At 66.3% G+C, this 57,193-nt stretch carries 42 protein-coding genes, 4 tRNA genes, 6 rRNA genes and 1 pseudogene (1 of these 53 only partly in view); 40 read left to right on the forward strand and 13 right to left on the reverse strand.

Features of this window, described 5'->3' with window-relative positions; genetic code table 11:
* Positions 1 to 96: 96 nt before the first annotated feature.
* Positions 97 to 1,353: a 6-phosphofructokinase gene (locus ACW5EG_RS02470; RefSeq protein WP_457020771.1), complete on the reverse strand. Its 1,257-nt coding sequence runs from the start codon at positions 1,351 to 1,353 to the stop codon at positions 97 to 99.
* Between the two features lie 126 nt (positions 1,354 to 1,479).
* On the opposite strand from ACW5EG_RS02470, the gene ACW5EG_RS02475 reads away from it, so the two are divergent.
* Positions 1,480 to 2,058 carry an adenylate kinase gene (locus tag ACW5EG_RS02475; RefSeq protein WP_457017162.1) on the forward strand — a complete coding sequence of 193 codons (579 nt, stop codon included), beginning with the start codon at positions 1,480 to 1,482 and terminating at the stop codon, positions 2,056 to 2,058.
* A 163-nt stretch (positions 2,059 to 2,221) separates the two neighbouring features.
* Here ACW5EG_RS02475 and ACW5EG_RS02480 read toward each other — a convergent pair whose 3' ends face one another.
* Complete coding sequence (locus ACW5EG_RS02480) at positions 2,222 to 2,725, reverse strand: DUF411 domain-containing protein (protein WP_457020772.1); 504 nt, start codon at positions 2,723 to 2,725, stop codon at positions 2,222 to 2,224.
* Between the two features lie 167 nt (positions 2,726 to 2,892).
* Between ACW5EG_RS02480 and mpl the strand changes: the two genes are divergently transcribed.
* Complete coding sequence (gene mpl, locus ACW5EG_RS02485) at positions 2,893 to 4,299, forward strand: UDP-N-acetylmuramate:L-alanyl-gamma-D-glutamyl-meso-diaminopimelate ligase (protein ID WP_457021390.1); 1,407 nt, start codon at positions 2,893 to 2,895, stop codon at positions 4,297 to 4,299.
* A 384-nt stretch (positions 4,300 to 4,683) separates the two neighbouring features.
* Positions 4,684 to 5,253 (forward strand): LON peptidase substrate-binding domain-containing protein, encoded by a 570-nt coding sequence (locus tag ACW5EG_RS02490; protein WP_457017166.1) that lies wholly within the window; start codon positions 4,684 to 4,686, stop codon positions 5,251 to 5,253.
* A gap of 72 nt (positions 5,254 to 5,325) precedes the next feature.
* Here the strand turns inward: ACW5EG_RS02490 and ACW5EG_RS02495 are convergent, their stop codons facing one another.
* The gene (locus ACW5EG_RS02495) at positions 5,326 to 7,347 is read right to left on the reverse strand and encodes a VTT domain-containing protein (RefSeq protein ID WP_457020773.1); all 2,022 of its coding nucleotides are present in this window, start codon (positions 7,345 to 7,347) and stop codon (positions 5,326 to 5,328) included.
* A gap of 47 nt (positions 7,348 to 7,394) precedes the next feature.
* On the opposite strand from ACW5EG_RS02495, the gene ACW5EG_RS02500 reads away from it, so the two are divergent.
* Together ACW5EG_RS02500 and ACW5EG_RS02505 are read left to right on the forward strand one after the other, a co-directional pair.
* Positions 7,395 to 8,057: a serine/threonine protein kinase gene (locus ACW5EG_RS02500; protein WP_457020774.1), complete on the forward strand. Its 663-nt coding sequence runs from the start codon at positions 7,395 to 7,397 to the stop codon at positions 8,055 to 8,057.
* Between the two features lie 123 nt (positions 8,058 to 8,180).
* Positions 8,181 to 8,999, forward strand: coding sequence for an SDR family oxidoreductase (locus tag ACW5EG_RS02505; protein ID WP_457021391.1), 819 nt, complete (start codon positions 8,181 to 8,183; stop codon positions 8,997 to 8,999).
* 42 nt (positions 9,000 to 9,041) lie between these two features.
* On the opposite strand, the gene ACW5EG_RS02510 is transcribed toward ACW5EG_RS02505, so the two are convergent.
* Entirely contained in the window at positions 9,042 to 10,175 is a 1,134-nt protein-coding gene (locus ACW5EG_RS02510) for a trans-sulfuration enzyme family protein (protein WP_457017174.1), read from the reverse strand.
* A gap of 72 nt (positions 10,176 to 10,247) precedes the next feature.
* On the opposite strand from ACW5EG_RS02510, the gene ACW5EG_RS02515 reads away from it, so the two are divergent.
* Positions 10,248 to 10,685: a VOC family protein gene (locus ACW5EG_RS02515; RefSeq protein ID WP_457017176.1), complete on the forward strand. Its 438-nt coding sequence runs from the start codon at positions 10,248 to 10,250 to the stop codon at positions 10,683 to 10,685.
* Between the two features lie 280 nt (positions 10,686 to 10,965).
* The gene (locus ACW5EG_RS02520; RefSeq protein ID WP_457017177.1) at positions 10,966 to 12,189 is read left to right on the forward strand and encodes an acetylornithine transaminase; all 1,224 of its coding nucleotides are present in this window, start codon (positions 10,966 to 10,968) and stop codon (positions 12,187 to 12,189) included.
* Between the two features lie 47 nt (positions 12,190 to 12,236).
* On the opposite strand, the gene ACW5EG_RS02525 is transcribed toward ACW5EG_RS02520, so the two are convergent.
* From ACW5EG_RS02525 to thiE, 3 genes are read right to left on the reverse strand one after another with little or no spacing between them, the layout of a single operon-like run.
* Entirely contained in the window at positions 12,237 to 12,851 is a 615-nt protein-coding gene (locus ACW5EG_RS02525; protein WP_457017179.1) for an HAD-IA family hydrolase, read from the reverse strand.
* On the reverse strand, positions 12,848 to 14,143 hold the full coding sequence (gene hemL, locus ACW5EG_RS02530; protein ID WP_457018380.1) for a glutamate-1-semialdehyde 2,1-aminomutase: 1,296 nt from the start codon (positions 14,141 to 14,143) through the stop codon (positions 12,848 to 12,850). Before hemL ends, ACW5EG_RS02525 begins: the two co-directional genes overlap by 4 nt.
* 5 nt (positions 14,144 to 14,148) lie before the next feature.
* The gene (gene thiE / locus ACW5EG_RS02535) at positions 14,149 to 14,883 is read right to left on the reverse strand and encodes a thiamine phosphate synthase (RefSeq protein WP_457017181.1); all 735 of its coding nucleotides are present in this window, start codon (positions 14,881 to 14,883) and stop codon (positions 14,149 to 14,151) included.
* Between thiE and ACW5EG_RS02540 the strand changes: the two are divergent.
* Positions 14,882 to 15,096 (forward strand): annotated as a pseudogene (locus tag ACW5EG_RS02540) (rubredoxin). The gene thiE and the pseudogene ACW5EG_RS02540 overlap by 2 nt on opposite strands.
* Positions 15,097 to 15,172: 76 nt before the next feature.
* On the opposite strand, the gene ACW5EG_RS02545 reads toward ACW5EG_RS02540, so the two are convergent.
* Together ACW5EG_RS02545 and ACW5EG_RS02550 are read right to left on the reverse strand one after the other, a co-directional pair.
* Positions 15,173 to 16,018: a SirB1 family protein gene (locus ACW5EG_RS02545; protein WP_457017183.1), complete on the reverse strand. Its 846-nt coding sequence runs from the start codon at positions 16,016 to 16,018 to the stop codon at positions 15,173 to 15,175.
* Between the two features lie 54 nt (positions 16,019 to 16,072).
* A complete protein-coding gene (locus tag ACW5EG_RS02550; protein WP_457017185.1) occupies positions 16,073 to 16,522 on the reverse strand; it encodes a DUF192 domain-containing protein in 450 nt (149 codons plus the stop codon).
* Between the two features lie 558 nt (positions 16,523 to 17,080).
* Here ACW5EG_RS02550 and ACW5EG_RS02555 point away from each other — a divergent pair.
* From ACW5EG_RS02555 to ACW5EG_RS02650, 20 genes are all read left to right on the forward strand, one after another.
* Positions 17,081 to 18,625: ribosomal RNA gene (locus ACW5EG_RS02555) — 16S ribosomal RNA — on the forward strand.
* A 75-nt stretch (positions 18,626 to 18,700) separates the two neighbouring features.
* Positions 18,701 to 18,777, forward strand: a tRNA-Ile gene (locus tag ACW5EG_RS02560).
* 50 nt (positions 18,778 to 18,827) lie between these two features.
* A tRNA-Ala gene (locus ACW5EG_RS02565) sits at positions 18,828 to 18,903 on the forward strand.
* A 242-nt stretch (positions 18,904 to 19,145) separates the two neighbouring features.
* Positions 19,146 to 22,013, forward strand: a 23S ribosomal RNA gene (locus ACW5EG_RS02570).
* A 145-nt stretch (positions 22,014 to 22,158) separates the two neighbouring features.
* Positions 22,159 to 22,271: ribosomal RNA gene (rrf, locus tag ACW5EG_RS02575) — 5S ribosomal RNA — on the forward strand.
* A 669-nt stretch (positions 22,272 to 22,940) separates the two neighbouring features.
* A 16S ribosomal RNA gene (locus ACW5EG_RS02580) occupies positions 22,941 to 24,485 on the forward strand.
* A 75-nt stretch (positions 24,486 to 24,560) separates the two neighbouring features.
* Positions 24,561 to 24,637, forward strand: a tRNA-Ile gene (locus ACW5EG_RS02585).
* A 50-nt stretch (positions 24,638 to 24,687) separates the two neighbouring features.
* A tRNA-Ala gene (locus ACW5EG_RS02590) sits at positions 24,688 to 24,763 on the forward strand.
* Between the two features lie 242 nt (positions 24,764 to 25,005).
* Positions 25,006 to 27,873, forward strand: a 23S ribosomal RNA gene (locus tag ACW5EG_RS02595).
* A 145-nt stretch (positions 27,874 to 28,018) separates the two neighbouring features.
* Positions 28,019 to 28,131, forward strand: a 5S ribosomal RNA gene (rrf, locus tag ACW5EG_RS02600).
* Together the 16S, 23S and 5S rRNA genes with 4 tRNA genes alongside form the textbook arrangement of a ribosomal RNA operon.
* Positions 28,132 to 28,286: 155 nt before the next feature.
* Complete coding sequence (locus ACW5EG_RS02605; RefSeq protein WP_457017186.1) at positions 28,287 to 30,401, forward strand: prolyl oligopeptidase family serine peptidase; 2,115 nt, start codon at positions 28,287 to 28,289, stop codon at positions 30,399 to 30,401.
* 63 nt (positions 30,402 to 30,464) lie between these two features.
* Positions 30,465 to 32,624, forward strand: coding sequence for a S9 family peptidase (locus ACW5EG_RS02610; RefSeq protein ID WP_457020775.1), 2,160 nt, complete (start codon positions 30,465 to 30,467; stop codon positions 32,622 to 32,624).
* 167 nt (positions 32,625 to 32,791) lie between these two features.
* Positions 32,792 to 33,205 (forward strand): YbaN family protein, encoded by a 414-nt coding sequence (locus ACW5EG_RS02615; protein ID WP_457017190.1) that lies wholly within the window; start codon positions 32,792 to 32,794, stop codon positions 33,203 to 33,205.
* A 65-nt stretch (positions 33,206 to 33,270) separates the two neighbouring features.
* Complete coding sequence (lptM, locus tag ACW5EG_RS02620; RefSeq protein ID WP_457020776.1) at positions 33,271 to 33,537, forward strand: LPS translocon maturation chaperone LptM; 267 nt, start codon at positions 33,271 to 33,273, stop codon at positions 33,535 to 33,537.
* A gap of 40 nt (positions 33,538 to 33,577) precedes the next feature.
* Positions 33,578 to 34,423: a diaminopimelate epimerase gene (dapF, locus tag ACW5EG_RS02625; RefSeq protein WP_457020777.1), complete on the forward strand. Its 846-nt coding sequence runs from the start codon at positions 33,578 to 33,580 to the stop codon at positions 34,421 to 34,423.
* A complete protein-coding gene (locus tag ACW5EG_RS02630; RefSeq protein WP_457020778.1) occupies positions 34,411 to 35,091 on the forward strand; it encodes a DUF484 family protein in 681 nt (226 codons plus the stop codon). Before dapF ends, ACW5EG_RS02630 begins: the two co-directional genes overlap by 13 nt.
* Positions 35,084 to 35,986, forward strand: coding sequence for a tyrosine recombinase XerC (xerC, locus tag ACW5EG_RS02635; RefSeq protein ID WP_457020779.1), 903 nt, complete (start codon positions 35,084 to 35,086; stop codon positions 35,984 to 35,986). The genes ACW5EG_RS02630 and xerC overlap by 8 nt, the downstream gene beginning before the upstream one ends.
* 290 nt (positions 35,987 to 36,276) lie before the next feature.
* On the forward strand, positions 36,277 to 36,828 hold the full coding sequence (gene hslV, locus ACW5EG_RS02640) for an ATP-dependent protease subunit HslV (protein WP_457020780.1): 552 nt from the start codon (positions 36,277 to 36,279) through the stop codon (positions 36,826 to 36,828).
* A 130-nt stretch (positions 36,829 to 36,958) separates the two neighbouring features.
* On the forward strand, positions 36,959 to 38,344 hold the full coding sequence (hslU, locus tag ACW5EG_RS02645) for an ATP-dependent protease ATPase subunit HslU (protein WP_457020781.1): 1,386 nt from the start codon (positions 36,959 to 36,961) through the stop codon (positions 38,342 to 38,344).
* A gap of 38 nt (positions 38,345 to 38,382) precedes the next feature.
* Positions 38,383 to 38,820, forward strand: a complete 438-nt coding sequence (locus tag ACW5EG_RS02650; protein ID WP_457017201.1) for a hypothetical protein — start codon at positions 38,383 to 38,385, stop codon at positions 38,818 to 38,820.
* Positions 38,821 to 38,933: 113 nt separating this feature from the next.
* Here ACW5EG_RS02650 and ACW5EG_RS02655 read toward each other — a convergent pair whose 3' ends face one another.
* Entirely contained in the window at positions 38,934 to 39,758 is an 825-nt protein-coding gene (locus ACW5EG_RS02655; protein ID WP_457017209.1) for a D-hexose-6-phosphate mutarotase, read from the reverse strand.
* A gap of 245 nt (positions 39,759 to 40,003) precedes the next feature.
* Positions 40,004 to 40,456 carry a nucleoside deaminase gene (locus ACW5EG_RS02660; RefSeq protein ID WP_457017211.1) on the reverse strand — a complete coding sequence of 151 codons (453 nt, stop codon included), beginning with the start codon at positions 40,454 to 40,456 and terminating at the stop codon, positions 40,004 to 40,006.
* Positions 40,457 to 40,586: 130 nt separating this feature from the next.
* Here ACW5EG_RS02660 and ACW5EG_RS02665 point away from each other — a divergent pair, with 130 nt between their 5' ends.
* From ACW5EG_RS02665 to ACW5EG_RS02680, 4 genes are all read left to right on the forward strand, one after another.
* Positions 40,587 to 42,044, forward strand: coding sequence for a hypothetical protein (locus tag ACW5EG_RS02665; RefSeq protein WP_457020782.1), 1,458 nt, complete (start codon positions 40,587 to 40,589; stop codon positions 42,042 to 42,044).
* Positions 42,045 to 42,090: 46 nt separating this feature from the next.
* On the forward strand, positions 42,091 to 42,849 hold the full coding sequence (ubiE, locus tag ACW5EG_RS02670) for a bifunctional demethylmenaquinone methyltransferase/2-methoxy-6-polyprenyl-1,4-benzoquinol methylase UbiE (RefSeq protein WP_457020783.1): 759 nt from the start codon (positions 42,091 to 42,093) through the stop codon (positions 42,847 to 42,849).
* Between the two features lie 273 nt (positions 42,850 to 43,122).
* On the forward strand, positions 43,123 to 45,132 hold the full coding sequence (locus ACW5EG_RS02675; protein WP_457017216.1) for a M1 family metallopeptidase: 2,010 nt from the start codon (positions 43,123 to 43,125) through the stop codon (positions 45,130 to 45,132).
* Positions 45,133 to 45,201: 69 nt separating this feature from the next.
* Positions 45,202 to 45,927 (forward strand): hypothetical protein, encoded by a 726-nt coding sequence (locus ACW5EG_RS02680; protein WP_457017217.1) that lies wholly within the window; start codon positions 45,202 to 45,204, stop codon positions 45,925 to 45,927.
* 74 nt (positions 45,928 to 46,001) lie between these two features.
* Here ACW5EG_RS02680 and ACW5EG_RS02685 read toward each other — a convergent pair whose 3' ends face one another.
* Together ACW5EG_RS02685 and ACW5EG_RS02690 are read right to left on the reverse strand one after the other, a co-directional pair.
* Positions 46,002 to 46,427, reverse strand: coding sequence for a hypothetical protein (locus ACW5EG_RS02685; protein WP_457017219.1), 426 nt, complete (start codon positions 46,425 to 46,427; stop codon positions 46,002 to 46,004).
* Between the two features lie 173 nt (positions 46,428 to 46,600).
* Positions 46,601 to 47,533 (reverse strand): carbohydrate kinase family protein, encoded by a 933-nt coding sequence (locus ACW5EG_RS02690; RefSeq protein ID WP_457017220.1) that lies wholly within the window; start codon positions 47,531 to 47,533, stop codon positions 46,601 to 46,603.
* Between the two features lie 222 nt (positions 47,534 to 47,755).
* On the opposite strand from ACW5EG_RS02690, the gene ACW5EG_RS02695 reads away from it, so the two are divergent.
* The 8 genes from ACW5EG_RS02695 to ACW5EG_RS02730 form a co-directional block, all read left to right on the forward strand.
* Positions 47,756 to 48,799, forward strand: a complete 1,044-nt coding sequence (locus tag ACW5EG_RS02695) for a rod shape-determining protein (protein WP_457017222.1) — start codon at positions 47,756 to 47,758, stop codon at positions 48,797 to 48,799.
* A 216-nt stretch (positions 48,800 to 49,015) separates the two neighbouring features.
* A complete protein-coding gene (mreC, locus tag ACW5EG_RS02700; RefSeq protein ID WP_457017224.1) occupies positions 49,016 to 50,026 on the forward strand; it encodes a rod shape-determining protein MreC in 1,011 nt (336 codons plus the stop codon).
* Positions 50,023 to 50,505 carry a rod shape-determining protein MreD gene (gene mreD, locus ACW5EG_RS02705; RefSeq protein ID WP_457017226.1) on the forward strand — a complete coding sequence of 161 codons (483 nt, stop codon included), beginning with the start codon at positions 50,023 to 50,025 and terminating at the stop codon, positions 50,503 to 50,505. The genes mreC and mreD overlap by 4 nt, the downstream gene beginning before the upstream one ends.
* Positions 50,505 to 52,586: a penicillin-binding protein 2 gene (gene mrdA, locus ACW5EG_RS02710; RefSeq protein WP_457020784.1), complete on the forward strand. Its 2,082-nt coding sequence runs from the start codon at positions 50,505 to 50,507 to the stop codon at positions 52,584 to 52,586. Before mreD ends, mrdA begins: the two co-directional genes overlap by 1 nt.
* On the forward strand, positions 52,583 to 53,710 hold the full coding sequence (rodA, locus tag ACW5EG_RS02715) for a rod shape-determining protein RodA (RefSeq protein WP_457020785.1): 1,128 nt from the start codon (positions 52,583 to 52,585) through the stop codon (positions 53,708 to 53,710). Before mrdA ends, rodA begins: the two co-directional genes overlap by 4 nt.
* 143 nt (positions 53,711 to 53,853) lie before the next feature.
* Positions 53,854 to 54,990, forward strand: a complete 1,137-nt coding sequence (gene mltB / locus ACW5EG_RS02720; RefSeq protein ID WP_457017231.1) for a lytic murein transglycosylase B — start codon at positions 53,854 to 53,856, stop codon at positions 54,988 to 54,990.
* On the forward strand, positions 54,987 to 56,339 hold the full coding sequence (locus tag ACW5EG_RS02725) for a septal ring lytic transglycosylase RlpA family protein (protein WP_457017233.1): 1,353 nt from the start codon (positions 54,987 to 54,989) through the stop codon (positions 56,337 to 56,339). The genes mltB and ACW5EG_RS02725 overlap by 4 nt, the downstream gene beginning before the upstream one ends.
* 91 nt (positions 56,340 to 56,430) lie before the next feature.
* A protein-coding gene (locus ACW5EG_RS02730) for a D-alanyl-D-alanine carboxypeptidase family protein (RefSeq protein WP_457017234.1) crosses the window boundary here: on the forward strand, positions 56,431 to 57,193 show its 5' portion. It continues 464 nt past the right edge of the window; 763 of the gene's 1,227 nt are visible here — the first part of the coding sequence; the start codon lies at positions 56,431 to 56,433; the stop codon falls past the right edge of the window.

A 57,193-nucleotide genomic window follows, 5' to 3' on the forward strand; every position in this document is an offset into this window, starting at 1 on the left:
ATCGAGCATGCCGTCGGTGAGGTGACTGGCGGCGGCGTCAGGCGCGGCAACGCCCGTGGACTGAGCGCCGCGCGCCGCGCCGTGCGACGCCGGAGCTTATCCCTCCCAGGCCGGCAGCTTCTTCTTCACCGCCACGTTCTTCAGCGTCACATAGGCAGGAATGCCGTCGCGGCCGTACGGTGGCGGCAGCTCGCCCCGGATCAGCGGTTCAAGGTAGGTGCGGGCCTTGTCGGAGATGCCATAGCCGTCGCGGCGGATGTAGCCCTTCGGGAAGGTCTTCTCGTGGTTGGCCACCTTGTCCAGCGGCGCGCTGCCGATCTTCCAGCGGTAGGGGCTGTCGGAGGTGCGCACGATCACCGGCATGGTGGCGTTCTGGCCCTTGAGCGCGAACTGCACCGCGGCCTTGCCCACGGCGATGGCCTGCTCGACGTCGGTCTTTGAAGCAATGTGCCGCGCGCTGCGCTGCAGGTAGTCGGGCAGTGTCCAGTGGACCTTGAGGCCGAGCTCGTCCTTGACCTTGCCGGCCAGGTACGAGGCGACGCCGCCGAGCTGGGTATGGCCGAACGAATCCTTGCCGCCGCCCGAATCGGCGACGAAGCGCCCGTCGGCGGTCTGGATGCCCTCGCTGGCGACCACCACGCAATAGCCCACGCGATCGACCACCTTCTTCACGTTCTTCAGGAAGTCGGCCTCGTCGTAGGGGCGCTCCGGGAACAGGATCAGGTGCGGTGCCTCGTCCGGGCCCTTGCCAGCCAGGCCTGCGGCCGCGGCCAGCCAGCCGGCATGGCGACCCATGGCCTCGTAGACGAACACCTTGGTCGAGGTATCGGCCATCGCCGCCACGTCCAGCGCGGCCTCGCGCACCGATACCGCCGTGTACTTGGCGGCCGAGCCGAAGCCCGGGCAGCAGTCGGTCACGGCCAGATCGTTGTCGATGGTCTTGGGCACGCCGATGCAGGTCAGCGGGTAGCCGAACTCGGCGGCCAGCTTGGAGACCTTGTTGGCCGTGTCGGCCGAATCGTTGCCGCCGTTGTAGAGGAACCAGCGCACGTCATGGGCCTGGAACACCTCCAGCAGGCGCTCGTACTTCGCACGGTCCTCGTCCACCGACTTGAGCTTGTAGCGGCACGAGCCGAACGCGCCGCCGGGGGTGTGGGCCAGCCCGCGGATCGTCGCGGCGGTCTCCTTGCTGGTGTCCACCAGCTCCTCGCGCAGCGCGCCGAGGATGCCGTTGCGCGCGGCCAGCACCTTGATCTTGCGCGCGCGCGCCTCGCCGATCACGCCCGAGGCGGTGGCGTTGATGACGGCGGTCACACCGCCGGACTGGGAGTAGAGCAGGGTTCCGGAAGCCATATGCGCCCTTTGCAGGAGGTCGGAGAGACGGATCGATGAGTTAAAGTGGCGGCTGAATCCGCGGTGACGGCCGAGTGTAGCAACGGTCCGCGACCGCTTCCGGTCTCGTTCTGTTGGGAGTCGTCGATGCGATTGGTATTGTTGGGGGCGCCCGGTTCGGGCAAGGGCACGCAAGCGGCACGGCTCAAGGAGCACCTGCAGGTGCCGCATATTTCCACCGGCGACCTGCTGCGCGCCGAGGTGGCTGCGGGCTCTCCGCTGGGCCTGCAGGCGAAGGAAGTGATGGCGCGTGGCGAGCTGGTCAGCGATGACATCCTGCTGGGCATGCTCAAGGACCGGTTCTCGCGTCAGGACACCAGGTCCGGATTCATCCTCGATGGTTACCCGCGCAACCTCGCCCAGGCCGCGGCCCTGGACGAACTGCTGGCGGACCTGGGGCAGAAGTTCGACGCGGCGGTGCAGCTCACCGTCGACAACGAGCAGATCGTCGAGCGCCTGGCCGGCCGCGCCAAGGCCGAGGGCCGCGCCGACGACAATCCCGAATCCGTGCGCAAGCGGCTGCAGGTCTACGACCAGCAGACCGCGCCGGTGATCGAGTTCTACCGCCAGCATGGCCAGCTGACCATCGTCGATGGCGTCGGCTCGCTCGACGCGGTGTTCAACCGCATCATCGAAGCGATCGCGCCGGAGAAAGCGGTCGGCTGAGGGCGGCGTACGGGGTGCGGATCCGGTAGGAGCGGCTTCAGCCGCGAACGGCAACGACTGCCGGCATCACCCACATGAAAGTCCGTCCGGTCAGCCGTGCGCGCAGGCGCGGCACAGGTGTCTTCAGCCTTCGCAACGGGGGGCCAGCCCCGCCGGCTTGCGCTCAATCCCGTGGATAGCTGCTGAACTCGCGCGTGCTGCCGTCCTCGAGCACCAGCATCACCGCGTAGGGGTGGACGATGCCGTCGGGATGCTCCATCCCCGGCGAGCCCAGCGGCATCCCGGGCACGGCCAGGCCCCTGGCGGCCGGGCGCTCGCGCAGCAGGCGGGCGATGTCGGCGGCCGGCACGTGGCCCTCGATGAAATAGCCGCCGACCTCGGCGGTGTGACAGGACGCCATCGCATCCGGCACGCCAGCTGCGTCCTTGACCGCGGCCATGTCCTCCACATCCCGCGCCTCGACCTCGAAGCCGGCTTCGCGCACATGCTCGATCCAGGCGCTGCAGCAGCCGCAGGTCGGATGCTTCTGGACAGTCAGCAGCGGCAGGGCGAGCGCCTGCGTGCCCACGGGGCTGGTGCTGTCGGTGGCGCTGCCGGCGGATCCGACGGCGCTGCAGCCGCCCAGCAGCAGGGCGATGGCGGCGATGGCGAAAGGAATGCGGACCATGCGGTCTTCCAGGAACGGGTCAGTCGCAGAGTCTAGCGGGGCGGGCGGAACCGGCCTTGACCGGGATCAGCCGGCCCGGTCTTGCGCGTTTGGGTAAAGTGCGCGGCTGTCATGCAGCACGCAGGTCCGCCTTGAAACTCCACATCCTCGGCATCGCCGGCACCTTCATGGGCGGCGTCGCCGCGCTCGCGCGCGAACTCGGCCACGCGGTCGAGGGCAGCGACCAGGCGGTGTATCCGCCCATGTCGACCCAGCTCGAGCGACTCGGCATCGCGCTCAGCCAGGGTTATCTGCCCGGCCATATCTCGCCCGATTGCGACGCGGTCGTGATCGGCAACGCACTCTCGCGCGGCAATGCCGCGGTGGAGGCGGTGCTCGACAGCGGCCGTGCCTACACCTCGGGCGCCGAGTGGCTGCGCGACCAGGTGTTGCCCGGTCGCGACGTGCTGGCGGTGGCCGGCACCCACGGCAAGACCACGACGACGACGATCCTGGCCTTCCTGCTGCAGGCGGCAGGGCGCGAGCCGGGGTTCCTGATCGGCGGCGTGGCGGATGATTTCGGGGTGTCTGCGCGGCTGGGGACGCCGGCTGCCGTGTCCTCGTCCGGCGCGTCGCGGCATCCCTTCGCCGAGAAAGAAGGAGATGCCGTATCGGCGCCGGCGCGCCGACCTCTTTTTGTCGTGGAAGCCGACGAGTACGACACCGCCTTCTTCGACAAGCGCAGCAAGTTCGTCCACTACCGGCCGCTGGTGGCCGTCCTCAACAACCTCGAGTACGACCACGCGGACATCTTCCCGGACGTGGCCGCGATCCAGCGCCAGTTTCACCATCTCGTGCGCACCGTGCCGGGGCGCGGGCGGCTGATCGTCAACGGCCACGACGCGCATCTGCGCGAAGTGCTGGAGATGGGCTGCTGGACGCCGGTGGAGCGCTTCGGCTTCGACGACGGCTTCGAGTGGCAGGCCCGCAGGCTGCGCGAGGACGGCAGCGCGTTCGAGGTCCTGCACGATGGACGCGCGCTGGGTACGGTCGAGTGGCCGCTGCTGGGCGACCACAACGTGCTCAACGGCCTGGCCGCGCTGGCCGCCTGCGCGGCGGTCGGCGTGGACGTGTCGAGCGTGCTGGGCGCGCTGGCGCAGTTCCGCGGGGTGAAGCGGCGCATGGAAGTGCTGGGCGAGGCGCGCGGCGTGACCGTATACGACGACTTCGCCCACCATCCGACCGCGATCGCCACCACCCTCGCCGGCCTGCGCGCGAAGGTGGGCGATGCGCGGATCGTGGTGGCGATGGAGCCGCGCAGCAATTCGATGCGGCTGGGCGCCCACGCCGACGCGCTGGCGCCGTCGCTGGCGGGTGCGGATGCGGTGTTCTTCCTGGCGCGACCCGAACTGCCTTGGGATGCGGCGCAGGTAGTCGCGGCGGTGCGCGGACAGGCCCACGCCGTGGCCGATGTCGACGCCCTGCTGGCAGCACTGCACGAGGCTGCGCGCGACGGCGACCACGTCGTGTTCATGTCCAACGGCGGCTTCGATGGCGCGCCGCGGCGATTCCTGGCGCAGCTGCGCGAAGCTTGAAGCGGCGGCCAACGCGTCCGGGTCGACGCGTGCTTGTCATCCCGGGCGTAGCGAGGATTCCGCCGCCGGCCGGGAATCCTTGGCCGCGGACTACGCGGACTACGCGGACTACGCGGATAGGGATCCTCTGAACAAGTCCAGCCTGTCATTTCGAGCGCAGCGAGAAATCTCAGGCAATCAGAAGCATAGATTTCTCGCTGCGCTCGAAATGACATTTGTTCAGAGGTTCCATAGCGCAGATCCGTACCAAAGCGTGCAGGCGGGAATCCCATCCTCTTTCACGCTGTTCATCCGCGTGATCCGCGTAATCCGTGGCAGAGCACATTCCCAGACATTCACCGGCCTAAACGCAGCCCTCCGTCGACCGGCCTAGACTGTTGCCCCATGTCCGAAACGCTGCCCCTGTTTCCGCTGAACACCGTACTGCTCCCCGGCGCCGCGCTGGGCCTGCGCGTGTTCGAGCCGCGCTACCTGGACCTGGTGCGCGAGTGCGGGCGGCGGGGAACCGGCTTCGGCGTATGCCTGATCGCCGAAGGACTCGAGGCCGGCGCGCCGGCGACGCCGGAAGACTGCGGCACCGAGGCGCGCATCGAAGATTTCGACACTGGTCCGGACGGCCTGCTGCACCTGCGCCTGCGCGGCCATCGCCGCTTCCGCGTCACCGCCACGCAGGTGCGCGACAACGGCCTGGTGCTGGGTGAGATCGCATGGTGCGAACCGGACCCAGTCGCCGACCTGCAGCCGCAGCACGCGCTGCTGGGCGAGGTGCTGCGGCGGATCCTCGAGCAGCTCGACGCCGACATCGCGGTGCCGGAACGGCGCTTCGACGAAGCGGCCTGGGTGGGTTGGCGCCTGGCCGAACTGCTGCCGCTCACCCTGGCACAGCGCCAGCAGCTGCTGGACGAGGATGACCCCGACCGGCGACTCGATGCGATGCTGGACCTGATCCAATAACTGGCGCCGCTGCGGCGCAGGCACGCCGTCGATTCGGTCACCGCGCGGGAGCACCGTGGAGGCGGGCGTGGGTCAGTGCGCCTGTTCGCCAGCCTGCCCAGGCGCCACCCGGTCCGTGCGCAGCCGCAGCACCGGCGCGCCGGTCGTCGGGTGTGGCGCGTGCCGGACCGGGAATCCGGTGAGTGCGCGTTGCACGGCAGCGTGGGCGGCGTCATCGTCCAGCGCCGGCAGCCAGATCCCGAACAGGCCGCCGAGCGGGCGCTCGAACGACAGCGTCTGCGTGGTGCCGATCCACAGCGGCGTGCCGTCGGCCAGCCGCGTCGGGGCGCGCCACAGGCGCAGCGAATGCAACCGCCCGTCGCCCGCCGGGCGGCGCAGCAGCAGGGTCTCGGCCTCTGAACCCAGCGTGGCAGGCAGCACTGCCTGTTGGGCTGCGGGCGCATCGTCATCGAGCAGGCTCAGGGTTGCGATCCAGTCCGCCTGCGGCTGCGCCTCCCAGCCCAGCGACTGCAGGTGCGCCTGCAGCGGCTGCAGCGGCCCGGCGACCTGGATTTCCAGCGCCCAGCGGCGGCTGGCATCGCGCTCATGGCGCTGGCCGGGCAGCTGCGCCCAGTCGCGTTCCCACCAGCCTTCGCGGTCCAGCACCAGCGTCGGCTCGGGCGCATGGAAGCGCGCGAGCAGGGGGTCGACTGCCCTGGGCGCATGCCACAGCGCTGCGACCGCGAACGCGATGTAGAAGATCGCCGCCAGCGGTCGCATCCAGAACGAGCGCGCCACGTGCCGCCGGTAGGCGATGCCCAGCACCAGCAGCCAGACGATGCCCAGCAGCATCCCGCCGACCACGTCGCTGAGCCAGTGCGCGCCCAGGTACAGCCGCGCGAAGCCCAGCAGCGCGCCGACCAGGCCCGCGACCAGGTACGGCCAGACGCGGGTGCGCCCGGGCAGCTCGCGTGCGATCAGCACGGCGAAGAAGCCGAAGGTGATCGTGGTCATGGTCACTGACACCGACGGGAAGCCGAAGCCGCTGTGGGCGGTGGGCGGCAGCGGCATGTCGATCAGGTTGGACAGGCCGGTGGTCAGCACCAGGCCGAAGGCGAGCGCGGCCACCCAGTGCGCAGCCGCAATCCAGCGCCGCCGCCACAGCAGCCACAGCAGCGCCAGCGCCGATGCCGGCACCAGCACCTCCCAGTCGCCGATCGAGGCCAGCGCCGCCATCAGCCGGTCGGCCAGCGGATTGCGCAGGGTGTACATCGCCTGGAACACGCTCAGGTCCAGCGACAGCGGTTCGCCGCGCATCCATACCGTGCCCAGCAGGGCGAACCAGGCCCAGCCGATGGCCAGCAGGCAGGCGGCAAGGATCGCCAGCGAGGACGACTCCGGCCGCCGCGGGTCGATCAGCGCCGCCGCGTATCGGCCCAGCCGGGGATGCGCACGGGTCCAGCGCAGCAGCCGCGCCAACAGCGCATTGGCGTGGCGGTCGAACCAGCGGTAGGTGTAGAGCACGCCCGACCAGGCCAGCGCCAGCACCACCAGCAGCCCGCCCAGCACCAGCACCAGCCGGTCGGCGACCGCGGCCACCGCGTCGTAGGACGCTCCGAAGATCCAGCCCGGCGCCAGGAACAGGCCCGCCCACAGGAAGCAGGCCAGCAGGCTCATCGGCACGTAGCGCCGCAGCGGCATGCGCAGCATCCCGGCGATGGCCGGCACGAAGGCGCGGATGGCGCCGACGAAACGCGCGATCAGGATGCCTTTGATGCCGTGCCGGCGGAACACCAGTTCACCGCGGTCGAGCAGCTGCGGATAGCGGCGGAACGGCCAGTGATCGCGCAGCTGCGGTCCCCAGCGACGGCCGACCCAGTAACCCATGCCGTCGCCGGCAAATGCACCGAGCGCCGCGCAGGTCACGGCATAGGTCCCGTCGATGTGGCCCAGCCCGATCAGCGCGCCGATCGCGAACAGCAGCGGCAGCGCCGGCACCAGGATGCCCAGCACGACGATCGCGTCGCAAAACGCGATCAGGAAGATCAAGCCACCGGCCGCCACGGGGTGCGCGCTGAGCCAGGCGAGCGTGGCGTCGAACCAGCCGGAGTCCATCAGGCGATTATGACAGCCGTCGCTGACTGCTCGCCTACACTGTGGCGATGCATCGTGACGCCGCCACCGAGATCCATGCGCTGAAGGCGGACAGCTTCGGCCGCATCTCGCTGATGCGGGGCGCGGCCGGCCCGTTCGTCCGTCGCGACCTCGCCCACGTGCCGCTGTGGCTGCGCCCGCCGGCATGGTGGCTGGCCCGGCGCGAGGCGCTGGCGCTGCGCAGCATCCACGGCATGGCCGACGTGCCGCAGCTGCTGGCCTGGGACGGTCGCAGGCTCGACCGCAGCTACATGGCCGGCGCGGCGATGTACCAGCGCCCGCCGCGCGGCGACCTGGCGTACTTCCATGGCGCGCGCCGGCTGCTGCAGCAGCTGCACCGTCGCGGAATCGCCCACAATGACCTGGCCAAGGAGGCCAACTGGCTGGTGCTCGACGACGGGCGCCCGGCGCTCATCGACTTCCAGCTCGCCAGCCGCGGCGACCCGCGGTCGCGCTGGATGCGGCTGCTGTTCCGCGAGGACCTGCGCCACCTGCTCAAGCACAAGCGCATGTACTGTCGGGAGGCGCTCACACCGGTGGAGCGGCGCGTACTGCGGCGCAATTCCTGGGTGCGCGATGTCTGGTTCCGCACCGGCAAGCCGGTATACCGGTTTGTCACCCGGCGGCTGCTGAAGTGGGAAGACAACGAGGGGCAGGGGCCGAAGCCATGATGGGTGAAAATTCCGTCATCCCGAGCGCAACGAGGGATCCCGTCCCCCGGTCGCCGTATCGCCAAACGCGAGATCCCTCGCTACGCTCGGGATGACAATCTCCCGTCAGCGATGCGCACACTGATGTCCTCACTCTCCAACAAGACCCTCTTCATCACCGGCGCCTCGCGCGGCATCGGCCTGGCCATCGCGCTGCGCGCCGCGCGCGACGGCGCCAACGTGGCCATCGCCGCCAAGTCCGAGGTGGCGAACCCGAAGCTGCCTGGCACCATCCATACCGCGGCCCGGGCGGTGGAGGAGGCGGGCGGCCGCGCGCTGGCGATCCGCTGCGACATCCGCGAGGAAGACCAGGTCCGCGATGCGGTGGCCAGGACCGTGGACACGTTTGGCGGCCTCGACATCCTGGTCAACAACGCCAGCGCCATCTGGCTGCGCGGCGCGCTGGACACGCCCATGAAGCGCTTCGACCTGATGCAGCAGGTCAACGCCCGCGGCAGCTTCCTGTGCGCGCAGGCCTGCCTGCCGCACCTGCTGGAGGCGGAAAACCCGCACATCCTGACCCTGTGCCCGCCGCCCTCGCTCGATCCGAAGTGGTGGGCGCCGCACACCGGCTACACCCTGGCCAAGATGGGCATGAGCTTCGTCACGCTCGGGCTGGCGGCGGAGTTCGCCGACCGCGGCGTGGCGATCAACGGGCTGTGGCCGCGCACCCTGATCGCCACCGATGCACTGAACATGATTCCCGGCGTGTCCACGGCCAACGGCCGCTCGCCGGAGATCATGGCCGACGCCGCGCACGCCGTCCTCACCCGTCCGGCCGCCGGCTTCACCGGCCGCTTCCTGATCGACGACGATGTGCTGGCGGAGGCCGGCGTCAACGACCTGTCCGGCTACGCGGTCGATCCGGCGCAGCCGCTGTTCCCCGATCTTTTCCTGGACTGACGCGCAGGCGCGGGCCGGTTCACTCGGCGGCCGCGAGGCGCTTCAGACCAGCGCCTGCGCCAGGTCGTCGACCAGGTCCTGCGGGTCCTCCAGCCCCGCCGACAGCCGCAGCAGCCCCTCCGGGGAGGCCGATTGCAGACCTTCGATCGACGCGCGGTGCTCGACCAGCGACTCGGTCGAACCCAGCGAGGTGGCGTTGGTGAACAGCCGCAGCCTGCCCGCGACCTCGAGCGCGCCGGCGCGCCCGCCCGCCACTTCGAACGACAGCATCCCGCCAAAGCCGCCGCGCATCTGCCCCGTGGCCACGGCGTGTCCCGGATGCGTGGCCAGGCCGGGGTAGTGCACCACCTCCACGCGCGGATGCGACTGCAGGAACTCCGCCACCGCCTGCGCATTGCGGCAGTGGCGCTCGACGCGCACCGGCAGCGTGCGCAGTCCGCGCAGCACCAGCCAGGCCGCGAACGGCGAGGCGGTGTTGCCGGTCTGGCGGCGCAGCTCGTCGCACTCGGCGGCGAAGTCGTCGTCGACCGCGAACACAAGCACCCCGCCCATCACGTCACCGTGCCCGCCCAGGTACTTGGTCGCCGAATGCAGGACGATGTCCGCGCCCATCGCCAGCGGCTGTTGCAGCGCCGGGGTGGCGAAGGTGCCGTCGACCAGCAGGCGCGCGCCGGCATCGCGTGCGATCTGCGCCAGCGCGGCGATGTCGCAGACCTTGAGCAGCGGGTTGGACGGTGTCTCGGCCCACAGCAGGCGCGTGTCGGGCGTGATCGCGGCGCGCACCGCGTCCAGGTCGGTCATGTCCACCACCCGGTGGCGCACGCCCCAGCGGTCCAGCCACTTCGCGCCGACCGCGCGGTAGCCGAAGTAGGTGTCGTCGGCGATCAGCAACTCGCTGCCCAACGGCAGCGCCTGCATCGCCGTGGTGCCGGCGGTCATGCCGGTGGCGAAGAACATCGCGCGTGCGCCGCCGTCCAGCGTCGCCAGCACGTCCTCCAGCTGGGTCTGGTTGGGGCTGCCGTAGCGCTGGTAGAGATAGCCCAGCGGCGTGCTGGCGTCGGGCGCGTGTTCGAAGGTCGTGGCCAGCTGCAGCGGCGGCGACAGCGCGCCGCTGGCCGGGTCGGGCGTGACGCCTGCGTGGGCGGCGAGCGTGTCGAAACGGTGCGTGCGGGTCATGAGGGCGCCGGTGTCGTGTGGGCACGCGATAATGCCACCACACGCGCCGCCGTCCCCACAGGAGCCGCCTCCATGAAATACCTGCACGCCATGATCCGCGTCCATGACCTCGACGCCAGCAGCCGCTTCTTCACCGAAGGCCTGGGCCTGCGCCAGACGCGGCGCATGGACAACGAGGCCGGCCGTTTCACCCTGGTCTACTTCGGCGCACCGGAAAACCCCGAAGCCGAGGTCGAGCTGACGTACAACTGGCCGCCCGAAGACGGCTCCGCGGCGGAGGACTACGGCAACGCCCGCAACTTCGGCCACCTCGCCTTCGAGGTCGACGATATCTATGCGCTCTGCGCGCACCTGCAGTCGCTGGGCGTCACCATCAATCGCCCGCCACGCGATGGCCGCATGGCCTTCGTGCGCACGCCCGACCTGATTTCGATCGAACTGTTGCAGAAGGGCGCGGCGCTGCCGCCGGCGGAGCCCTGGGCGTCGATGCCCAATACCGGCACCTGGTAGCCGCTCCGCTTTGTTCCTTCCCCCGCTTTGCGGGTAGGGAATCGCTCCGCGCGAGCGCGCTTTGCTCCTTCCCCCGCACTGCGGGGGAAGGCTGGGATGGGCGCGCGCCGCAGGCGCGCAGGACGTGATGTGGCGATCTGACTGCCCCCACCCCAACCCTCCCCCGCTTTGCGGGGGGAGGGAGTCGATCCGAGGCGCCCGACCGCTCCTTCCCCGCAGCGCGCGCGTCCTGACTCGAAAACGGCACAATGGCGCTCCATCCCACGTTCCTGCACGCGCAATGACCGATCCCGCCAGCACCGCCGACCTCGTCGCCCTCGGGCAGCAGCGCTACCTGCCGGTGTACCGGCAGCGCCAGATGATCCTCGACCGCGGGCAGGGCGCGCGGCTGTGGGATATCGAGGGCCGCGACTACATCGATTTTTCCGCCGGCATCGCCGTGTGCAGCCTCGGTCACGCCGACCCCGACCTGGTGGCCGCGCTGCACGAGCAGAGCAGCAGGCTCTGGCACACCAGCAACGTTTTCCTGAGCGAGCCGCCGCTGCGCCTGGCCGAGGAGCTGGCCGCCGCTTCGCGTTTCGCCGAGCGCGTGTTCCTGTGCAACTCCGGGGCCGAGGCCAACGAGGCGGCGATCAAGCTGGTGCGCAAGTGGGCCGCGGCGCAGGGCCGCGAGCCGTCCAGGCGCGTCATCGTCACCTTCCGCGGCAGCTTCCATGGCCGCACGCTGGCGACCGTGACCGCGACCGCGCAGCCGAAGTACCAGGCCGGCTATGAGCCGCTGCCCGGCGGTTTCCGCTACGTCGACTTCAATGATGCCACCGGCCTCGAGGTCGCCATGGCCGGGGGCGATGTCGCCGCCGTCCTGATCGAACCGGTGCAGGGCGAGGGCGGGGTGACGCCGGTGGCGCCGGGGTTCCTGCGCAGGGTGCGCGAACTGTGCGACCACCACGGCGCGCTGGTGGTGCTGGACGAAATCCAGAGCGGGATGGGCCGTACCGGCACGCTGTTCGCGCACTGGCAGGACCAGGTCACGCCCGACATCGTCACCCTGGCCAAGGCCCTGGGCGGCGGTTTCCCGATCGGCGCGATGCTGGCGGGGCCGAAGGTGGCCGAGGCCATGCAGTTCGGCGACCACGGCACCACCTTCGGCGGCAATCCACTGGCCGCGGCGGTGGCACGCGTGGCGCTGCGCAAGCTGTCTTCTCCGGAGATCATGGCCAACGTCGGCCGCCAGGCGGCGGCCTTGCGGGCCGGGCTGGAGGCGATGGGCCGCGCACGCGCGCTGTTCTCCGAAGTGCGTGGCCGCGGCCTGATGCTGGGCGCGGTGCTGGCGCCGGCGTATGCCGGACGCGCCGGCGAACTGCTTGACCTGGCTGCGGCCGAGGGCCTGCTGCTGCTGCAGGCCGGCCCCGACGTGCTGCGCCTGGTGCCGCCGCTCAACATCACCGATGCCGAGGTTGGTGACGGGCTGGCGCGGCTGGAACGGGCGCTGGCGAACGCCTGAGTCGCATTCCCCGGCCGCAGCTTCTGCGGCCACGCGCACGATGCCGGTCAGCCCAGCGTGTAGCGCCTGAGCACCCGTCCCAGCGACCGCGCATCGACCACGGTCTCCGCATGCAGCCCGACCTTGCGCGCCGACTGCACGTTGGCAAACGAGTCGTCCACGAACAGCGTGTCCGCCCGCTGCCAGCCCAGTCGCTCCAGCGCCAGGCGGAACACGGTCGGATCGGGCTTGCGCACCCGCAGCGCGCCGCTGCACAGCACGCGGCCTTCAAAACGCGCGCCCAGCGGCCCGAGGATGCGCGGAATCGCCTGCGCCATCAGCACGCCGTTGTTGGTCAGCACGGCCAGTTCCAGCGACATGTCCAGCGCCGCGACCCGCTCGAGCATCGCAACCTCGGCCACGCTCCCGGCCATGCGCGCGGCGATCCACGCCTCCGCGTCGACCGGCCTGCCGATGCCGCTGCCCAGGCGTTCGAGATAGGTGCCGGTGTCGATGGCGCCACGGTCGAACTCGGACTCCAGTCCCGAGGCGAACAGCACCTCGCGCACCTGCTCGTGCGGGCAGCCGGCGAAGCTCGCCAGCGCCGCGATCCGCCTTTCGTGCCGGTAGGGCGCAAGCACCTGGTCGAAGTCGAACAGGATCCGGCGGATCCCGGGCTTCATCCGGCGGCGACTGCCGCGAAGGCATGCCTGGCCGCGGCAAGGGTGGCTTCGACCACCTGCCCGTCGTGCGCACTCGACACGAAGCCCGCCTCGAACGCCGAAGGCGCCAGGAACACGCCGCGCCCGAGCATCGCGTGGAAGAAGCGGTTGAACGCGGCCGTATCGCAGGCCACCGCCTGGGCATAGGTATCCACGTACGCATCGCCGGTGAAGAACAGTCCGAACATGGCACCCACGCGGGTGGTGGTGAACGGCACGCCGGCGTCGCGTGCGGCGACCTCCAGCCCGTCGCACAGCGCATGCGTGGCGGCCTCCAGCCGGTCGTGGAAGCCCGGTTGCGCCACGACGTCAAGCATCGCCAGCCCGGCCGCCATGGCCACCGGATTCCCGCTGAGCGTGCCGGCCTGGTAGACCGGGCCGGCGGGTGCGATCTGCTCCATCAGCTCGCGCCGGCCACCATAGGCGCCCACCGGCATGCCGCCGCCGATGATCTTGCCGAAGGTGCTCAGGTCGGGGGCCACCCCGTAGCGTGCCTGCGCGCCGCCAAGCGCCACGCGGAAGCCGGTCATCACCTCGTCGAAGATCAGCACGGTGCCGTGCTTCGTGCACAGATCGCGCAGGTGCTGCAGGTAGCCGTCGCGCGGTGGCAGGCAGTTGGCGTTGCCGACCACCGGCTCGATGATCAGGCCGGCGATCTCGCTTCCCGCTTCGTCGAACAGGGCGGTGGCCGCTTCGAAATCGTTGTAGGGCAGGGTCAGCGTGAGGTCGGCCAGGGCCTTCGGCACGCCGGGGGAGTTCGGTACGCCAAAGGTGAGTGCGCCACTGCCGGCCTTGACCAGGAACGAGTCGCCGTGGCCGTGGTAACAGCCCTCGAACTTCAGGATCTTCATGCGGCCGGTGGCGCCGCGCGCCAGCCGGATCGCCGACAGCGTCGCCTCGGTGCCCGAATTCACCATGCGCACCATTTCGCACGAAGGTACGAGCTGCGTGATCCGCTCTGCCATCGTCACTTCGGCTGCGCACGGCGCGCCGTAGGACAGGCCGTTGCCGATCGCGTTTGCCACCGCTTCGCGCACCGCCGGGTGGTTGTGGCCAGCGATCATCGGCCCCCACGATCCGACGTAGTCCACGTAGCGGTTGCCGTCGACGTCATACAGGTACGGACCGTCGGCACGCGCGACGAAGAACGGCTCGCCGCCCACCGACTTGAAGGCGCGCACCGGCGAATTGACGCCGCCGGGCATCAAGGTGCGTGCGCGCGAGAACAGTGCCTGGGAGCGTTCGTGGTTCATGGTGTTCATGCCTCGGAGTCGGGAATGCGAATGGGTGCGTCGGACGTCGGCTGGACAGAATGTCCGGCGTGCCGCGGGGCGGAGCCGTGCGGCTGGAATGCGCCCAGATAAGCCTGCGCTGCGGCCGCAGGGTCGTCGGCACCGAACACGCCGCTGACCACCGCGATCAGATCGGCGCCGGCCTCGACCAGTGCTGGCGCATTGTCCGGGGTGATTCCGCCGATCGCCACCCGCGCCACGCCCAGGCCGGCGGCCTGCTGCAGCAGCGCCGGACCGGCGCGTCGCGTCGCCGCCTTCGTCGCGGTGGCGAAGAACGCGCCGAAGGCCACGTAGTCCGCACCAGCCGCCACGGCCCGCTGCGCCAGCGCCAGCGAGTCATAGCAGGAGGCGCCGACGATTGCATCGTCGCCCAGCGCTGCGCGCGCCTGGCGCAGGTCGCCGTCATCCTCGCCAAGATGGACGCCGTCGACGCCGCAATCCGCGGCCAGGCGCCAGTCGTCGTTGACGATCAGTGGCACGCCCCGTGCGCGGCACGCAGGCAGCAGGGCCTCGATCTGCGCGCGTCGCAGCGCGGGCGTCGCGGTCTTGTTGCGGTACTGCAGCCACCGCGTCCACGGCAGCACGCATTCCACCTTCGACAGCAGCAGGCCGGTATCGGCCAGGTCGGGCGTGATCGCGTAAAGACCGCGCGCGCGCGCCGTACCGGTTTCGCGCTGGCGCGATGGATGGGACAATGGCATGAGTCCTCCGACGCTTCGTGCGCCCATTATCCGATGAATGACATGTCCTACCGCAGCTGGATGTGCGTGGTCTGCGGTTTCGTCTACGACGAAGCGGCAGGCCTGCCCGATGACGGAATCGCGCCCGGCACGCGCTGGGAAGACGTTCCGGACACGTGGACCTGCCCGGATTGCGGCGTGACCAAGGACGATTTCGAGATGGTCGTCCTCTGAGGAGGCGCGGCGCAAACAGCTTTCTTTCCGGCATCCCCCGTGAAGGCGATACCTGCCAGGGACCCGCCAACGCGGCTCAGTGCAGCCGGGTCCGTTGCATTCCCGCTTCGATCAGCCGCAGCCGGATCCGCGCTGCGTCGCTGGCGTCGGGTTGACGCTGCAGATAGCGCCCCAGGTCCGCGCGCGCGCCAGCGTGGTGGCCAAGCTCCAGGTAACCCAGTCCGCGGTCGCGCAGCGCCTCGGCGTCGTCCGGCAGCAGGCTGAGCACGCGGTCCGCGCTGCGCACCGCGCGTTCCCAGTCCCCGTGCTTCTGGTAGACACCGAGCAGGTTGCGCAACATGCGTACCAGGATCGCGCGGTTCGAGGCGGGGTTGAGGATCTGCGAAAGCGCATCGTCATCGGGCACGCCGCCACCCAGGTGCGCACTTGCGCGCTGGCGCAGTTCGTCGACGTCCAGGGGGCGCCCGCGGTTGAACGGATCCATCACCAGCACGCCGTTGTCGACCGGCAGGCGCACCAGGAAGTGGCCGGGGAACGAAACCCCGTCCAGCGGCAGCCCGATCTCCCGCGACACGGCCATCTGCACGAGTGCCAGCGAAATCGGGTTGCCCAGGCGCCGCTCGAACACCTCGTTGATGTAGCTGTTGCGCGGGTCGTAGTACTCGTCGTGGTTGCCGGCATAGCCGACCTCTTCGAACAGGTACCGGTTGATCGTGCGCATCTTCAGTGCGAGGTGCGACTCGCGCTCCACCGCGCAGCGCAGGTGCGACGCATGCCCCTGCACCTGCAGCGCGTAGCGACGCGGATCAAGGCCCGGATACTCGTCCCGCGCGATCAGCAGCGCGACATCCAGCAGCGGCAGCGCCTCGTCGTCGAGCGAAGCGAGTTCGGGCCATTCAGGCAGCTTGCGGATCGGACTCATGGCCGGAAGACTGCTCTGCCCCGGCGGCTGGCGCAAGGCTGTGCTGTTGCAGGTTCAAGGGGTGTTCTGCAGCGAGGGGTGCAATCGCATGCGCGTGCCAGCCGACAGCTGCAGCCGCGCCGCCTCGCCGGCGTTGAGTTCCAGAACATAGCGCGCGGGTGCGTCGCTCGGGTACGCAGGGCACGCGTTGCCGGCCGAGCAGGGCGGCACGTCGCGCTGCTGGGACACCAGCTCCAGGGACTCGTCGAAGTACAGGATATCCAGCGGGATGCGCGTGTTCTTCATCCAGTACGCCAGCGGTTCCGTGCGGTCGTGGATGAACAGCATGCCGTGTCCATCTGCGAGAGAGTCGCGGAACATCAGGCCGCGAGCGCGTTCGGCATCGTCATCGGCCACCTCCACCGCGTAGCGCGCCCCTGCCAGCTCGACCCAGGGCGCATCCGCGCTGGCGCAGCCGGAAAGCGAAAGCGCCACCAGCGCGGCGATGTGTCGGAAAGGCAGCATGTTGCGGCTCCGCGTGCGGGATGGCGGGCAACATCGGGCAGCTGTCGGGCGGAGTCAAGGCGCCCGCGTCGCAGGGGCTATGCAAGCTCTTGGCAAACAGGCAGAATGCGCGCCCCGCTTATGCCGGGGCCGGGAACGGCAACACCCCGGGGCTGCAGCTGGACCTGAAAAATCCTTGAAAAAGGGTGTTGACGGAAAGGAAGAACGGGCTAGAATGTGCGGCTCCCTTCGACGAAACGCCTTCGGGCCGGACTGGAAGGGAGGGTCGATACCTCTCACGGGGTGTTGACAGGACAAGAGGGCCGTGGCAAGATGTGCGGCTACCTGCGGCGAAACATCCGCAGGACGGAATCGAGGCGTTGAGGCCCGGTTCCATGATCTTTGACAGTGTGCGCAGGTGACTTGTGCGGGCGTCTGGCGGGTGGATGACTGTCCATCTTGCAGACGTTCCAAACAAGAGCAACAAAGATTCAAATGCATGCAAATGCAAGCGAGTAATTGGAGCTCAGGTGAGGACGACTGCACTCAAGCAATTAGGACTTTCGGGTCCGAAAAATTTAAGTGAAGAGTTTGATCCTGGCTCAGAGTGAACGCTGGCGGCAGGCCTAACACATGCAAGTCGAACGGCAGCACAGGAGAGCTTGCTCTCTGGGTGGCGAGTGGCGGACGGGTGAGGAATACATCGGAATCTGCCTATACGTGGGGGATAACGTAGGGAAACTTACGCTAATACCGCATACGTCCTACGGGAGAAAGCGGGGGATCGCAAGACCTCGCGCGGATAGATGAGCCGATGTCCGATTAGCTAGTTGGCGGGGTAATGGCCCACCAAGGCGACGATCGGTAGCTGGTCTGAGAGGATGATCAGCCACACTGGAACTGAGACACGGTCCAGACTCCTACGGGAGGCAGCAGTGGGGAATATTGGACAATGGGCGCAAGCCTGATCCAGCCATGCCGCGTGGGTGAAGAAGGCCTTCGGGTTGTAAAGCCCTTTTGTTGGGAAAGAAAACTTTCCGGTCAATACCCGGAGAGAATGACGGTACCCAAAGAATAAGCACCGGCTAACTTCGTGCCAGCAGCCGCGGTAATACGAAGGGTGCAAGCGTTACTCGGAATTACTGGGCGTAAAGCGTGCGTAGGTGGTTCGTTAAGTCTGATGTGAAAGCCCTGGGCTCAACCTGGGAATTGCATTGGAAACTGGCGGGCTAGAGTACGGTAGAGGGTAGTGGAATTCCTGGTGTAGCAGTGAAATGCGTAGAGATCAGGAGGAACATCCGTGGCGAAGGCGACTACCTGGACCAGTACTGACACTGAGGCACGAAAGCGTGGGGAGCAAACAGGATTAGATACCCTGGTAGTCCACGCCCTAAACGATGCGAACTGGATGTTGGGTGCAATTTGGCACTCAGTATCGAAGCTAACGCGTTAAGTTCGCCGCCTGGGGAGTACGGTCGCAAGACTGAAACTCAAAGGAATTGACGGGGGCCCGCACAAGCGGTGGAGTATGTGGTTTAATTCGATGCAACGCGAAGAACCTTACCTGGCCTTGACATGTCGCGAATCCTTTAGAGATAGAGGAGTGCCTTCGGGAACGCGAACACAGGTGCTGCATGGCTGTCGTCAGCTCGTGTCGTGAGATGTTGGGTTAAGTCCCGCAACGAGCGCAACCCTTGTCCTTAGTTGCCAGCACGTAATGGTGGGAACTCTAAGGAGACCGCCGGTGACAAACCGGAGGAAGGTGGGGATGACGTCAAGTCATCATGGCCCTTACGGCCAGGGCTACACACGTACTACAATGGGAAGGACAGAGGGCTGCAAACCCGCGAGGGCAAGCCAATCCCAGAAACCTTCTCTCAGTCCGGATCGGAGTCTGCAACTCGACTCCGTGAAGTCGGAATCGCTAGTAATCGCAGATCAGCATTGCTGCGGTGAATACGTTCCCGGGCCTTGTACACACCGCCCGTCACACCATGGGAGTTTGTTGCACCAGAAGTAGGTAGTCTAACCGCAAGGAGGACGCTTACCACGGTGTGGCCGATGACTGGGGTGAAGTCGTAACAAGGTAGCCGTATCGGAAGGTGCGGCTGGATCACCTCCTTTTGAGACATAAAGACAGGATGATTGCCTGTCCAGGCGTCCGCACAAGTAACCTGCACAATCCGCACAGAACAGACTGGGTCTGTAGCTCAGGTGGTTAGAGCGCACCCCTGATAAGGGTGAGGCCGGTGGTTCGAGTCCTCCCAGACCCACCATCCAAGGCCTTGGCCCAGTTGGTGAAGTCCAGGCCCAGATTGCTATTTTCGGGGCCTTAGCTCAGCTGGGAGAGCACCTGCTTTGCAAGCAGGGGGTCGTCGGTTCGATCCCGACAGGCTCCACCAGGTTCGAAACGGATTGCTGCGCGCACACACAAAGTTTAGAAGCGGACCGGCGTTGAAGCCGGTGCGTGTTCTTTGAAAACAAGGGAAGTAGCGAGCGTTTGAGACAGTTCTGTCCAGACGTGTCGTAAGAGGCTAAGGCGGGGATCTTCGAGATCCCTAATATTTGAGTCGTTGCATACACTTCGCGTCCGTGGCTTGTAACCACGGGCACATGCTAACTCCGAGGCGACTTGGGGTTATATGGTCAAGCGAATAAGCGCACACGGTGGATGCCTTGGCGGTCAGAGGCGATGAAGGACGTGGCAGCCTGCGAAAAGTGTCGGGGAGCTGGCAACAAGCTTTGATCCGGCAATGTCCGAATGGGGAAACCCACTCCGCAAGGAGTATTGCATGGTGAATACATAGCCATGCAAGGCGAACGCGGTGAACTGAAATATCTAAGTAACCGTAGGAAAAGAAATCAACCGAGATTCCCTTAGTAGTGACGAGCGAACGGGGACTAGCCCAAAAGTCTGTGTGGTTTTAGCAAAACGGTCCTGGAAAGACCGGCCATAGAAGGTGACAGCCCTGTATGCGAAAGGGCCACGCAGATGAAATTGAGTAGGGCGGGGCACGAGAAACCCTGTCTGAACATGGGGGGACCATCCTCCAAGGCTAAATACTCCTGACCGACCGATAGTGAACCAGTACCGTGAGGGAAAGGCGAAAAGAACCCTGGTGAAGGGAGTGAAATAGATCCTGAAACCGTGTGCGTACAAGCAGTAGGAGCTCCGCAAGGAGTGACTGCGTACCTTTTGTATAATGGGTCAGCGACTTATTGTCTGTGGCAAGCTTAACCGTATAGGGGAGGCGAAGGGAAACCGAGTCTGAATAGGGCGCATAGTCGCAGGCAATAGACCCGAAACCGGGTGATCTAGTCATGGCCAGGGTGAAGGTTGAGTAACATCAACTGGAGGCCCGAACCCACGTCTGTTGCAAAAGACGGGGATGAGCTGTGATTAGGAGTGAAAAGCTAATCGAACCCGGAGATAGCTGGTTCTCCTCGAAAGCTATTTAGGTAGCGCCTCATGTGAATCCTCTCGGGGGTAGAGCACTGTCATGGCTAGGGGGTCATCGCGACTTACCAAACCATTGCAAACTCCGAATACCGAGACGGAATGCATGGGAGACACACGGCGGGTGCTAACGTCCGTCGTGAAAAGGGAAACAACCCAGACCCACAGCTAAGGTCCCCAATTTACTGCTAAGTGGGAAACGATGTGGAAAGGCACAGACAGCCAGGAGGTTGGCTTAGAAGCAGCCATCCTTTAAAGAAAGCGTAATAGCTCACTGGTCGAGTCGGTCTGCGCGGAAGATTTAACGGGGCTAAGCAGTAAACCGAAGCTTGGGGTGCATCACTTTGTGATGTGCGGTAGAGGAGCGTTCCGTAAGCCTGCGAAGGTGGATTGAGAAGTCTGCTGGAGGTATCGGAAGTGCGAATGCTGACATGAGTAACGATAATGTGGGTGAAAAACCCGCACGCCGAAAGCCCAAGGTTTCCTTGCGCAATGTTAATCAACGCAGGGTGAGTCGGCCCCTAAGGCGAGGCAGAAATGCGTAGTCGATGGGAAGCTGGTTAATATTCCAGCACCTCGCGTAAGTGCGATGGAGGGACGGAGAAGGTTAGGCAGGCCAGGCGTTGGTTGTCCTGGTGAAAGAGTTGAGGCGGTGCCCTTAGGCAAATCCGGGGGCGCAACGTTGAGACTAAGGACCGGTCCATTAGGACTAGGCTGCCGATATCACGCTTCCAGGAAAAGCTCCTAAGCTTCAGCTTACGCAGACCGTACCGTAAACCGACACAGGTGGGTAGGATGAGAATTCTCAGGCGCTTGAGAGAACTCGGGTGAAGGAACTAGGCAAAATAGCACCGTAACTTCGGGAGAAGGTGCGCCTCTTCTGGTGAATAGCTGGGGGAGGCCGAAGTGACCAGGCCGCTGCGACTGTTTATCAAAAACACAGCACTCTGCAAACACGAAAGTGGACGTATAGGGTGTGACGCCTGCCCGGTGCTGGAAGGTTAATTGATGGGGTCAGCCGCAAGGCGAAGCTCTTGATCGAAGCCCCAGTAAACGGCGGCCGTAACTATAACGGTCCTAAGGTAGCGAAATTCCTTGTCGGGTAAGTTCCGACCTGCACGAATGGCGTAACGACAGCGGCGCTGTCTCCACCCGAGACTCAGTGAAATTGAAATCGCTGTGAAGATGCAGCGTTCCCGTGGCAAGACGGAAAGACCCCGTGAACCTTTACTATAGCTTCACACTGAACGTTGAGTTCGTCTGTGTAGGATAGGTGGGAGGCTGTGAAACCCTGGCGCTAGCTGGGGTGGAGCCATCCTTGAAATACCACCCTGTCGTGCTTGACGTTCTAACCTGGGCCCGTAATCCGGGTCGGGGACCGTGTGTGGTGGGTAGTTTGACTGGGGCGGTCTCCTCCCAAAGAGTAACGGAGGAGCTCGAAGGTACGCTCAGCGCGGTCGGACATCGCGCACTGTGTGCAAAGGCATAAGCGTGCTTGACTGCAAGATCGACGGATCAAGCAGGTACGAAAGTAGGACTTAGTGATCCGGTGGTTCTGTATGGAAGGGCCATCGCTCAACGGATAAAAGGTACTCCGGGGATAACAGGCTGATACCGCCCAAGCGTCCATAGCGACGGCGGTGTTTGGCACCTCGATGTCGGCTCATCACATCCTGGGGCTGTAGTCGGTCCCAAGGGTATGGCTGTTCGCCATTTAAAGTGGTACGCGAGCTGGGTTCAGAACGTCGTGAGACAGTTCGGTCCCTATCTGCCATGGGCGTTGGAGATTTGAGAGGGGCTGCTCCTAGTACGAGAGGACCGGAGTGGACGAACCTCTGGTGTTCCGGTTGTCACGCCAGTGGCACTGCCGGGTAGCTATGTTCGGAAGCGATAACCGCTGAAAGCATCTAAGCGGGAAGCGCGCCTCAAGATGAGATCTCCCGGGACACAAGTCCCCTAAAGGAACCATCAAGACCAGGTGGTTGATAGGCTGGGTGTGTAAGCGCAGTAATGCGTTGAGCTAACCAGTACTAATGATCCGTGTGGCTTGACCATATAACCTCAAGTGGCCTTGGACTCTGCGATACGTCGCCGACAGACCAGACCAAACCAGTTCGCTACTTCCCTTCCCTTCGAGAGCGTGAGCGCTGCTCCGTCTACGGATCAATCCGTACCGGTGCCGGCGACCCTCCACGGTCTCCCTGGTGACAATAGCTGAGTGGCACCACCCGATCCCATTCCGAACTCGGAAGTGAAACGCTCATGCGCCGATGGTAGTGTGCATCCGCATGCGAGAGTAGGTCATCGCCAGGGTTTTTTACCCAAAACCCCCAGCCGAAAGGTTGGGGGTTTTTCTTTGGGCGTCGCCTGGGTCGCGATGAAAGTGTGATGAGGCAGCCTGGCTCCAGGCCTGCCTGGCCAGCTCGTCGTGGTCAAGGGGCGCCGCGGGGCTACGCCAGTGGCGAGGCTTGCGCACCGCTGAGCTCGGCCTTTCGAGGGCCGGCACGCTTCTCCACAAGGGGGTGACAAGCCGGACAAACGGCACTATCATGCTCGGCCGCTGAGCAGGCGTCGTGACAGCTCAGCAGGCATCAAGATTTCTTCACGAAGTGTTGACGTACAAGAATTCCGCGCTATCATGTGCGGCTCCCTTCGACGAAACGCCTTCGGGCCGGACTGGAAGGGAGGGTTGATACCCCTCACGGGGTGTTGACAGGACAAGAAGGCCGTGGCAAGATGTGCGGCTACCTGCGGCGAAACATCCGCAGGACGGAATCGAGGCGTTGAGGCCCGGTTCCATGATCTTTGACAGTGTGCGCAGGTGACTTGTGCGGGCGTCTGGCGGGTGGATGACTGTCCATCTTGCAGACGTTCCAAACAAGAGCAACAAAGATTCAAATGCATGCAAATGCAAGCGAGTAATTGGAGCTCAGGTGAGGACGACTGCACTCAAGCAATTAGGACTTTCGGGTCCGAAAAATTTAAGTGAAGAGTTTGATCCTGGCTCAGAGTGAACGCTGGCGGCAGGCCTAACACATGCAAGTCGAACGGCAGCACAGGAGAGCTTGCTCTCTGGGTGGCGAGTGGCGGACGGGTGAGGAATACATCGGAATCTGCCTATACGTGGGGGATAACGTAGGGAAACTTACGCTAATACCGCATACGTCCTACGGGAGAAAGCGGGGGATCGCAAGACCTCGCGCGGATAGATGAGCCGATGTCCGATTAGCTAGTTGGCGGGGTAATGGCCCACCAAGGCGACGATCGGTAGCTGGTCTGAGAGGATGATCAGCCACACTGGAACTGAGACACGGTCCAGACTCCTACGGGAGGCAGCAGTGGGGAATATTGGACAATGGGCGCAAGCCTGATCCAGCCATGCCGCGTGGGTGAAGAAGGCCTTCGGGTTGTAAAGCCCTTTTGTTGGGAAAGAAAACTTTCCGGTCAATACCCGGAGAGAATGACGGTACCCAAAGAATAAGCACCGGCTAACTTCGTGCCAGCAGCCGCGGTAATACGAAGGGTGCAAGCGTTACTCGGAATTACTGGGCGTAAAGCGTGCGTAGGTGGTTCGTTAAGTCTGATGTGAAAGCCCTGGGCTCAACCTGGGAATTGCATTGGAAACTGGCGGGCTAGAGTACGGTAGAGGGTAGTGGAATTCCTGGTGTAGCAGTGAAATGCGTAGAGATCAGGAGGAACATCCGTGGCGAAGGCGACTACCTGGACCAGTACTGACACTGAGGCACGAAAGCGTGGGGAGCAAACAGGATTAGATACCCTGGTAGTCCACGCCCTAAACGATGCGAACTGGATGTTGGGTGCAATTTGGCACTCAGTATCGAAGCTAACGCGTTAAGTTCGCCGCCTGGGGAGTACGGTCGCAAGACTGAAACTCAAAGGAATTGACGGGGGCCCGCACAAGCGGTGGAGTATGTGGTTTAATTCGATGCAACGCGAAGAACCTTACCTGGCCTTGACATGTCGCGAATCCTTTAGAGATAGAGGAGTGCCTTCGGGAACGCGAACACAGGTGCTGCATGGCTGTCGTCAGCTCGTGTCGTGAGATGTTGGGTTAAGTCCCGCAACGAGCGCAACCCTTGTCCTTAGTTGCCAGCACGTAATGGTGGGAACTCTAAGGAGACCGCCGGTGACAAACCGGAGGAAGGTGGGGATGACGTCAAGTCATCATGGCCCTTACGGCCAGGGCTACACACGTACTACAATGGGAAGGACAGAGGGCTGCAAACCCGCGAGGGCAAGCCAATCCCAGAAACCTTCTCTCAGTCCGGATCGGAGTCTGCAACTCGACTCCGTGAAGTCGGAATCGCTAGTAATCGCAGATCAGCATTGCTGCGGTGAATACGTTCCCGGGCCTTGTACACACCGCCCGTCACACCATGGGAGTTTGTTGCACCAGAAGTAGGTAGTCTAACCGCAAGGAGGACGCTTACCACGGTGTGGCCGATGACTGGGGTGAAGTCGTAACAAGGTAGCCGTATCGGAAGGTGCGGCTGGATCACCTCCTTTTGAGACATAAAGACAGGATGATTGCCTGTCCAGGCGTCCGCACAAGTAACCTGCACAATCCGCACAGAACAGACTGGGTCTGTAGCTCAGGTGGTTAGAGCGCACCCCTGATAAGGGTGAGGCCGGTGGTTCGAGTCCTCCCAGACCCACCATCCAAGGCCTTGGCCCAGTTGGTGAAGTCCAGGCCCAGATTGCTATTTTCGGGGCCTTAGCTCAGCTGGGAGAGCACCTGCTTTGCAAGCAGGGGGTCGTCGGTTCGATCCCGACAGGCTCCACCAGGTTCGAAACGGATTGCTGCGCGCACACACAAAGTTTAGAAGCGGACCGGCGTTGAAGCCGGTGCGTGTTCTTTGAAAACAAGGGAAGTAGCGAGCGTTTGAGACAGTTCTGTCCAGACGTGTCGTAAGAGGCTAAGGCGGGGATCTTCGAGATCCCTAATATTTGAGTCGTTGCATACACTTCGCGTCCGTGGCTTGTAACCACGGGCACATGCTAACTCCGAGGCGACTTGGGGTTATATGGTCAAGCGAATAAGCGCACACGGTGGATGCCTTGGCGGTCAGAGGCGATGAAGGACGTGGCAGCCTGCGAAAAGTGTCGGGGAGCTGGCAACAAGCTTTGATCCGGCAATGTCCGAATGGGGAAACCCACTCCGCAAGGAGTATTGCATGGTGAATACATAGCCATGCAAGGCGAACGCGGTGAACTGAAATATCTAAGTAACCGTAGGAAAAGAAATCAACCGAGATTCCCTTAGTAGTGACGAGCGAACGGGGACTAGCCCAAAAGTCTGTGTGGTTTTAGCAAAACGGTCCTGGAAAGACCGGCCATAGAAGGTGACAGCCCTGTATGCGAAAGGGCCACGCAGATGAAATTGAGTAGGGCGGGGCACGAGAAACCCTGTCTGAACATGGGGGGACCATCCTCCAAGGCTAAATACTCCTGACCGACCGATAGTGAACCAGTACCGTGAGGGAAAGGCGAAAAGAACCCTGGTGAAGGGAGTGAAATAGATCCTGAAACCGTGTGCGTACAAGCAGTAGGAGCTCCGCAAGGAGTGACTGCGTACCTTTTGTATAATGGGTCAGCGACTTATTGTCTGTGGCAAGCTTAACCGTATAGGGGAGGCGAAGGGAAACCGAGTCTGAATAGGGCGCATAGTCGCAGGCAATAGACCCGAAACCGGGTGATCTAGTCATGGCCAGGGTGAAGGTTGAGTAACATCAACTGGAGGCCCGAACCCACGTCTGTTGCAAAAGACGGGGATGAGCTGTGATTAGGAGTGAAAAGCTAATCGAACCCGGAGATAGCTGGTTCTCCTCGAAAGCTATTTAGGTAGCGCCTCATGTGAATCCTCTCGGGGGTAGAGCACTGTCATGGCTAGGGGGTCATCGCGACTTACCAAACCATTGCAAACTCCGAATACCGAGACGGAATGCATGGGAGACACACGGCGGGTGCTAACGTCCGTCGTGAAAAGGGAAACAACCCAGACCCACAGCTAAGGTCCCCAATTTACTGCTAAGTGGGAAACGATGTGGAAAGGCACAGACAGCCAGGAGGTTGGCTTAGAAGCAGCCATCCTTTAAAGAAAGCGTAATAGCTCACTGGTCGAGTCGGTCTGCGCGGAAGATTTAACGGGGCTAAGCAGTAAACCGAAGCTTGGGGTGCATCACTTTGTGATGTGCGGTAGAGGAGCGTTCCGTAAGCCTGCGAAGGTGGATTGAGAAGTCTGCTGGAGGTATCGGAAGTGCGAATGCTGACATGAGTAACGATAATGTGGGTGAAAAACCCGCACGCCGAAAGCCCAAGGTTTCCTTGCGCAATGTTAATCAACGCAGGGTGAGTCGGCCCCTAAGGCGAGGCAGAAATGCGTAGTCGATGGGAAGCTGGTTAATATTCCAGCACCTCGCGTAAGTGCGATGGAGGGACGGAGAAGGTTAGGCAGGCCAGGCGTTGGTTGTCCTGGTGAAAGAGTTGAGGCGGTGCCCTTAGGCAAATCCGGGGGCGCAACGTTGAGACTAAGGACCGGTCCATTAGGACTAGGCTGCCGATATCACGCTTCCAGGAAAAGCTCCTAAGCTTCAGCTTACGCAGACCGTACCGTAAACCGACACAGGTGGGTAGGATGAGAATTCTCAGGCGCTTGAGAGAACTCGGGTGAAGGAACTAGGCAAAATAGCACCGTAACTTCGGGAGAAGGTGCGCCTCTTCTGGTGAATAGCTGGGGGAGGCCGAAGTGACCAGGCCGCTGCGACTGTTTATCAAAAACACAGCACTCTGCAAACACGAAAGTGGACGTATAGGGTGTGACGCCTGCCCGGTGCTGGAAGGTTAATTGATGGGGTCAGCCGCAAGGCGAAGCTCTTGATCGAAGCCCCAGTAAACGGCGGCCGTAACTATAACGGTCCTAAGGTAGCGAAATTCCTTGTCGGGTAAGTTCCGACCTGCACGAATGGCGTAACGACAGCGGCGCTGTCTCCACCCGAGACTCAGTGAAATTGAAATCGCTGTGAAGATGCAGCGTTCCCGTGGCAAGACGGAAAGACCCCGTGAACCTTTACTATAGCTTCACACTGAACGTTGAGTTCGTCTGTGTAGGATAGGTGGGAGGCTGTGAAACCCTGGCGCTAGCTGGGGTGGAGCCATCCTTGAAATACCACCCTGTCGTGCTTGACGTTCTAACCTGGGCCCGTAATCCGGGTCGGGGACCGTGTGTGGTGGGTAGTTTGACTGGGGCGGTCTCCTCCCAAAGAGTAACGGAGGAGCTCGAAGGTACGCTCAGCGCGGTCGGACATCGCGCACTGTGTGCAAAGGCATAAGCGTGCTTGACTGCAAGATCGACGGATCAAGCAGGTACGAAAGTAGGACTTAGTGATCCGGTGGTTCTGTATGGAAGGGCCATCGCTCAACGGATAAAAGGTACTCCGGGGATAACAGGCTGATACCGCCCAAGCGTCCATAGCGACGGCGGTGTTTGGCACCTCGATGTCGGCTCATCACATCCTGGGGCTGTAGTCGGTCCCAAGGGTATGGCTGTTCGCCATTTAAAGTGGTACGCGAGCTGGGTTCAGAACGTCGTGAGACAGTTCGGTCCCTATCTGCCATGGGCGTTGGAGATTTGAGAGGGGCTGCTCCTAGTACGAGAGGACCGGAGTGGACGAACCTCTGGTGTTCCGGTTGTCACGCCAGTGGCACTGCCGGGTAGCTATGTTCGGAAGCGATAACCGCTGAAAGCATCTAAGCGGGAAGCGCGCCTCAAGATGAGATCTCCCGGGACACAAGTCCCCTAAAGGAACCATCAAGACCAGGTGGTTGATAGGCTGGGTGTGTAAGCGCAGTAATGCGTTGAGCTAACCAGTACTAATGATCCGTGTGGCTTGACCATATAACCTCAAGTGGCCTTGGACTCTGCGATACGTCGCCGACAGACCAGACCAAACCAGTTCGCTACTTCCCTTCCCTTCGAGAGCGTGAGCGCTGCTCCGTCTACGGATCAATCCGTACCGGTGCCGGCGACCCTCCACGGTCTCCCTGGTGACAATAGCTGAGTGGCACCACCCGATCCCATTCCGAACTCGGAAGTGAAACGCTCATGCGCCGATGGTAGTGTGCATCCGCATGCGAGAGTAGGTCATCGCCAGGGTTTTTTATCCAAAACCCCCAGCCGAAAGGTTGGGGGTTTTTCTTTGGGCGTCGCCTGGCCCTGGAAACTCCGCTCGACTTTCGGCACTGCAGGGGCCGAGGCGCGTGTGATAGCGTGCGGCCACTTTGCAGATGGAGGTGGTCGTGGCGAAATTCATGTCGATATCCGCGGCGATTGCGCTCGCGATGGGACTGGCCGCGGCGCCGGCGCATGCCAACGAGACCAACGAGGAGGCAGCGGTGTCCGATCCGTACCAGTGGCTGGAAGGCGTCGAGGATCCCAAGGCGCTGGAATGGGTCAAGGCGCAGAACGCCAATGCCGAGGCCGAGCTTGCCGCGACGCCCGAGTTCAGGCAGCTGGAAGCGGACCTGCTGGCCATCTACGACTCGGATGACAAGATTCCCGGCGTCTACAAGCAGGGTGAGTGGTACTACAACTTCTGGCGCGACAAGCAGAACCCGCGCGGCCTCTGGCGCCGGACCACGCTCGAGGAGTATCGGAAGCCCAGGCCGGAGTGGGAAGTGCTGATCGATCTCGACGCGCTGAACAAGACCGAGGGCGAGAACTGGGTCTGGCACGGTGCGGACTGCCTGCGCCCCGACTACAGCCGCTGCTTGGTCGCGCTTTCGCGCGGTGGCGCGGATGCCGACGTTACCCGCGAGTTCGATCTTGCCGGCAAGAGCTGGGTGGAAGGCGGCTTCTACCGTGAAGAAGCCAAGGGCGCGCTCAGCTGGATCGACCGCGACACTGTGTACGTGTATACCGATTTCGGCACCGGCTCGATGACGGAGTCGGGTTATCCACGCATCGTCAAGCAATGGAAGCGCGGGACGCCCCTGGAATCAGCCAGCCTGGTCTACGAGGGCAGCCCCGACGACATGTACATCGCGGCCGGCCACGACCACACGCCCGGCTTCGAGCGCGACTTCGTCAGCCGCACGCTCGCCTTCTACAACGACGAGATGTACCTGCGGCGGCCGGACGGCACGCTGGCAAGGGTCGATGCGCCCAATTCGGCCAACAAAAGCGTACACAGGGAATGGCTGACGCTCGAGCTGCGCGAGGCCTGGGAAGCCGGCGGCCGGACCTATCCGGCTGGCTCGCTGCTGGCGGCGAAGTTCGACGACTTCATGGCGGGCAAGCGCGAATTCGCCGTGCTGTTCGAGCCGAGCGAGACCACGTCGCTGGCCGGAACGTCATGGACACAGAACCATCTGGTGATCAACGTGCTGGAGGACGTCAAGAACCGGCTGATGGTCCTGACTCCGGGCGAGGACGGGTGGTCGCGCCGCCCGCTTGAAGGCGTCCCGGAGTTCGGCACGATCGGCGCCAGCGCCGTCGACAGCGATGAATCCGACGCGCTGTGGCTCACGGTGACCGACTACCTGACCCCGACCACCCTGATGCTGGGCGACGCGGGCGCGGGTGCGGCGAAGCCTGAAGTCCTCAAGACCATGCCGACCTTCTTCGACGCGTCGAAGCACGTCGTCGAGCAGCACTTCGCGACGTCGAAGGATGGAACCCGCGTGCCGTACTTCCTGGTCCGCCAGAAGAACCTGGTCCATGACGGCGGCAACCCGACCCTGCTCTACGGCTATGGCGGGTTCGAGATCTCGCTGACCCCGGGCTATTCCGGTGGCGTCGGCAAGGGTTGGCTGGAGAAGGGTGGCGTGTACGCGGTCGCCAACATCCGCGGCGGCGGCGAGTACGGCCCGCGCTGGCACCAGTCTGCGCTCAAGGCCAACCGCCACAAGGCGTATGAGGATTTCGCGGCGGTGGCACAGGATCTGATCACGCGCAAGATCACCTCGCCGCAGCACCTGGGAATCCGTGGTGGCAGCAACGGCGGCCTGCTGACCGGCAACATGCTCACGCAGTACCCGGAGCTGTTCGGCGCGGTCGTGATCCAGGTGCCGCTGCTGGACATGCAGCGCTACAACAAGCTGCTGGCCGGCGCATCGTGGATGGCCGAGTACGGCAATCCCGACATCGCCGAAGAGTGGGAATACATCCGCACCTTCTCGCCTTACCATCTGTTCGATCCGGCGAAGGACTATCCCGCCACGATCCTGCTGACCTCGACCCGCGACGACCGCGTGCATCCTGGCCACGCCCGCAAGATGTTCGCGAAGATGCAGGCAGCCGGCAAGGACGTGCGCTACTACGAGAACATCGAGGGTGGCCACGGTGGCGCCGCGGACAACCGCCAGGCCGCGCACATGGACGCGCTGTACCTGAGCTTCCTCTGGCAGCAGCTCGGCCGTCGATGACATGACCCGCGCCGCCCTGCACCAGGGGTGGCGCAGCCTTCCGGTATCCCTGCGGATCCTCCGATGAAAGCCGCCCTTCTTTTCGTGACTACGATCCTGATGACGCTATCCACCACCACCACCATTGCCGCCGACACCACGCCACCCGACGCCGAAAAACGCCCGCACGTGGTGAAGGCGCCGCATGGGGCGGAGCGCAGCGACGAGTACTACTGGCTGCGCGACGACAAGCGCGAGGACAAGGCGATGCTTGCCTACCTCGAGGCAGAGAATGCCTATGCCGACAAGGTGATGGCACCACTCAAGGCGGTCGAGGACAGGCTCTACGAGGAGATCGTCGGGCGCATCAAGCAGGATGACAGCTCGATCCCTGCACGCGAGCGTGGCTGGTGGTATTACGCCCGCTACGAGGCCGGCAAGGACTATCCGATCCATGCACGACGCAAGGACGGCGCCGGTGTCGACGCGCTGTCGATCCAGCGGGCCAACGAGGCCGGCGACTTCGCCGGCGAAGAGGTCCTGCTCGACGTCAATACGCTGGCCGAAGGCAAGGACTATTACTCGGTCGGCGCGTACGAGATCAGCCAGGACAATACGGTGATGGCCTGGGCCGATGACACCAACGGCCGCCGCCAGTACAGCTTCCGCTTTCGCGACCTGGCCAGCGGCAAGGACTTTCCCGAGCAGATCCGCGGCACCTCCGGCGACCTCGTGTTCGCCGATGACAACCGTACCGTGTTCTACGTCGAGAACGATCCGGAAACGCTGTTGACCAAGCGTGTGAAGCGCCACGTCATCGGCACCGATCCGGCGCAGGACGTGGTCGTCTACGAGGAAGCCGACGACAGTTATTACATGGGCGTCGATCGTACGCGCGACGACCGCTACATCGTGATCGGCGTCAGCAGCACGGTGTCCGACGAGCTGCGCTACGCCCCGGCCGCTGATCCGCGCGAGTTCACCTTGCTGGCCGCGCGCGAACGCGACCTGGAGTACAGCGCCGACCACCTCGGCGACCGCTGGGTGATCCTGACCAACGCCGACGGTGCGAAGAACTTCAAGCTGGTGCAGGCCCCGAGCGGATCGGCCGCGCGCAAGGAATGGCAGGACGTGGTCGCGCACGACGTCGACGTGCTGCTGGAGAACTTCGAGCTGTTCGACGGCTTCATCGCGATCGGCGAGCGCTCCGATGCGCTTGAGCGCGTCCGCATCCTGCGCCAGGACGGCAGCGCCGACTACGTGCAGGCCGACGAGCCGGCCTACTCGATGGGCCTGTCGGCCAACACCGAGTCCGATACCACCAGGCTGCGCTACACCTACACCTCGCTGACCACGCCGGCCACGACCTACGAGCTCGATACCGCCACCGGCGAGCGCATCGTGCTCAAGCAGCAGCCGGTGATCGGCTACGACCCGTCGCAGTACGTGACCGAGCGCGTGTGGGCGACCGCGCGCGACGGCGAGAAGATCCCGGTGTCGCTGGTCTATCGCAAGGGTTTCGCGAAGGACGGCACCGCGGCGATGCTGCAGTACGCCTACGGCAGTTACGGCATGTCGATGGACCCGGGCTTCAGCGTCACCACCGTCAGCCTGCTCGATCGTGGCGTGGTGTACGCACTGGCGCATATCCGCGGCGGCCAGGAGATGGGCCGGCGCTGGTACGACGACGGCAAGCTGCTCAACAAGATCAACACCTTCACCGACTTCATCGACGTCACCGGACACCTGGTGCGCGAGGGCTACGCCGCGAAGGACCGCGTCGCGGCCTACGGCGGGAGCGCCGGTGGCCTGCTGGTGGGTGCGATCTCGAACATGGCGCCGAACCAGTACCGCGTGATCCTGTCGCAGGTGCCGTTCGTCGACGTCGTGACGACGATGCTCGACCCCAGCATCCCGCTGACCACCAACGAATACGACGAGTGGGGCAACCCGGAAGACAAGCCCTATTACGATTACATCCTGCAGTATTCGCCCTACGACAACCTGAAGGCGCAGGCGTATCCGTCGATGTTCGTGGGCACCGGGCTGTGGGATTCGCAGGTGCAGTACTGGGAGCCTGCCAAGTACGTGGCTCGGCTGCGCGACCTCGACACCGGCAACGGCCCGATTGTGTTCCGCACCAATATGGAAGCCGGGCACGGCGGCAAGTCGGGCCGCTTCCGTCGCTTCCGCGAGCAGGCGGAGATGTACGCGTTCATGCTCGACCAGCTGGACGTGAAGTAGAGCCTGTCGTTGGGGAGGCCGCCTTCGGGCGGCCTTCTGCGATTCTGGGAGCATGGCCTCGCTTGCCCCCACCCCGGCCCTCCCCCGCAAGCGGAGGAGGGAGCAGAGCCGCTCCTGCTTCCGGTGCGCTGCTCCGCTTGAGGGAGGCCAGCCGTATCATCCCGTCCATGCGTCCTTCGCATCGCTTCCGCTGGGCCTGGTGGCTGCTGGCCTACGCCAGCCTGGGCCTTGGCCTGCTGGGCATGTTCCTGCCGGGCCTGCCGACGGTGCCGTTCGTGCTGCTGTCCGCGTTCGCAGCCGCGCGCGGATCGGAGCGGCTGCATCGCCGCCTGCTCGCGGATCCGCGCTTTGGCCCGATGATTCGCGACTGGGCCGCCGGTCGCACGGTCGCCCGACGCGCGAAGTGGATGGCCACGTGGACCATGCTCGCGTCGGCCCTGATCCTGCTTGCACTGATGCTGCTGGGCGGCGGAGATCGCTGGTGGGTGCTCGCGCTGCCGATCGGCTGCATGGCGGTGGTCGCGACCTGGCTCTGGTTGCGGCCCGAGCCGCCTGCGCATCGCGATCCTGGCGGCCGCTGAGCCCGCCCTTGCACGGCCCCAGGAGAGGACTCGTCCTGTCCAGCCGGCCGGGATACACTGCTGCCATGCGCAGATTCCCGATTATCGTCGCGCCACTGGCGCTCCTGCTCGCCCTGAACCTCGCCGCCTGCGGCAACAAGGGACCGCTGGTGCGGGCCATCGATGTCGAGGATGTCGATGTCGAGGAAGTGGAGGACGTCGAAGACGTCGAGGAAGTCGAGGAAGTCGAGGAAGTCGAGGAAGTCGACGACGTGATCGAAGGGGATCCAGTCGACGATGCCGACGCGGACCAGGTCGACGTGCCGCCGGCGGCGGATTCCGGCACCGGCTGATCCGGTGGCCGCGACCACCCCGCTACCGCCTGGCTGCGAGATGCCCCAAACAGCGCTGCGCTTCAGCAAGATGCACGGAGCGGGCAACGACTTCGTCGTGCTCGACCTGCGCGATGGCGCGCCGCCGCCGTCGCCCGGGATGTGCCGGGCGCTGGCCGATCGCCACACCGGCGTGGGCTGCGACCAGATCCTGACCGTCGAGCCGCCCGCCAGCCGTGACGCGCTGGCCAGCTATCGCATCTGGAATTCGGACGGCTCGCCCTCCGGCCAGTGCGGCAACGGCGCTCGCTGCGTGGCGGCCTGGCTGGTACGCGTCGGTGCCACGGATGCGCCCCGCTTTGAACTCGACAGCCCCGCCGGCAACCATGCGGTCGAGGTCTTGGGCGAGGGCGACTACCGCATTGCGATGGGCGTGCCGCGCTTCGATCCCGCTCAGGTGCCGATGGCCGGCATCGTGCAGCAGGCACCCAGCTACGAGGCCACCCTGCCGCACGTCGGTGCGCTGCGTTTCGGCGCGGTGTCGATGGGCAACCCGCATGCGGTGATCGAGGTCGTTGACGTGGCCGCGGCCGACGTGGCGCGGATCGGCCCTGCGCTGCAGGCTTCGCCGCTGTTCCCGGATTCGGCCAATATCGGCTTTGCCCAGGTGATCGATCGTGGCCGCATCCGCCTGCGTGTGTACGAACGCGGCGTTGGCGAAACACGCGCCTGCGGCAGCGGTGCCTGTGCGGCGGTGGCCGTGCTGGTGCGCGCCGGGCGGCTGGATCGAGACGTGGCCGTGTCGCTGCCTGGCGGCGAGTTGCGTATCGCCTGGCCTGACGATACCGCGCAGGTGTCGATGTCCGGCCCGACTGCATTTGTCTTCGAAGGAAAATGGACCCGATGAGCACGACCGAGAAACTCGGCGCCCACGAAGTGGCGGCGTGGCTGCGCAGGCAGCCGAAGTTCCTGCAGCAGTTCCCGGACCTGGCATTGAGCCTGGTGGTACCGCGCGAGGATGGCCCGGCCGCATCCCTGGCCAGCTACCAGCTCGAGGTGCTGCGCGACAAGAACCGCGAGCTTTCGCGCCGGCTGCACGACCTGTATTCGATTTCGCAGGAAAACGAACGCCTTGCGGTGCGCACCCACCAGCTCACGCTTGCGTTGATGCGGCAGACCGATCGCGCCGGCGTGGTCAGCGCGATGGCAGCCACGCTGGAGGAAGACTTCGCCGGCGACCTGGTGCGCATCGTGCTGTTCAAGCCGGTGGACGGGCTGGAAGCGCAGCCCTGGCTGCAGGTGATCGATCGCGATGCCGCCGTGCTGCGGCCGTTTGCCGACGCACTGAGGGAAGGCGAGCCGCTGTGCGGACGCCTGCATCCTGACAAGCAGGCGCTGCTGTACGGCGCGCGGGTCGATGAGGTGGAGTCGAGCGCGCTGCTGGCGCTGGAAGGCACCGGACTGGTCGCGGTCGGCAGCGCCGACCAGAACCGCTTCTATCCCGGCATGGGCACGCTGTTCCTGCGCATGATGGGCGAGGCGTTCGAAGTGGCGCTGCGCAGGTTCGATGGCTGAACGGCCGCCCGCGCCCGGCATCGTGACGGTGGGGGAGTTCCTTTCCTACCTGCAGGTCGAGCGCCGCGTTTCGCCGCACACGCTGGACGGGTATCGGCGTGATCTTGAAACACTGTCGGCCTGGTCCGAAGCGCATGGCGGCATGATCGGCCTGGACGAAGCCGCCATCCGCGCCTTCATCGCTGCCGAGCACCGCCGCGGCCTGTCGCCCAAGAGCCTGCAGCGGCGGCTCTCGGCGGTCCGCAGTTTCTACCGGTGGCTGCTCAAGCATGGCCGCATCGTCGCCAATCCCGCAGCCGGCGTTCGCGCGCCAAAGGCGCCGCGCAAGCTGCCGCAGGTGCTTGACGCGGACGAGGCCAAGGCCCTGGTCGAAGTGCCGACCGACGTGCCGCTGGGCCTGCGCGACCGCGCGGTGCTGGAACTGTTCTATTCGTCGGGCCTGCGGTTGAGTGAGCTGTGCGCGCTGCGCTGGCGTGACCTGCATCTGGACGAAGGCCTGGTCAGCGTGCTCGGCAAGGGTGGCAAGGAACGGATCGTGCCGGTGGGGTCGTTCGCCCGCAACGCCCTGCGCGAATGGCGCGCCGACAGCGGTGGCGCCGAGGACGGGCCGGTGTTCCCGGGCCGCGGCGGCAAGCCGATCAGCCCGCGCGCGATACAGATCCGCATGCGCCAGCTTGCGCAGCGCCAGGGCCTGTTCAAGCGGGTGCATCCGCACCTGCTGCGGCATTCGTTCGCCAGCCACGTGCTGGAGTCCTCCGGCGACCTGCGCGGCGTGCAGGAGCTGCTCGGGCACGCGGACATCTCGACCACGCAGATCTATACGCACCTGGATTTCGGACACCTGGCCAAGGTCTACGACGCGGCCCATCCGCGGGCCCGGCGACGCAAGGAATAGCCGCTGGCGCCAGGCGAGGTCCCGCCGTATGTGTCGAAGCGGCAGATCTCCCTGCGCGCCTAGGACGCTGCGTGGATATGTTCGATGCAGCGGTCTGTGACGGCGACGGGGTGGCGCGCGAACTCGAATGCATGTTCGCTGGCGCCGCAATCTCCTGCGTCCACCTGCACAACGCCAGGCGCGGCTGCTACTCCTGCGTGGCGCGCCGGGCCTGAGGCAGCCCGTTCGCCGTCGGGGCTTGATCATGCCCGGGGCGCCCCTATGTCTGTCGGACCCGCCCCGGAGGCCGTATGGACCCCAGCCAGAACCCGAACGTATTCCACGCCACCACGATCCTGTCGGTGCGCCGTGATGGCAAGGTGGCCGTGGCCGGCGACGGCCAGGTCACGCTCGGCCACACCGTGATGAAGGGCAACGCGCGCAAGGTGCGCCGGCTCGGCAACGACGGCCAGGTGCTGGCGGGCTTCGCCGGTGCCGCCGCCGATGCCTTCACCCTGTTCGAACTGTTCGAATCCAAGCTCGCCAAGCACGGGCAGCTGCAGCGTGCCGCGGTGGAAATGGCCAAGGATTGGCGCACGGAGCGCCGCTTCGGCAAGCTCGAGGCGCTGCTTGCGGTGGCTGACAAGGACACTTCGCTGATCATCAGCGGCACCGGCGATGTGATCGAGCCGGAGGACGGCCTCATCGCCATCGGCTCCGGCGGCAGCTACGCGCTCTCCGCCGCGCGCGCACTGCTCGCGCACACGCAGCTCGATGCGCGCACCATCGCCACCGAAGCGTTGAAGATCGCCGGCGACATCTGCATCTACACCAACCGCAACGTGGTGGTCGAGGAACTTTGACCGTCGCCGCCGCGAGGACTGAACGTCTTCCCGGCAGCTGTCGAGTCCGGTCACCGAGCGCATTCCCCCGATCGAATACAACGCCGCTGGATCCCCGCCTTCGCGGGGATGACGGGCAAGAGGCATCTATATGAATCAACCTGGATCGTCTTCCACCATGACCCCGCGCGAGATCGTGCAGGAGCTCGACCGCCACATCATCGGCCAGACGTCGGCCAAGCGTGCGGTCGCGATCGCGCTGCGCAACCGCTGGCGCCGCGCGCAGCTGCCCGACGAGCTGCGCAACGAGGTGATGCCCAAGAACATCCTGATGATCGGCCCGACCGGCGTTGGCAAGACCGAGATCGCGCGCCGCCTGGCGACGCTGGCCAACGCACCGTTCGTGAAGGTCGAGGCAACCCGTTTCACCGAGGTCGGCTACGTCGGCAAGGACGTGGAGCAGATTATCCGCGACCTCGCCGACACCGCGGTCAAGCTCTACCGCGAGCAGGCCAAGAAGAAGGTGCGCACCCAGGCCGAGGAACGCGCCGAGGACCGCATCCTCGACGCGCTGCTGCCCAGGCGCGAGGCGCCGCAGCCGGGCTTCGGCTTCGGCAGCCAGACCACCGTCGACATCGGCGCGGAGCCGTCGTCGAAGGAATCCGAAACCCGCCAGAAGCTGCGCCGCCAGCTGCGCGCCGGCGAGCTGGACGAGCGCGAGATCGAACTCGAACTGTCGGCCAACGTGGGCGTCGACATCATGACCCCGCCGGGCATGGAGGAGATGGGGCAGCAGCTGCGGCAGATGTTCTCCAGCTTGGGCGGCGCGAAGACGCACGCGCGCAAGCTGACGATCAAGGCGGCGCGCCCGCAGCTGATCGACGAGGAAGCCGCCAGGCTGGTCAACGAGGATGACGTGCGCGAGGCCGCGATCGAGGCCTGCGAACAGCACGGCATCGTATTCATCGACGAGATCGACAAGGTGGCCAAGCGCGGCGAGAACGTGGGCGGCGGCGACGTCAGCCGCGAAGGCGTGCAGCGAGACCTGCTGCCGCTGGTGGAAGGCTCGACGGTGAGCACCAAGTACGGCTCGGTCAAGACCGACCACATCCTGTTCATCGCATCGGGCGCCTTCCACCTGGCCAAACCCAGCGACCTGATCCCGGAAATGCAGGGGCGTTTCCCGATCCGCGTGGAGCTGTCGGCGCTGACCAAGGACGACTTCGTGCGCATCCTCACCGAGCCCAAGGCCGCGCTCACCACGCAGTACGTCGAGCTGCTGCGGACCGAGGGCGTGCAGCTGGCGTTCGCCGACGAGGCCATCGAGCGCCTGGCCGAGATCGCCGCCCAGGTCAACGAGCGCCAGGAGAACATCGGCGCGCGCCGCCTGCACACCGTGCTCGAACGCCTGCTCGACACGCTGAGCTACGAGGCGCCCGACAAGGACGGCAGCAGCGTGACCATCGACCGTGCCTACGTCGATTTGCACCTGGGCGAACTGGTGCAGGATCCGGACCTGAGCCGCTACATTCTCTGAACCCGCGCGCCGCGCCAGCCCAACAAGGACACCCTGCAATGCAGATCCGCCGCTTTCTCACCGTTGCCACGTTGGCATCCGCGCTGCTGGCCGTCGCGCCGGTCGCCGCGCGCGACGTGTCCTGCCGCCTGGCCTTCGACATGTCGGGCTGGTCGGCCTTCTACAAGACCGCGTCCGGCACCGGCCGGGTGAGCTGCGACAACGGCCAGTCGATGTCAGTGAGCATCGAGGCCCGGGGTGGTGGCCTGAGCGTGGGCAAGTCCGACATCCGCGACGGCCGCGGCGACTTCTCCGCGGTGCGCGACATCCGTGATCTGCTCGGCACCTATGTCGCGGCCGAAGCCCACGCCGGCGCGGTCAAATCGAGCAAGGCGCAGGCGATGACAAAGGGCGACGTGTCGCTGGCCCTGGCCGGTACCGGCAAGGGCTGGGACCTGGGTGTGGCGTTCGGCGGGTTCACGATCGAGGCGCGCTAGGGCGCGGCGGGCGCATGGGGCTCCCCCTGCCTGGTTCGCGAACGCCTGCCTTGTTTGAGTAGATCCGGCAGACCTTCGTTCGCGTTCCTGCAGACCAGCCCTGATCCGCAGCCTCAGCCCAGCGACTGGCTGCCGTGCCAGCGATCGCCCGGCATCAACACTGCCGGCTGCAGCACCTGCCCGGCTTCCACGCAGACGAACCGACGGTGTTCGCCGGGGGCCAGGTCGCCGATACGCGTGGCGAGCTGTTCGCCCGGGTTCCAGACGATGGTGTCGGTGAAGCCCGCTTGCTCGATGTCGAGGCGACGCTCGCCATCGACGAGGGTGAGCGGGGCGACGACATCGCCGTAGATGCGGTCGATCTCGCCATCGAAGGCGAGGGCATGGTGGTCTTCGCGGTGCAGTGTGCCGCCGTTGGCGCTGTCCTCGTAGTCGCAGCCCTGCAGGCCTTCGAGCGTGACCTGTGCGAGGTCATCGACGCGCAGGTAGGTGTGGAGTGCGGCGGTGAAGGCGAAGGCGTTGTCGCCGCGGTTTTCGACCGCGAGGGTGGCGGTGAGCGCGGTGTCGGTGAGCGCGATCGACAGGCGGCAGGCGAAGGCATGCGGCCAGTCGGCGGTGGCGGGGCCGGCGTGTAGTTCGAAGTGGGCCGCCTCGTGCTCGATCCCCGCGAAGGACCAGTCGAGCACGCGCACGAAGCCATGCTTGCGCAGTGCGCCGCGGTCGCTGAACTGGGGAAAGATCACCGGTACGCCACCGCGGATGGCGGCGCCGGGGGAGAAGTCGGCGCGTTCGGCCAGGAACAGGCGCTCGCGACCGTCGGCCGGGACCCAGGACAGCAGCTGCCCGCCGTGTAGGGCGGCCAGCGCGGTGGCGCCTTCGTTGCGGAGGCGGATGCAGGGCGTGCCGCGGAATTCGATGGGTTGGTGCTGGAGGGTCATGTCGGGCCGTGCGGGGTGCGGAGGTGCGAGGCCACCCGCGGTATGGGGCGATGGGGCTGGCGTGGTGGCTGGCTGGGGTCAGGGAGGGAATCCTGTCATCTCGAGCGTAGCGAGAGATCTTTCGCGCGACGGCGTCCGGATGGGAGATCCCTCGCTGCGCTCGGGATGACAAACCGGGCGCAGGGACCTTCAGGGCATTCGACCCTCGTCGACCCGGAGGACGACCTCAGCTCGCGGCGACGCGATCAATCCTCGCCGATGTCTTCGTTCCATACCCGCGGATTCGCCGCGATCCAGTCGCCGAGCATGGCGATGCATTCGGGGTCCCCGAGGTCGATCACCTCGACGCCATGTTCGCGCAGCCAGTCGTGGCCGCCCTGGAAGTTGACCGATTCGCCCATCACCACGGTGCCGATCCCGAACTGTTTCACCAGCCCGCTGCAGTACCAGCACGGCGAGAGCGTGGTGACCATGATGGTGTCGCGGTAGGTGCGCTGGCGGCCGGCCTTGCGGAAGGCGTCGGTTTCGCCATGGACGGAGGGGTCGCCTTCCTGCACGCGGCGGTTGTGGCCGCGACCGAGCAGGGTGCCGTCATTGCGAAACAGCGCCGCGCCGATCGGGATCCCGCCTTCGGCGAGGCCCTGGCGGGCTTCGGCGACGGCGATGGCGAGCATGGCGCGGTAGTCGGGTGTGGGCATGGCGATTGAAATGCGGGGCTGCGCAGCACGATAGCGCGGAATGTCGCCGGTGGCGCCGCACGACGGCCGTCACAAGTTGTCCGGTGGGGGCGGGTGGTCGAGAATCGGCCGGTACGCAAGGGGAAGTGGGATGGACAGGATGCGGATCGTGCTGTTCGCGCTCGCGGGGCTGCTGGCGGGGACGGCCCATGGCGAGGTGGTGCAGGGCGAGGTGGTGCAGGGCGGGTTGGAGCTGCGCTGGGGAGATGGCGCTCCGGTCTCCGGCGCGCGACTGGCGCCGAAGTTCGAGGCGGCGCTCGCGCTGGATGGCGGCGGCCGCATCGTGCTCGATGCCGAGCAAGCGCGGCGTGGTGCCGGTGATCTCTATGCGCTCGCCAACCGCCGCGTGGCGGTGGGCTTCAGCCGCGCCAAGTCGGGCGGCATGCGGGCGATCGACGCGATCGTCCCGATCGACGATCCGGACGACAGCCTCGTCCACGTGCGTAGCGGGAAGGCCGACGGGGTCGCCAAGGCCACACTGGGCCCGACCCGGTGGATCAGCGTGGCCTGCCGTTTCAGCGACATCGCCGAGGAGCAGAAGACGGTCGAGTTCTTCCGTGGCCAGTACGGCGAAGCGGCCGGCCAGCTCGGCCACTACTGGCGCGAGGTGTCCTACGACCGGATCAACCTGGCCGGCAGCGACGCGGTGGGCTGGTATGCGCTGCCGCATCCGCGTTCGCACTACGTGACCACGGAAGGCGGCAAGGAGAAGGCCAACCTCGACGCGTTGTTCGACGACTGCACCACGGTCGCCGATGTCGACGTCGACTTCAGCGACGTCGTCGGCATCAACATGATGTTCAACGGCGACCTGGACGGCCATGCCTGGGGCGGCGGCCGCTGCGCCACGCTCGACGGCCGCAACCGCTGCTGGTCGGCCACGTGGAATCCGCCGTGGTCGTTCAACAACCTTGCGCCACTGGCCCACGAGATGGGGCATGGCTACGGCCTGCCGCATTCGGACAACTCGGACGGCGACGACGACAGCTACGACAATCCCTGGGACGTGATGAGCGACGGCTGGAGCAATGCCGCCCGGGATTCGACCTACGGGACCCTGCCCAAGCACATCAACATGCTGCAGCGCGAACGCATGGGCTGGGTGGATGCGGCGCGCAAGCGCACGTTCGACGCGGGCACGCCGCGCACGCGGCTGCAGCTGGATTTCGCCAGCCTCCAGGGCGCCGGCAACGCGCAGATGCTGGTGCTGCAGACGCCGTCGTCGCCCGATCCCTACAGCGGTGCGTTCTACACCGTCGAAGCGCGGCGGCGCATCGGCACCTACGAGAGCCATCTGGCCGGGGATGCGGTGATCATCCACCGGGTCGGCGGCGACTATCGTTACGAGGCCCAAAGCCAGGATGCCGACCGTCCGCCCGCGGATACCGCCAACAACGAAGGTTCGATGTTCAAGCCCGGCGAAGCGTGGGTGTCGCCGGATGGCTTGTTCAGCCTGTACGTGGAGGCGGCCACTGCGAACGGGTTCACGGTGATCGTGGGCGACCGGGGGCGGGTGACCGGTGGCGAGGGGGCGCGTCGGCGCAGGTGAATGCGGCGGTGATGCCGGGTCAACGCGGCGATGCGATAATGCGCGCATGAGCGCATCCGACGAGTCTGGCACCACCCATTTCGGCTACCGCGAGGTGCCGGTCGGCGAGAAGCAGAAGCTGGTCGGCGAGGTGTTCTCGTCGGTCGCCGGCAACTACGACCTGATGAATGACCTGATGAGCATGGGCATCCATCGGGTCTGGAAGCGCTATTTCGTGGCCACGGCGCAGGTCCGGCGCGGCGCACGTGTACTCGACCTGGCCGGCGGCACGGGCGATATCGCGGCCCTGCTCAAGGATCGTGTCGGCGAGTCGGGCGAGCTGGTGCTGGGCGACATCAACGGCGAGATGCTGCGCGTCGGCCGCGACCGCATGACCGACCGCGGCGACGTGCGCGGCTTCGAGTACGTGCAGTGCAACGCCGAGAAGCTGCCGTTTCCCGATGCCAGCTTCGATCTGGTCACGATCGCCTTCGGCCTGCGCAACGTCACCGACAAGGACGCGGCATTGCGCGAGATGCTGCGCGTGCTGAAAGTCGGCGGCCAGGCGCGGGTGCTGGAGTTTTCCCAGGTCAAGCCGGACTGGTTCAAGCCGCTGTACGACTTCCATTCGTTCAAGGTGTTGCCGCGCCTGGGCCGCCTGTTTGCGGGCGACGCCGACAGCTACCGCTACCTGGCCGAGTCGATCCGCCAGCATCCGCCGCAGGATGAGCTGCGGGCGATGATGGACGCTGCAGGTTTCGCGCGCGCGCGTTATCGCAACCTGACGGGCGGCATCGTCGCGATCCACGACGGCTGGAAGGTCTGAGCCCACCGGGTTTGATGGCGATGCGCGTTCCGCCTTCGGGCAACGCTGAAACCTGTCATTTCGAGCGTAGCGAGAAGCGTTTTATAACAGCGAAGCTGGTCAATCCATGCTCCTGATTTTCCGAGATCCCTCACTTCGTTCGGAATGACAAGCCGGATTTTTCGGCTTGCTTTTGTCGGAATGCGGGCCGGGCGACGTGACTATCGCCGCATGCGGCTGCGCGCCATCGGGACTAGAATCGACCCCTGTTTTCGCCAGAGGCGTCCCCCGGCCATGCGTCATTCCCGAGTGCGCGCGTTGCGCGCCCTGCTGTTGCTGCTCCCCGTGTTGTTCGTGCTGTCGGCCTGCAAGCGCGACGCCGCCGCACCCGATCCCGCCGCCGCGCCCGAGGCCAAGCCCGCCGCCATGGCCGATACCGACGAGCATTCCTACGCCGAGCCGGGCAAGGTCGTCATCGATGATCTCGCCCTGGACCTGGCGCTCGACTTCGACACCAGGACCATTTCCGGCACCGCGACCTACGCCCTCGAGTGGAAGGACCAGGGCGCGACCCAACTGCTGCTCGATACCCGCGCGCTGACCATCGACAAGGCCGAAGCCGAGGTCGATGGCGCCTGGCAGCCGCTGGAATTCACACTCGCCGACGCGGACGCCTCGCTCGGCAGCCGGCTTACCATCCAGACGCCGCAGCGACCGGCGAAGGTGCGCGTCACCTATCGCACCGCGCCCGACGCATCGGGCCTGCAGTGGCTGGAGCCCGGCATGACCGAAGGCGGGCAGTTGCCCTTCATGTTCAGCCAGTCGCAGCAGATCCACGCGCGCTCCTGGGTGCCGCTGCAGGACACGCCGCAGGTGCGCTACACCTACAGCGCGCGCGTCACCACGCGCCCGGACGTGATGGTGCTGATGAGTGCCGACAACGACCCCGCCGCCGCGCGCGATGGCGAATACGCCTTCACCATGCCGCAGCGCATTCCGTCCTACCTGATGGCGATCGCCGCGGGCGACCTGGTGTTCAAGCCGATCTCCGGGCGCTCGGGCGTGTGGGCCGAGCCGTCGATGGTCGACCGCGCGACCGCCGAGTTCGCCGACACCGAGAAGATGATCGCCGCCACCGAGGCGTTGTACGGCCCCTATCGCTGGGAGCGCTACGACCTGCTGGTGCTGCCGCCGTCGTTCCCGTTCGGCGGCATGGAGAACCCGCGCCTGTCGTTCATCACGCCCACCGTGATCGTCGGCGACAAGTCGCTGGTCTCGCTGATCGCGCATGAACTCGCGCACAGTTGGTCGGGCAACCTGGTCACCTTCTCCAGCGCCAAGCACGGCTGGCTCAACGAGGGCATGACCAGCTATGTCGAGAACCGCATCGTCGAGTCGCTGTATGGCGAGGAATTCAGCGACATGGAGTGGGTGATCGCGCGCGACGCCCTCAAGAAGGGTATCGCCGACATGTCCGCGGCCACGCAGGCGCTTGCGATCCGCCCGGGCGTCGAGCTCGATGCCGACGACGCGCTCAGCCAGGTGTCCTACGACAAGGGCGCGTGGTTCCTGCAGTTCCTGGAAGATCGTTTCGGGCGCGAAGTGTTCGATCCTTTCCTGCGCGGCTACTTCGACCACTTCGCCTTCCAGAGCATCCCCACCGAAACCTTCCTGGCGTACGCGAAGCAGCACCTGTTCGACACGCATCCCGGGGTGGTGACGGAGGCGGAGATCGACGAATGGATCTATGGCCCGGGAATCCCCGGCAATGCGCCGAAGGCGCTGTCGCCGCGGCTGGGCATCGTCGACTCGGCGCGGCTGGGCTGGCGCGGCAGCAAGCAGCTGCCGCCAAGCCAGATCACCAGCCAGTGGAGCACGCAGGAGTGGCTGCATTTCCTCGAAGGCATGCCAGCGACCCTGCCGGTGGCCGAGCTTGAACAGCTCGACCGCGCCTACGACTTCACCGGTACCGCCAACGGCGAGATCGCGATGCGCTGGTATCCGCTGGCGATCCGCAGCGGCTATGCGCATGCCAACGAGGCGATCGTCGCCTTCGTGCAGAAGATCGGCCGGCGCAAGCTGATCATGCCGGTGTACACGGCGCTGGTTGGGACGCAGGACGGGCTGGCGCTGGCGAAGGCGGCATTCGAGCAAGCCCGGCCGGGCTACCACCCGATCACCACCGCGTCGGTGGAGAAGGTGATCGCCGAGGCCAAGCCTGCAGCGTCGCCGGCGCCGGCTGCGCCGCAGGTGGAGCAGGACGGGGACGCGCAGGCCGTGCCTGAGGCTGGCGACGCCGGGTAATCCGGAAGGTCGAAGAAGCGCGACTGTCGCCGGCGTCACAACCAACCAGGGGTCTTTGCCATGCACGCCATGAAATCTGTTGCCGCCACGCTGCTGCTCCTGGCGCTGCTGCCCGGCTGCAAGGATCGCGAGGCCGAGGCCGCCGCGCAGGCGGCTGCGATTGCCGCCGCCAACGAGCAGGCGGCCACGGATGCCGAACGCGCCTTCGAGGCGGCCGTCGCCGACGGCAACTGGGCCCTGGCCAAGGCGCAGGGTGACATCCTGTTCGCGCGCTGGCCGACCACCGAAGCCGCCGGGCGTGTGCGGCCGAAGTACGAGGAAGCCAGGACCAAGGGTGATGCCGAAAACGAGGCGCGCCGCGTCGCCGCGCTGTGGGCCTACCAGAGCCAGGCGGTGGAAGGCGGCAAGCAGCTGTCGGCCGCGATCTATGCGAAGGAGCCGCTGGACGTCGACGGCAGCGGCGCGAAACCGGTGCGCCTGATCTTCCGCGACCATCCCGACTGGGGCCGCAGCAGCTACCTGGTGCTGCCCGGCGGCGATTTCGCCAAGGCCTGCTACCGCAGCTGCAGTGTCACCGTCACCATCGACGACCAGGCGCCGAAGAAGATGGCCGCCAACCGGCCAAAGACCGACGAGGCCATCGCCATGTTCATCGACGACGAGAAGATGCTGTGGCGCCTGACGAAGGATGCCAGGCGCATGCGCATCGAGTTCCCCACCCGCGACGTCGGCAACAAGGTGGCCGAGTTCGAAGTCGCGGGGCTGGAGCGCACGAAAATGCCGAAGTGGGACTGAATTAGCGAGTTACGGTTCTGTCGTCGCAACTTCACGTTGGGAAGAAGTCCTCACCCGAGTTGCGATGCTGCGGCTCAGGTACGCGGGCTGCGATTGTGTGCAATGCCCCATTCCTGGATGCTGGCGTCAAGATCGCCTTCGGCGGCAATCCAGTCCAGAAAGGCGGGGAATACGTCAGCGTGCTCTTCCATACGCATCCGGAAGACATTGGGCTTGTCTCGCAGGAACGCTTCTATGTTGCTGGTCACCGAATCGACATAGTCATAGCATGCCGCGAGCGGATCCTTGGGTGATGTCATGCAGATCTGTTCCGTGTATGCGCGCATGATCGACGAGCGGAGATGCCAGCGGCCATTGAAGCTTTGTGCGACTGCGTGGCGCTCCCGCGTCAAGTGAACGTAATGTGCATCCGCTCCGAATCGTTGCTGAAGGTAACCGAGAAACCAGACCAGGCGATTGTCAACTTCGATGTGACGAGGTGGATAAGCAACCCGTTCCATCCCAGGAAACCTCACGCGGCTCTCGTGCCCAGTAGTGAAGTTCGTCAAGTGCGCGCACGCCCTCGCGAATGTCACGGAGCCGCAACGGCCTGTGCAGAGAACAAAGACGTTATGGGGAATCACGAGGAATATTCCAGGTCCAAGCGGTTGACCGGTGCGTGGGTGGAAAGACGCTAAGGCGCGTACCCGAACTGCTGCCGGAACTGCCCGGCGAACTCCTCGTAGTCGAAGCGCTGGTTCTGCGTGCCCGGGTGCTCGACCTTGAGCGCGCCCATCAGGTTGCCAATGCGGCCGATCGTCATCCAGTCGCAGCCCTTCTCGATGCCGAAGATCAGCCCGGCGCGGAACGCGTCGCCGCAGCCGGTGGGGTCGGTGATGCGACGCTCGTGCGCCGGCGGCACGTTGTGGGTCTTCTCGGGCGTGTGGATCGTGGCGCCCTTCGGGCCCTGGGTGGTGATGTAGGCCTTCACCCGCTGCACGATGTCCTTCTCGTTCCAGCCGGTGCGCTCCTGCAGCAGGTTGGACTCGTAGTCGTTGACCGTCACGTAGTCGGCCTGTTCGATGAAGTTGCGCAGCTCCTCGCCGTTGAACAGCGGCATGGCCTGGCCGGGGTCGAAGATGAAGGGGATGCCGGACTCGGCGAACTCCTTCGCGTTCTGGATCATGCCCTCGTAGCCGTCCGGGCTGACGATGCCGATGGTGACGCCCGGCACGTCCTTCACGTGGTTCTCGTAGCTGCGCATCATCGCGCCCGGGTGGAACGCGGTGATCTGGTTGTTGTCGAGGTCGGTGGTGATGAAGGCCTGCGGGGTGAACAGCTCGTCGATCACCTTGACCCGGTCCAGCGTGATCCCGTGCTCCTCGAACCACTCGCGGTAGGGGCCGAAATCCTGGCCGACGGTGGCCATAGGGATCGGGTCGCCGCCCAGCAGCTTGAGGTTGTAGGCGATGTTGCCGGCGCAGCCGCCGAACTCGCGGCGCATCCTGGGCACCAGGAACGAGACGTTCAGGATGTGCACCTTGTCCGGCAGGATGTGGTTCTTGAACTGGTCGGGGAACACCATGATGGTGTCGTAGGCCAGGGAACCGCAGATGAGGGCGGACATCGGGCGTCTCGGCAGAAAAAAAAGGTCCGACAGGGTAGCCGGGCGGCCCCCGCGAGGCCAGTCGCGCGGCCTGGATCGGCGCGGTTTTGGGCGCGTCCACGGCGCCCGGGCTTCGCAGCTGTGGCGGAGGCCCCGTTCCGGACACGCCGAAAGCGCTGGAATGCGCTTTTTTGCTAGGCTAGCGGCCCTTGTGTACCAGCGCCCGAACGGATCCAGTTCCCGATGTTCAAGAAGTTCCGCGGCATGTTTTCCAACGACCTGTCCATCGACCTGGGCACGGCCAATACCCTCATCTTCGTGCGCGGGCAGGGCATCGTGCTCAACGAGCCATCGGTCGTGGCCGTGCGCCAGGACCGCAGCGGCGGGCAGAAAGTGGTGGCGGCGGTGGGCAGCGAGGCCAAGATGATGCTCGGCCGCACCCCCGGCAACATCACCACCCACCGGCCGATGAAGGATGGCGTGATCGCCGACTTCACCTACACCGAGGAGATGCTGAAGCACTTCATCCGCAAGGTGCACAAGAGCCGTTTCCTGCGTCCCAGCCCGCGCGTGCTGATCTGCGTGCCGGCCGGCTCCACCCAGGTGGAGAAGCGCGCGATCCGCGATTCGGCGATGGAGGCCGGTGCCCGCGACGTCTCGCTGATCGAGGAGCCCATGGCCGCTGCGATCGGCGCCGGCATGCCGGTCACCGAGGCGCGCGGCTCGATGGTGGTCGACATCGGCGGCGGCACCACCGAGGTGGCGGTGATCGCGCTCAACGGCATCGTCTACTCGCAGTCCGCGCGCATCGGCGGCGACCGCTTCGACGAGTCGATCATCAACTACGTGCGGCGCAATCACGGCATGCTGATCGGCGAGGCCACGGCCGAGCGGGTCAAGATCGAGCTGGGTTGCGCCTACCCGCAGGAGAAGGTGCTGGAGACCGAGATCTCCGGCCGCCACCTGGCCGAGGGCGTGCCGAAGATGGTCCGGATCAATTCCAACGAGGTGCTCGACTCGCTGCGCGAGCCGCTGGCGGGCATCGTGGCCGCGGTGCGCCAGGCGCTGGAGCAGACCCCGCCGGAACTCAGCGCCGACGTCGCCGAGCGCGGCATCGTGCTCACGGGCGGCGGCGCGCTGCTGCGCGACATCGACCGCCTGTTGAGCGAAGAGACCGGCCTGCACGTGCAGGTGGCGGACGATCCGCTGACCTGCGTGGCCCGCGGCGGCGGACGCGCGCTGGAGCTGCTCGACCTGCACGGGAACGAGTTCTTCGCGTCGGAGTGATGGGGCAGGGCGCAGGGCAGGGGAGTCGGGAACAGGCAAGGCGCTGGCGTTTCGCGCCCGGGCTGGCGCCACGGCTTCCGGCCTGCGCGCCGCTCTCCGCAGCGGCCGGACTTCGCCCCGGCCAGGCTGGAAACCCCATGACACCCGACACCCGGGGCCCGGCCGTGGCCACGTGCGCAACCCCGACAACCCGATTCCCGATCCCCGGACCCTGACATGTCCACCTTCGCCAGCCCGGCTGCCCAACGACCCGGCGACGTCGCCGGTACGCTGCGGCTGCTGGCGTTCCTGGCGCTGTCGGTGGTGCTGATCGTGCTGGACCATCGCGGTGGCTGGCTGGACCGCGCGCGGGCCACCGCCGGCATCGCGGTGCAGCCACTGTGGCAACTGGCCGGCCTGCCCTCGCGGCTGGGCCAGACCGTGCGCGAGGATGCGGTGACCCGCTCGCTGCTGGCCGAGGACAACCGCCGCCTGCGCAACGAGCTGCTGGTGTATGGCGCGCGCCAGGCGCGGCTGCAGGTCGAGGCGGACGAGAACGCGCGGCTGCGCGGCCTGCTCGGCGCGGCGACCCGCCACGGTCTGGACGTGCAGCTGGCGCCGATCCTGGATGTCGACCTGGATCCCTCGCGCCAGCGCCTGCTGCTCAATGCCGGAAGCGACGACGGCGTGCGCCAGGGCCAGAGCGTGATCGACGCCGGCGGCCTGCTTGGCCAGATCATCGCGGTCACGCCGGGGACCGCGACGGTGCTGCTGCTGACCGACCTCGACCACGCCGTGCCGGTGTCGATCTCGCGCAGCGGCCTGCGCCTGGTGGCCTACGGCATCGGTCGCAGCGATCACCTGGAGGTGCGCAACATCCCGGTGTCCAGCGACGTGAAGGTCGGCGATGTGGTGGTGACCTCGGGCCTGGGCGGGCGCTTCCCGCCAGGCTTCCCGGTCGGCACGCTGATCGACCTGCGGCCGGACGACAGCCACGCCTTCCTGGTGGGCGAGCTGGCGCCTTCGGCCCAGCCCGACCGCGGCCGCGACGTGCTGCTGCTGCGCGAGCGCCCGCGGGCGCCGCTTCCGGCGGCATTGGTCGAGCCTGAAGGCGACGCGCCCGCCGCACCGGCAGAAGGTGGTGCAAGCTCCGCGGACACGCCCGCGCAGACCGACGCGGGCGCGGTGACGGCCCGGCCTGCCCTCCAGCCACCCCCGTCTGGCGACGTGCCGGAGCGTCGCCCATGAACCGCCGCGGACGCCTGTGGCTGCTGCCGGTGAGCGTGCTGGTCGCCCTGCTGCTCGGGCTGCTGCCGCTGCCGGCGCCGGTGCAGGGGCTGCGGCCGTACTGGCTGGCGCTGGTGGTCGCCTACTGGGTGATCGAGGAGCCCGAGCGTGCCGGCCTGGGCCTGGCGTTCGTCGCCGGCCTGCTGGCTGACCTGACGTTTGGCGCGCTGCTGGGCGAGCAGGCGCTGCGGCTGGTGATCATGGCCTTCCTCCTGCAGCGCTTCCGCACCCAGCTGCGCTTCTTCCCGCTGCCGCAGCAGGCGCTGGCAATCGGTGGCCTGCTGCTCAATGACCGCGTGGTGGCGGCCGCGCTGCACCTGGTGCTGGGATTGCCGCAGCTGCCCTGGATCCACTGGGTCGCGCCGCTGGTCGGCATGGTGCTGTGGGTGCCGCTGTTCCTGGGCTTCGATGCCCTGCGGCAGGTGCGGAGGCCGCGCTGATGCGCGAGAGGCGACCGCGCATCCGCAACGCATCGGCCGAGGCCGCGCAGTTCCGGCTGCGCGCGCTGGTCGGTTTCGGCCTGGTGCTGCTGGGGCTGCTTGGGTTGGCGGGCTGGTACTTCCGGCTGCAGGTCCTCGAGCACGACGAGTACGCGCGCCTGTCCGAGGCCAATCGGATCAAGCCGCGGCCGGTGGTGCCGGCGCGCGGGCTGATCTACGACCGCCAGGGCCGGCTGCTGGCCGACAACATCCCGGCCTACCGCATCGATGTCACGCCCGAGGATGCCGGCGACATCGCGCGCATGCTCGCGCAGCTGTCGCAGGTGGTGCGGTTGTCGCCGGAGGAAATCGCGCGCTTCGAGGCGGCGCGCAAGGGCACCCGCAGCTTCCGTGCGATCACGCTCAAGGCGCGCGTGAGCGACGAAGAGGTGGCGCGCTTCGCGGTCGACCGCTGGCGTTTCCCCGGCGTCGAGGTGGTGCCCTACCTCAACCGGCGCTACCTGCACGGCGACCTGTTCGCGCACGTGATCGGCTACGTCGGCCGCACCGACGAGAACGACGTGGAGCGCTACGGCCGCGACCAGATCCTGTTCCCGCACACCGGGCGCACCGGGCTGGAGCGCGCCTACGACGAGCAACTGCGCGGCCGCATCGGCTACGAGCAGGTCGAGACCAACGTCGAGGGCCGTGCGCTGCGCCGCATCGGCATGGTGCAGGCGCAGGCCGGGGCCGACCTGCGCCTGGGGATCGACCTGGACCTGCAGCAGGCGATGGTGACCGCATTCGGCGAGCAGGAGGGCGCGGCGGTCGCGATCGATCCGCGCAGCGGCGAGGTGCTGGCGATGGTCAGCCTGCCGGCGTTCGACCCCAACCTGTTCGTCAACGGTATTTCCAGCGCCGATTACCGGCAACTGATGGACGCGCCGTCGCGGCCGTTGTTCAACCGGCTGGTGCTGGGCGGCGTGGCTCCGGGCTCCACCCTCAAGCCGCTGCTGGCGCTGGCCGGGCTGGACAGCGGCGTGCGCAAGCCGGAGGACCGGGTGCTGTCGACCGGCATGTTCTACCTGCCCGGCACCAGCCGCGGCTGGGGCGACGCCAGCCGCGGCGGCCACGGCTGGACCGACCTGCGCAGTTCGATCTCGCGGTCGGTGAACACGTACTACTACCGGCTGGCGCTGGACCTCGGGATCGAGCGCTTCGCCCGGTACATGCGCCAGTACGGCTTCGGCGAGCCCACCGGCATCGACCTGATCGGCGAGATCGACGGCATCCTGCCCTCGCCCGAGTCCAAGCGGATCGCGCGCGGCGAGCGCTGGTACCCCGGCGACACCGTCAATGCCAGCATCGGCCAGGGCGACTGGAAGGTGACGCCGCTGCAGCTGGCGCGCGCGACCGCCGGCCTGGCCGGCGGCATGCTGCACCGCCCGCACCTGGTGGCGCAGACGCGCTCGGGATTCGAGGCCGACTGGGACGACGTGCCGCAGCCGGCGCCGGTGCCGATCAGTCCCAGCGCCGAGAACCTGCAGGTCGTGCGGCTGGGCATGATGGACACCATGCAGCCTGGCGGCACCGGCTGGCGCGTGGCCAGCGGCGCGGGTTACCTGATGGCGGGCAAGACCGGCACCGCGCAGGTGATCAGCCGCCGCGGCACCGGCGCGGTCCATCCACGCGACCTGCCCCTGCACCTGCGCCACCGCGCCCTGTTCATCGGCTTCGCCCCGGCCGAGGCGCCGACCATCGCGATCGCGATTGCGGTCGAGGGCGGCGGCTACGGCGGCAGCGCCGCCGCGCCGATCGCGCGCAAGGTTTTCGACGCGTGGCTGCTGGGGGTGATGCCCGAGCCGTCGGAAACGGAAAACGCGGAGGCGGCGCCGGCAGCCGGCAGCCCGGCGCCCCCGGATTTCGGCAACGTGACGACGGCTGCGGCCGCGCCACAGCCGGAAGCGCGGACCACCGCGCCTGCGGCATCCGCCGACGACAGGGTGGGTGCAGCGGCCAGACGTGACCGGGTGGATGCCGCGCAGCGACCGTGGCCGTCCCATTCCAGATTCCCCGCTTCCCATTCCCGGCCAACGGCATGAACACCATCCTGCGCTGGCTGCTGGACCTGGTTGCGCGCTTCGTGCGCACGCTGGACTGGCCGCTGCTGGGCGCGCTGCTGGCGCTGATGGGCATCGGCCTGGCGGTGCTGCACAGCGCCGGCGGGCAGGACCCGGCGCTGGTGCGGTCGCAGGGCGCGCGCTACGTGGTCGGGCTGGGCGTGATGTGGCTGCTGTCGCGGGTGCCGCCCGGGCCGCTGCGCCGTGCCACTCCGGTGTTCTACGCGGTCTCGTTGCTGCCGCTGCTGGTGGTGCTGTTCATCGGCACCGGCCGCAGCGGCGCGCACTGGATCGACCTGGGCGTGTTCTATTTCCAGCCGGCCGAACTGATGAAGCTGAGCCTGCCGATGATGGCGGCCTGGCTGCTGGCCCGGGGCGCGCCGCCGCCGCGGCTGGGCGTGCTGCTGTCCACCGTGGCGATCATCGCCGTGCCGACCGGCCTGATCATGCTGCAGCCGGACTTCGGCACCGCGATGCTGGTGGCCGCGAGCGGGGTGTTCGCGCTGTACCTGGCCGGCCTGTCGCCATGGTGGTTCGTCGCCGCCGGCATCGGCGCGGCGACCACCGCGGGGCTGGCGCTGTTTGCGCCGATCGGCTGGTTCTCGTTCCTGCGGCCTTACCAGCAGGACCGCATCCTCACCTTCCGCGATCCGCAGAACGACCCGCTGGGTGCCGGCTGGAACATCATCCAGTCCAAGATCGCGATCGGCTCCGGCGGCATGGCGGGGCAGGGCTGGGGCGACGGCACGCAGTCGCACCTGAACTACGTGCCCGAGCACACCACCGACTTCATTTTCGCGGTGCTGGCCGAGGAATTCGGCTGGCTCGGCGTGGCCACGGTGCTGGCCCTGTACGCGGTGGTCATCGGCCGCTGCCTGTGGATCGCGGCCGGCGCGCGCGATCCGTTCGCGCGGATCGTGGCCGGCAGTTTCGGCCTGGCGCTCTCGGTGTACGTCGTGGTCAACGGCGGCATGATCTCCGGCCTGCTGCCGGTGGTCGGCGTACCGATGCCGCTGCTGAGCTTCGGCGGCACTGCCGCGGTGTCGCTGCTGGCCGGCATGGGCGTGGTGATGGCGGTGGGCGCGCACGGGCAGGGCAAGCGCTGAACTGGCGGCACTGAAGGTGTTGCCTCGCATACTTCGTCCCTGTCGAAGCACCTGCATCGAGGGCAGCGTTCGCGCGCCGATTGCAACCGCTGTTCATGCTCTGCAAATCTTTGCGCACAGCACTGCGTGCTAACCTCGCGCCGATGATCCGAGCGCGCTTATTCCGTCTTGCCATCTGCCTGTTGCCTGCCGCCCTGTGCGCCTGCGCGACAGCGGCGCCGTCGGCCGCGAACGAGGCCGCCCCGCCTGCGCCCGTGGCGCAAACGCCAGCGGCGTCCGCACCCGGCGAGGGCCTGCTGCCGAAGGTGCCGCAGCCGCCCGAACGTCCGGTGGCGCCGGCGTCGGTCACCGATCCCGCCATCCCGCGCGCGCAACGCATCGATGCCTTCGTCGAGTACACGGCCACCACCTACGGCGTGGACCGCGCGCATATCCGCGAGGTGCTCGCGCAAGCGCAGGTGCGCCAGAGCATCGTCGATGCGATGAACCGCCCCGCCGAGGCGGTGAAGCAGTGGCACGAGTACCGCCCGATCTTCCTCAACGATGCTCGCATCAACGGCGGCGTCGCGTTCTATCGCCAGCATCGCGATGCGCTGGAGCGCGTGGCCGCCGAGACCGGCGTGCCGGCCGAGGTCATCGTCGCGATCATCGGCGTGGAAACCAGCTACGGCCGGGTCACCGGCAACTTCCGCGTGCTCGATGCGCTGTACACGCTGGCGTTCGACTATCCCAAGCGCGCGCCGTTCTTCGCAGGCGAGCTGGCGCAGCTGTTTGCGCTGAACAAGCAGGAGCCGCAGCTGGACCTGCTTGCGCTCAAGGGCAGCTATGCCGGCGCGATGGGGCTGGGGCAGTTCATGCCGTCGAGCTATCGGCTGTGGGCGAAGGATGGCGATGGCGATGGCCGCCGTGACCTGCTGACCCACCTGCCGGACGTGTTCGCCTCGATCGCCAACTATTTCGTGGTGCACGGCTGGGAGCGCGGCGCGCCGGTGGTGGCGCGCGCCTCGCGCGGCGCAGGCGCGGAGGACTTCGTCCCGGAGAACTGGGATCCGGTGTATCCGCTGGCCACACTGGCCGCGCGCGGCTACCGGCCACAGCCGGGTGAGCCGGTCGCCGAGGGCGCCACCCTGCTCACGCTGCAGGGCGACGCCGGCCCTGAGTACTGGCTGGCCTACCGCAACTTCTACGTGATCACGCGCTACAACCGCTCGCCGATGTATTCGCTGTCCGTGCACCAGTTGGCGCAGGCGATTCGCGCCGGGGTCGGGCGCGGCCCGTGAGGCGGCTGCTGCCGCTGCTGGCGATCGCGCTGCTGGCCGGTTGCGCGGGCACGCAGAACAAGCCCTCCAGCGCCGCGGGCGCAGTGCTGCCGCCGCGGGTCGCCGACAGTGGTCCGCCGCCCGACTGCACCGGTTTCAAGCCCTATCCGGCCGCGCAGGAAGATCCCGGCACGCGCGGCAACTACGTGGCTGGTGGCCTGTACCGGCCCGGCGTGAGCGACACCACGCCCGACTACCTGCCCAACGTGGACTGCATCCCGGAGCCTGCGGTCATTGCCGAGTCGCGCTCGAACTACGGCAACCGCTCGCCCTACAGCGTGCTGGGCAAGTCCTATCGCGTGCTCGATTCCACCGACGGTTTCGTCGAATCGGGCGTGGCCTCGTATTACGGCAACAAGTTCCACGGGCGCCGCACCTCCAACCAGGAGGTCTACGACATGTACGCGTTCACTGCCGCGCACAAGTCGCTGCCGCTGCCGAGCTTCGCCCGGGTGACCAATCTGGACAATGGCCGCAGCGTGGTGGTGCGGGTCAACGATCGCGGCCCCTTCCACGAAGGCCGCGTCGTCGACCTGAGCTACGCGGCGGCGGTGAAGCTCGATATCCACCGTCGCGGCACCGGTCGGGTGGAAGTGCGTGCGCTGCGGCCTGGCGAGGCAGGCACGGAGCCCCGCACGCTGGTGGCAGCCGCATCAGCGCCTGCGCCTGCGCGTGTCGTTGCGACCGCTGGCGCGACCGGCCTCGACCGGCTGGTTGGCGACCTGCCGCAGGCGCCCGCGGCTACCGTCGTGGCCGTCGCCACGCCAGCTCCGGCGCGGACGGCCCCGGCCCCCGCGACGGCGGTAGCGCGCCTGGCCGACCATCCCGCTTACGGGCGCGCAGAAGACCGCTTTCGCCTGGTGGCCGACGACGGCCGCGTGCGCAGCGCCGACGAATTCGATACCTGGATGCGCGAACGCCAGGCCCGCATCGATGCCGCGCCGGGCAAGGCGACGATGGCTGCCACCGCGCAGTCGGCCGCGCCGCGCGCTGCGCCGCCGCCTGCAGTGCCCGCCACGTCCACCCCAGTGGCTGCCGCCCACGCGGCGCCGTCGCAGCCGCCGGTTGCCGGCAGCCCCGGTGACGTGACCCTGCAGGTCGGCGTGTTCTCGGTGCGCGACAACGCCGAACGCGCGCTGGCTGCACTGCACGGTGCCGGCATCGGTGGCGCACACCTGCAGGACGTGACCGTCTCCCAGCGCCGCCTGTGGCGGCTGCGGGTGGGGCCGGTGGCCGCAACCGCACTGGCCGAACTTTCCTCGCGTGTCTCCGGTCTGGGTCTGGGCATACCGCAGATCGTTCGCGAGTAGACTGTCCGACTTTCGTCGCGCGGCCGCGCCCGCGACATTTTCCATGTTCCGCCCGGCCAGGGATGTCCGGCCCACCGGAGTCGCGTAGCCGATGAAACCCGCTGTCCTCACCCACCGCATCGCCGTGGCCGCGCTGGCCGCCCTTCTCGTCGTCGGCCTGGCAACCGCCCAGGATGTGCCGCAGCCGACCCCGGCCGCGCCCGCCGCCGCCGCCCTGAGCGACGCGCTGCCCACCCCGCCGCCGCCGTCCGTCACCGGCAACGCGTGGCTGCTGATGGACTACGCCAGCGGCCAGGTCCTGGCCGGCGAAAACGTCGACGAGCGGGTCGAGCCCGCCAGCATCACCAAGGTGCTCACCAGCTACGTGATCGCGGCCGAGATGAAGGCCGGCAAGGTCAAGGCCGACGACCAGGTGATGATGAGCGAGAACGCCTGGCGCAAGGGCGGCGCCGGCACCGACGGCAGCTACAGCGGCTTCCCGGTCAACCAGAGCGCGCCGCTGCTGGAAATGGAAAAAGGCATGGTGGTGCAGTCGGGCAACGACGCCGCCATCGCCCTGGCCGAGCACGTCGCCGGCAGCGAGGAGTCCTTTGCCGCGCTGATGAACGCCTATGCCAAGCGCATCGGCATGGCCAACTCCAACTTCGTCAACTCGCACGGACTGTCCGAACCCGAGCATTACTCGACCCCGCGCGATCTTGCCCTGCTCGGCCGCGCGATGGTGCGCGATTTCCCCGAGGAGTACGGTTACAACGCGATCAAGGAATTCACCGTCGGCCCGATCACCCAGCGCAACCGCAACCTGCTGCTGTGGCGCGACCAGAGCGTGGACGGCATCAAGACCGGCCACCACT

It is taken from the genome of Luteimonas sp. A611, from assembly GCF_054072715.1.

Bases quoted from the DNA above. Each gene is read 5' to 3' on its own strand.
- hemL (WP_457018380.1), bottom strand. From the start codon at position 14,143: ATGAACCACGAACGCTCCCAGGCACTGTTCTCGCGCGCACGCACCTTG.
- ACW5EG_RS02500 (WP_457020774.1), top strand. From the start codon at position 7,395: ATGCATCGTGACGCCGCCACCGAGATCCATGCGCTGAAGGCGGACAGC.
- ACW5EG_RS02605 (WP_457017186.1), top strand. From the start codon at position 28,287: ATGTCGATATCCGCGGCGATTGCGCTCGCGATGGGACTGGCCGCGGCG.
- ACW5EG_RS02610 (WP_457020775.1), top strand. From the start codon at position 30,465: ATGAAAGCCGCCCTTCTTTTCGTGACTACGATCCTGATGACGCTATCC.
- ACW5EG_RS02515 (WP_457017176.1), top strand. From the start codon at position 10,248: ATGAAATACCTGCACGCCATGATCCGCGTCCATGACCTCGACGCCAGC.
- ACW5EG_RS02525 (WP_457017179.1), bottom strand. From the start codon at position 12,851: ATGAAGCCCGGGATCCGCCGGATCCTGTTCGACTTCGACCAGGTGCTT.
- ACW5EG_RS02665 (WP_457020782.1), top strand. From the start codon at position 40,587: ATGGACAGGATGCGGATCGTGCTGTTCGCGCTCGCGGGGCTGCTGGCG.
- ACW5EG_RS02510 (WP_457017174.1), bottom strand. From the start codon at position 10,175: ATGACCCGCACGCACCGTTTCGACACGCTCGCCGCCCACGCAGGCGTC.
- mpl (WP_457021390.1), top strand. From the start codon at position 2,893: ATGGGCGGCGTCGCCGCGCTCGCGCGCGAACTCGGCCACGCGGTCGAG.
- ACW5EG_RS02545 (WP_457017183.1), bottom strand. From the start codon at position 16,018: ATGAGTCCGATCCGCAAGCTGCCTGAATGGCCCGAACTCGCTTCGCTC.
- ACW5EG_RS02480 (WP_457020772.1), bottom strand. From the start codon at position 2,725: ATGGTCCGCATTCCTTTCGCCATCGCCGCCATCGCCCTGCTGCTGGGC.
- ACW5EG_RS02655 (WP_457017209.1), bottom strand. From the start codon at position 39,758: ATGACCCTCCAGCACCAACCCATCGAATTCCGCGGCACGCCCTGCATC.
- thiE (WP_457017181.1), bottom strand. From the start codon at position 14,883: ATGCCATTGTCCCATCCATCGCGCCAGCGCGAAACCGGTACGGCGCGC.
- ACW5EG_RS02650 (WP_457017201.1), top strand. From the start codon at position 38,383: ATGCAGATCCGCCGCTTTCTCACCGTTGCCACGTTGGCATCCGCGCTG.
- ACW5EG_RS02630 (WP_457020778.1), top strand. From the start codon at position 34,411: ATGGACCCGATGAGCACGACCGAGAAACTCGGCGCCCACGAAGTGGCG.
- mreD (WP_457017226.1), top strand. From the start codon at position 50,023: ATGAACCGCCGCGGACGCCTGTGGCTGCTGCCGGTGAGCGTGCTGGTC.
- hslV (WP_457020780.1), top strand. From the start codon at position 36,277: ATGGACCCCAGCCAGAACCCGAACGTATTCCACGCCACCACGATCCTG.
- ACW5EG_RS02505 (WP_457021391.1), top strand. From the start codon at position 8,181: ATGTCCTCACTCTCCAACAAGACCCTCTTCATCACCGGCGCCTCGCGC.
- ACW5EG_RS02550 (WP_457017185.1), bottom strand. From the start codon at position 16,522: ATGCTGCCTTTCCGACACATCGCCGCGCTGGTGGCGCTTTCGCTTTCC.
- ACW5EG_RS02520 (WP_457017177.1), top strand. From the start codon at position 10,966: ATGACCGATCCCGCCAGCACCGCCGACCTCGTCGCCCTCGGGCAGCAG.
- ACW5EG_RS02680 (WP_457017217.1), top strand. From the start codon at position 45,202: ATGAAATCTGTTGCCGCCACGCTGCTGCTCCTGGCGCTGCTGCCCGGC.
- lptM (WP_457020776.1), top strand. From the start codon at position 33,271: ATGCGCAGATTCCCGATTATCGTCGCGCCACTGGCGCTCCTGCTCGCC.
- ACW5EG_RS02690 (WP_457017220.1), bottom strand. From the start codon at position 47,533: ATGTCCGCCCTCATCTGCGGTTCCCTGGCCTACGACACCATCATGGTG.
- ACW5EG_RS02475 (WP_457017162.1), top strand. From the start codon at position 1,480: ATGCGATTGGTATTGTTGGGGGCGCCCGGTTCGGGCAAGGGCACGCAA.
- rodA (WP_457020785.1), top strand. From the start codon at position 52,583: ATGAACACCATCCTGCGCTGGCTGCTGGACCTGGTTGCGCGCTTCGTG.
- mreC (WP_457017224.1), top strand. From the start codon at position 49,016: ATGTCCACCTTCGCCAGCCCGGCTGCCCAACGACCCGGCGACGTCGCC.
- ACW5EG_RS02490 (WP_457017166.1), top strand. From the start codon at position 4,684: ATGTCCGAAACGCTGCCCCTGTTTCCGCTGAACACCGTACTGCTCCCC.
- mltB (WP_457017231.1), top strand. From the start codon at position 53,854: ATGATCCGAGCGCGCTTATTCCGTCTTGCCATCTGCCTGTTGCCTGCC.
- ACW5EG_RS02685 (WP_457017219.1), bottom strand. From the start codon at position 46,427: ATGGAACGGGTTGCTTATCCACCTCGTCACATCGAAGTTGACAATCGC.
- ACW5EG_RS02615 (WP_457017190.1), top strand. From the start codon at position 32,792: ATGCGTCCTTCGCATCGCTTCCGCTGGGCCTGGTGGCTGCTGGCCTAC.
- ubiE (WP_457020783.1), top strand. From the start codon at position 42,091: ATGAGCGCATCCGACGAGTCTGGCACCACCCATTTCGGCTACCGCGAG.
- xerC (WP_457020779.1), top strand. From the start codon at position 35,084: ATGGCTGAACGGCCGCCCGCGCCCGGCATCGTGACGGTGGGGGAGTTC.
- ACW5EG_RS02470 (WP_457020771.1), bottom strand. From the start codon at position 1,353: ATGGCTTCCGGAACCCTGCTCTACTCCCAGTCCGGCGGTGTGACCGCC.
- ACW5EG_RS02675 (WP_457017216.1), top strand. From the start codon at position 43,123: ATGCGTCATTCCCGAGTGCGCGCGTTGCGCGCCCTGCTGTTGCTGCTC.
- ACW5EG_RS02495 (WP_457020773.1), bottom strand. From the start codon at position 7,347: ATGGACTCCGGCTGGTTCGACGCCACGCTCGCCTGGCTCAGCGCGCAC.
- mrdA (WP_457020784.1), top strand. From the start codon at position 50,505: ATGCGCGAGAGGCGACCGCGCATCCGCAACGCATCGGCCGAGGCCGCG.
- hslU (WP_457020781.1), top strand. From the start codon at position 36,959: ATGAATCAACCTGGATCGTCTTCCACCATGACCCCGCGCGAGATCGTG.
- ACW5EG_RS02660 (WP_457017211.1), bottom strand. From the start codon at position 40,456: ATGCCCACACCCGACTACCGCGCCATGCTCGCCATCGCCGTCGCCGAA.
- dapF (WP_457020777.1), top strand. From the start codon at position 33,578: ATGCCCCAAACAGCGCTGCGCTTCAGCAAGATGCACGGAGCGGGCAAC.
- ACW5EG_RS02695 (WP_457017222.1), top strand. From the start codon at position 47,756: ATGTTCAAGAAGTTCCGCGGCATGTTTTCCAACGACCTGTCCATCGAC.